A 55,771-nucleotide genomic window follows, 5' to 3' on the forward strand; every position below is an offset into this window, starting at 1 on the left:
CCTCGACAAGATGGACTCCACCGGCGCGTCCTTCACCGACGCGCTGGAGGAGGCCCAGGCTCTCGGGTACGCCGAGGCCGACCCCACGGCCGACGTCGAGGGCTTCGACGCCGCCGCCAAGGCCGCCATCCTGGCCGGCCTGGCCTTCCACAGCCGCGTCACCGCCGCCGACGTGCACCGCGAGGGCATCACCGAGATCACCGCGACCGACGTGGCCAGCGCCAAGGCCATGGGCTACGTCATCAAGCTGCTGGCCATCTGCGCCCGCTCCGACGACGGCCGCTCGATCGGCGTCCGCGTCCACCCCGCCATGATCCCGAGGTCGCACCCGCTGGCCGGGGTGCGCGAGGCCTACAACGCGGTCTTCGTCGAGGCGGAGTCGGCGGGGCAGCTCATGTTCTACGGCAAGGGCGCCGGCGGCGCCCCCACCGCGTCCGCCGTGCTCGGTGACCTGGTCGCGGTGGCCCGCAACCGCCTGGCGGGCACCCGCGGGCCGGCCGAGTCGATCTACGCCTCGCTGGCCGTCCACCCGATGGGCGAGACGGTCACCCGCTGCCACGTGTCCCTGGACGTCGCCGACAAGCCGGGTGTCCTCGCCCAGGTGGCGATGCTCTTCGCGGAGCATGACGTGTCCATCCAGACGGTTCGGCAGGAGGGCCACGGCGACGACGCCCAGTTGGTCATCGTCACGCACCGGGCCACGGACGCGGCGCTGTCGGCGACGATGGAGGGGCTGCGCAGGCTCGACATCGTGCGGGCGATCGCGGGCGTGATGCGTGTGGAGGGCGACGACTGACCCGCGACGGTGTCGCCGAGCGGAAGGCGCGGCGGTCGAGGCGGGCGCTTCCGCCGGACGCCGAAAGCCGAACCTGGGGCGACATCATCGCATAGTTCGCAGTAGTGGTAATTCTTCGTGGATCGTGATGTGGTCCTGGCGAAATAGCGGTTCGCTGATCTCATTCGCCGGGCGAAGGGGTCCTCGATGGGCGATTCTTGAGATACGCCCATCGAGGAGATGTGTTGACGGCCACGGGCATGCCGCCGCTGATGCAGGCGTCGATGCCCAGGTCGCTCGTGGTGCGGTCGTGCACGGATATCCCCTCGCCGAGATGCGCGCCTGCTCTCGGTTCCCGCTGAAGGAGATCCCCCTTGTCGTGCTCGCCGTCTTTTGGTGGAGATGGTGGAGAAATGGATCATTTCTCCGTCTATGTCGATGCAGTTGCGCGTCAGATTGACAGAGACCTCCTGGAAGAGGCTCTGCAGCAGAACGAGTCGCAGGACGAGGCGGCCGGGCCACCGGACACCCGGCGATAGACCGGCATCCCGCGCCGGAGGCGGTCTCGCCCTGGCGGGACCGCCTCCGGCGCCCTGTCATCCACGGAGCCGCCTGAGGGACGCGTGGGCGGCCCGTGCGGCCCGACCCCGGAATCCACCCCGCCCGGTGGCCATGACAGGATACGGAACTAGAAGTTCCGAAACACTCGGTTCCGTAAGGAGCGCTTCATGGATGTCGCAGTCACCGCCCGGCGTCGCCTGGTCGTCCTCGGCGGCCGAATCACCGCCTTCCTCGGCGCGTTTCACCTGGTCGTCACCATCGCGCTCAACGTTTCGCACCTGCCCGCCTGGTTCTCCGGAGGTCTGTGGTTCCCCGCGAACGGGCTGAGCGAGCTCCCGCCCGCCGTCGGCGCCTTCTGGCTGACGATCGGATCGTTCGGCCTGCCGCTGCTTACGCTGGGGCTCCTGGTCGCATGGCTCGGCAACAGGGGTGTGGTTCCTCCCGCGTTCGTGGCGTGGGCACTCGGCGGTTGGTGCACGATCGGAGCGGTGGCCTTCGAGCCGTCGCCGTTCATCCTCGTCTGGGTGCCCGCCGTCATGCTCCTCCGCGCGGCCGGGAGGCAGGCCGGGCCCGACCCTCAGCCATGACGTCCGCGTCTTCGACGGCGTGCGGGAAGTCGCTCCGACGAAGGGGCGCGAGCGGAACGAAAGGCTCTTCGATGATCGGTGAAGGGGCGCGAGCGGTGCGGCGAGGGCAAGGCGAGGAGGGGGCGCGGACAGGGCGGCCGAGGGACGGCAGGGTCGACGCGTCCATCCTGGCCGCGACCAGGGAGGTGCTCGCCGAGACCGGCTACGTCCGGCTCACCGTGGACGCCGTCGCCGCCAGGGCGGGCGTCGGCAAGGCCGCCATCTACCGCCGCCACGCCACCAAGCAGGAGATGGTCTTCGCCGCCACCGTCCACACGATGGCGCTGCAGGCGCCCGCCGACACCGGGTCCTTCGTCACCGATCTGGCCGCCCTGATCGACGACATCCTCGCCACGCTGGGCAACCCCGTCGCGCTGGTCACCGTTCCCGGCCTGCTCGCGGACGTCATCGCGGACGCCGACCTGACGGCCAGGTTCCGGGGGACGTTCATGGAACGGCAGCGCGACCTGGTCGAGGAGGTGCTGGATCGCGCGGTCGGGCGGGGCGAACTGGACGAGCGCCCCGAGCTGGACCTGGTCCACGCCATGCTGGTCGGCCCCGTGTTCGCCTGGCTGTTCATGATGGGCCGCCGGGACGGGGACGTCTTCGCCCGCGAGCTCGCCTCCCGGCTGGCCGTCGCGCTCACCGGCGAGGGGAGCGGGTTCCCTTCCTGAGGGGAGCCCTCTCCCTCGTGCAGGGGAGGTGAGCCGGGCTCGCACGGCGAAGAGTGGTGCCCATGACGGAGAGCGGAAGCGTGGCCGGGAGCAGAAGCGTGCCGGTCCTGGCGCGGGGGCCACGGGCCTGGACGGCGTGGGCGGCAGGCGTGTGGTCGTTGGCGTTCGGCGCGGCGGGCGTCCACTGGGCGGCGGGCGGCGCAGGGTTCCCGTTCGGCGCGGCCGACCCGCGGGCGGTGCAGGTGGGGTCGCTGTTCGCGGAGGCTGAGCCAGGTTCGACAGGGCCGGCGATCGCGGCGCTCGGGCTGCTCGGCGTCGCGGTCGCGCTGGTGATGGCCCGTGCCGCGGGGGCCAGGCTGCCGCTCGTCTTCGCGTGGGCGATGAGCGTCGGTCTGGTGGTCGCGGTGCCGGATGTCCGGGTGATCCAGAATTTCGGCTATTTGTTCGCTGGTTATACCGGGCTTTGGGATGGTCCGCTACTGTTCATGCTGTTCTGCATCGGGGGAGGGGCCCTCTGGGCGGCGGCCGCATGGACCTACCAGGGCGGCGGCGCACGGGAGCCCGTCCGATGGGGGACACCGGTCACCTACGCGGCCGCCCTGCTGGCGCTGCCGTACGGGATCTCGCGCATCTCGTGGGCGATGGGCATCCCGCTGGGGGTCCAGCCGGAGATGCTCGCAGGAGGGAACGCGACGGGTGGGTCGGTCGTCGAGGCGGTGCTCGGCGGGCTGTGCGTCGCGGGTGCGATCCTCACGCTCGGCCTGGTCCAGCGCTGGGGTGAGGTCTTTCCCCGCTGGATGCCCCTCCTGCGCGGTCGGCGCGTGCCGATCGGGCTCGCGGTGGTCCCCGCGCTGTGCGCGTCGGCCATGCTGGTCCAGTCGGGGGCGCGGCTCTACCTGTGGGTGGCCAAGGGAGACATCGTCCTGAAGGCCGACGGCTGGGGCTCGTTCGGGCCCGGCCTGGCGTGGCTGCCGTGGGGGCTGGCCCTCGCGGCGGCAACCTACGCTTACTACCTGCGCAGACGCGTCGAATGAGGTCACATGCCCGCCCCCCTCGCCCTTGTCGAGCACCCCTATCCCCTGACCAGGGGCGGCGGGCTGTTCCTGCTCTTCCTCGGCCTCGGATTCCTGCTGACGGCCATATCGGCCGCGAACCCGTGAACCCCGGGAGCGCCTCAGCGGCCGGGGAAGGTGAGGTTCCTGACCCGTTTGACCGCCCTGGTGAGCACGGTGCGGTTCTGCTCGCGGGCGAGCCTGACCGCCTCCCGCCGCCACTGCTCGGCCTTCTCCTTCCACCGAGCGGTGTCCCTGCGCCCCTTGGCGGCCTCCCTGCGCAGCTGGGTGACCTCGGCGCGCAGCGTGGCCGCCCGCTCGCGCCACCTGGCCAGCTCCTTGTCCCGCTGCCGCGCCAGGCGCTCGTGCTCGGGCAGCGGCCGCCTGCGCGGCGGGTAGACCCGCGGCCTGCGCGTGAAGCCGAAGTCGGCGCCGTCCACCCACTCCACGCCGAAGACCTCGTCGAGCACGTCGTCGAGGGACTCGCCAGGGCGGATGACGAGCGCCGCCCTGGACAGCGCGGCGGTCCGTTCCAGCCGCGCCGTCACCACCCCCTCGGACGTCTCGGCCAGCGCGACGCACAACACGCCGCCGTCCGTCTCCTCCAGGCGCGCGACGAGCCGCTCCACCGTGTCGTGGCCCGGCATCCAGCCGGGCGGGCACAGCAGCCGGAAGGGGGCCACGCCGGGGGGCGGGCCCGCCAGCCGTACCCGGGGATCATGGGCGAACTGGGCGTGCAGCAACCGCAGGTCGAGCAGCGGATCGGTCAGCGGTGAGCGGCGCGAGTCGGTCAGCCACTCCCACGGCCCCGTGACCGTGACCCTCACGTCGGGCAGCGACCCGGCCAGCAGCCCGTCGACGGTCGCGCGGACGTCCTCGTAGGAGCCCGCCTCCACCACGGCGTCCACGTACGGCACCAGCCACTGCCGCCCCTGGTCCTCCCGCAGATACCGCCGGTACGGCACGCGGTCGGCGACGAACGGGTCGTTGTAGCGCTTCAGCTCCGCGAACGAGCGCATGGCCGTCGGCAGCCCGAGATGCCACGCCCGCGCCTCGGGGTCGGGCACGAACACCGCGCCCGCCTGCGTCAGCCGGTAGCCGAGCTCGGTGTCCTCCGCCAGCTTGAGCGAGACGTCCATGCCCCCGCACTCGCGCAGCAGCCACGCCGGGTACGACACGGTCGCGCCCACGTGCACCCGTGAGACGAGCGAGCTGGGCGCGGACCTGAGCCCGTCGTGCTCGGCGATGATCTGCTCGGCCCAGTCGTGCCGGTGCGAGGACATCGGGAACAGGTCCTTCACGCCCGCGGCCACCTCGGCGGGCGTGGGCGGCGAGGGCGGCTGGGTGAAGTCGATCCAGCCGAGGACCACCAGGTAGGGGGCCAGGTGGTGCCAGCGCAGCTGTGCCTCGACGTGCTCGGGATGCGGCACCATGTCGGCGTCGAGCACCAGCACGACCTCGCCGGCGGCCGCCTCCAGGCCCGCCTGGACCGCGGCGGCCCTGCCCCAGCTCTCCCGCACGCGCACGACCTCGCAGGGGGCCTCGATGGGCGGGTCGCTGCCGTCGTCCACCACGATGACGTCGAGCAGGTGGGAGGGGTAGGTCTGCGCCGAGAGCGCGGCCAGCGTCAGGTCGAGTGTCTCCTGGCAGTCGTGCGCAGGGATGACCACGCTCACCGTCATGGTGGGTTCCCACGTGCCGAGCTCGGGCGGGGCCAGCACGCCGAAGTCGTTGCGCCTGATCCTCATGGCGCCGGCTCCATCAGCGCGCTGGGCCTGAACCCGCGCCACTGCCGCTTGTTGCGCCGCAGGAACGTGCCGATCGGCTCCTGCCACGTGTGGTTGGACGCGGGGCCCCTGCGCAGGACGTAGCCGAGGCCGTGGGTGCGGTAGATCTGCCCGCCCGCGGCCTGCAGCGCCTCCTGGAACTGGGTGTCGACCGAGCGGCGCAGCGGCCTGAACCCGCCCACCGCCTGGAAGGCGGACCGCTCGACCAGGATCGTGCCGCCCGCGACGAAGCTGGTGATCTGCTCGGTGATCTGGCTGCGGTGCACGGTCACGTCGATCGAGGACAGGTAGACGAACTCGGGCACGGTCCCGACGACCTGGGCGCCCGAGTAGGAGTGCGCGAGCAGCAGGTCGGACAGGAAGTCGGGCCCGTACCAGTCGTCGTCGTCCATCTTGAGCAGGAACGAGCCGGAGGCGCGGGCCGCCGCGTCGTTCAGCACCTCGCCGAACACCGACTCCGTCTCGAAGACGGTGATCGGCCCGTCGAAGCGCTTGACGGCGTCGACGACGTCGGCGTGCCCGGCCGAGAACCCGTGCAGCGCGAGGATCACCTCGAGCTGCGCGTCGCGCTGCCTGGCGACCTGCTCCAGCGCGAAGCCGACCATGTCGGGCCTGCGTGTCGCGAGCAGCACCGAGGTCAGCGGGGGAGCGGGGGCGGGCGCGCCGAGCTGCTCCCAGCGTGCGGCCACGCCGTGCGTGCGCAGCGCCTCGCGGCGCAGCCTGATGCTGTGCTCCTCGCGCCGCAGGTCGTCGGCCAGGTCGGCGGGCGAGGTGACGAGCGAGGCGAGCGGCTCGCCGAGCGCGCCCGCCCAGCGCGGCACCTCCGCCGCGACGATGGGCACCCCCGCCGCGGCCAGGCCCGCCAGCACCCGCACGGCCGCCAGCGGGCCGCTGTGGGCCTGCCGCCATTCGATCGTCACGCCTCGGATCTGCCGCAGCCTGGCGACGTCCGCGTCCGTCACGCCGCCCGAGGCGGCGAACGTCACCACAGGTCTGCCGTCGAGCACGACCGACCACCTGCCCCCCGACTCCGCCAGCGTGGCCATGCCGCGCGACGGCGTCGTGACGAAGCCCATGGGGTTGACCAGGCGCTCGTCGACCGGCGGGATCATCGAGGGTTCGGCGATGACGGAGGCCAGACCCGTCCCGCCGGGCCGGCCGATCCGCTCCCAGCTGGTGGCCTCGGCGGTCGGCCGGTCCACCGGCGGCTCCTCCTCCGACCACTCCACCTCGGCCTCGACCGTGCGCAGGACGATGTCGCCGCCGGGCGCGCCGACACGCTCGGGCACGGGGCCCGTCAGCTCGGCGGGAGTCGCGTTGGGGTCGCCGGGACGCCAGTCGGCGGCGCCGACGCCCGCGATGGCGGCGGCGGGGGCGGCGATCACGTCGAGCCGGTGCCCGGCGAAGGCGCGGGCGGTCGCGGTGACCGTACGGCCTGCGGGGGTCGGCGAGGAGAAACGCGCGTCGACCACCCACACCCGGTCCTTCGGCTGGTGGACGCGCAGGTCGGCCAGTGATCTCCACCGATGGGCGGGGGTCGGCGTGGGCACGGGGGCGGGGTGCGCGGCAGGCGTGTCGGCGACCGCGACGATCACCCGCTCGGCCTCCGGCAGCAGCTTGTGCAGGGTGGCGACCCTGCGCAGGTCGGCGGGCGTTCCCGCGAGCACCAGCACCTCGTCGGCCCGCTCGGTGCCGGTGGGCGGCTCGACCAGCTCGTGGTCGAGGTCGATGCCGTCGACGTCGATGTCCATGCCCGCGTAGAAGACGCGCACGTCGCCGGAACGGGCCAGTGCCTCTTTCACCAGGTCGGCGATCATATGACGCGCCTCAGGAACGTCGCCAGGCCGCCCCTGCGCGGCTCCGGCGGCTCGGCGGGGGCCGCGGCCTGCCGTCTGAGCTTCGCCACCTCGGCCTCCAGCGCCTTGATCTCGTCCTTGCGCCTGGTGGCGAGGGCGCGCCACTTGGCGGGGTCGCCCGCGAGCGGCTCGGCCTCCTCCGCGGTGGTCATGCCGTAGTCGGCCCCTGCCACCCACGTGGACCCGAACATCTCGTCCACCAGAGTGTCCAGATCGCCGCCGATCCTGCGCGCCCTGGAGAAGGCGGACGTACGCTCCATGCGCGCGGCGACGACACCGTCGGCCTCCTCGCCCAGTGCCACGCTGACCAGCCCCTCCTCGTGGGCGACGAGCCTGGCCACGCTGTCGGCGCCGAGCACCCATCCGCGTGGCACAGTCACCAGGTGCGGCGTCGGCGCCACGCTCTCGGGCGGGCTCGCGGCGAAGCCGACACGAGGTTCGTGCTCGTACAGGTTGTGCAGCAGCCGCAGGTCGAGGTACGGGTCGTCGAGGCTTGAGCGCCGCTCGTCTGTCAGCAGCGACCACGGGCCCACCAGCGTCACCGCCACGTCGGGCACCGACCCCGCCAACGCGGAGTCGACCGTGGCGCGCGTCTGCTCGTAGCCGCCCGCCTCCACCACGACCCGCACGTACGGCACCAGCCACTGCCTGCGCGGATGGCTCCTCAGCCAGCGCAGGTCGGGGATGTGGTCGCCGAGGAAGGACCAGTTGTGCCTGTGCACGTCCTGCTGCCTGCGCATCACCGTGGACTCCCCGACGTGCAGGCTGCGGGCCTCTCCGTCGGGGATGAACACCGCGCCCGCCTGCGCGAGCCGGTAGCCGAGCTCGGTGTCCTCGGCCATGTTCAGGCTCGGGTTCACGCCGCCCGCGTCGGCCAGCAGACGCGCGGAGACGGAGGTCGTCGCCCCCGTGTGCAGCAGGTAGGCGGTGCGGCCCGCGTCCTTGAGCCTGCGCGTCTCCTCCAGCATCTTCGCCGTGTACGGCTGCGCGCTCGCGCTCGCGAAGTCGTCGCCGAACACGATGTCACCGATCACCACGGCGTGGTCGATGAGGTGGTGCCACCGCATGTGCGCCTCGATGTGCTCGGGCGCGAGGAACATGTCGGCGTCCAGCCAGTGGATCACCTGGCCTGTCGCGGCGAGCGCGCCGGTGTTCCTCGCGTTGCCGCGCCCCCAGCCCTCCGCGACCCTGACGACCCTGGTGCGGGCGCCCTCCGTCCGCAGCGGCGGGCTGCTGCCGTCGTCCACGACGACCACGTCGAGCAGGTGCGCGGGATAGGTCTGCGTCGCCAGCGTCGCCAGTGTCCTGTCGAGTTCGTCCTGGCAGTCGTAGGCCGGGATCACCACCGTGACGGACAGTTCAGGCGTCCATGCTCCGATCGGCGGGGGACTGAGCACGCCGTAGTCGTTGTGGCGGACTTTCACACCTTCTCCCCGCGCAGCTCGCGAAGCTCTGCCCGGAGCTCGGCCACCTCCTCGGCGTGGGTCATCGCGTTGACCCTGTCCTCGCCGAGAGAGGCGAGGATGGCGGTGAGGTCCTCTCCGCGGCTGCTCGCCGCGTGCTCGACGGCGGCCGCGAGCTTGTCGATGCGGGCCTCGATCCGCTTCAGCCCCGTGGCCGTCTGTGCGAGGCCCGTCTCGATCTTCTTCACGCGCACGTCGATGCGGTGCGCCTTGCCGTCCAGGCGGCGCACGGTCAGCACGAGGAAGGCCAGTGCGGCCAGCGCGAGGAGGAAGGCGGCCGCGGCGAGGGCGGCGGCGAAGGACAGTACGCCCGCGTACGCCGGCATCGCCAGCGCGACAAGCACCAGAGCTCCGAGGATTGCGGTCGCGGCTAGTCGGCGGGGCGAGAGCATCCGCGCATACCTTTCCATGTTTGTGAATCGCCAACCTGGGAAAGTCCGGACATTTACACCATAGTCAAGGTGGGTCACTACGGTGCCACAAGTTTCTGGAGGATCCCTGGGAACCTGCAGCTCCAGGTGCTCGTTAGGCATGGCCCCTCCATCCGGGTTGTCAGGTCAGCGTAAAGTGGGCGCGCTCGACGACGAAGGCAGGAGGAGCCCCCCATGACCGCCACCCCCTCCGTGGACGCGCGAGGGGCGACCGGTTACCTGCGCACGCCGACCCAGGGGATGGCGCCGCTGCGGTGGGAGGGCGGGCAGTGGACCGTCGAAGGCACGCCCCTCGCCGAGCCCGACGCGCTCAGGACGCTGGCGGGGCTGTCAGTGGAGTGGCCGTCGGCGGAGGAGCCCGAGCGGCGGGCGGTCCTCGACGGGGTGGTCTCCCTCGCCTGCGCCGGCGTGCCGCTGACCACCGAACCCGCCTCGGCCGTGCCCCCATGGGTGCCCGCCGACCTGGGCGAACTCCTGGCCGACAGGGCATGGCTCGCCGCGCCGCGGGAGGCCGGCCCCCGATGCGTCGCCGACCTGCGCCGCGAGGAGCACAGCGTACGGCTGCGCAGGCTCGCGCCCAGGCCGTCGGTCACCCCCACGGTCAGCGTCGTCATGTCGAGCATGCGGCCGCACCTGCTCGGCTCCGCCCTCGGCCAGATCGCGCGGCAGCGTCACGTCCAGGCGGAGGTGCTGCTCGGGCTGCACGGCATCGAGGACCATCCGCTCGCCCGCCGGGCCGTCGAGACGTTCCCGCTGCCGATCCGCGTGGTGTCGGCGGAGGCGGCCGTGCCGTTCGGCGCGCTGCTGAACAGGGCCGCCTCGCACGCCTCGGGCGAGTATCTCGCCAAGTGGGACGACGACGACTGGTACGGCCCCGAGCACCTGTCCGACCTGCTGCTCGCCAAGCGCGCCTCCGGCGCCGACATCGTCGGCACGGCGGCCGAGTTCTTCTACCTGGAGCCGCTCCTGACCACGATTCGTCGGACCTCCTACAGGAGCGAGGTGTGGAGCGACTTCGTCGCGGGCGGCACGATCCTGCTCGAAAGGGACGCCTTCCCCGGCTTCGAGCCGCTGACGCGCGGCGTCGACGCCGCCCTGCTGAAGTCCCGCCACGCCGACGGCGCCCGCATCTACCGCGCCCACGGCCTCGGCTACGTGCTGCGTCGCTCGCTCAGCGAGGGGCACACGTGGCAACTCCCGCTGTCGCACTTCCTCAAGGTCGCTCACAACCAGTGGCGCGGCTTCCGGCCCAGCCTGCTCATGGAAACCACATGATCCTTCCTCGGGTGCGGGGCAACGACTACCGCACGCTCGACGTGCCCGCGCTGGGCTCGTGGACCCCCACCATGAGCGTCAGCGTGGTCATCCCCGCGTACGGCGGTCAGGACAAGCTCGACCTGGTCGTCGAAGGGCTCGCCAGGCAGAGCTATCCGGGCCACCTGACCGAGGTCATCGTCGTCGACAACGGCAGCGACCCCGCGCTGCGCGTCCCTCCGTGGGTCAAGCTGGTCGTCTGCGAGGAGCCGGGCCGGGCGACCGCCCGCAACGCGGGCCTGGCCGTGGCGTCGGGCGAGGTCGTCCACTGGCTCGACTCCGACGTCGTGCTCACGCCGCGGGCACTCGAGGCCCACATGCGCTGGCACCACGCCGCGCCGTACCTGGTGGTCACCGGCTACATCCGCTTCACCTCCGCGCCGGTGCCCGCCGAACTGCCCGACGACCTGGAGCGGAGCTTCGAGCCCGCCGAGCCGCACAAGTGGATCGTCGACCTGGTCGAGCGGACCGACGGTCTCACCGCCAACCCCACGCGTCCCTTCAGCCTCCACGTCGGCGGCGCCACCTCCGTCAACGCCCGCCTGATCGCCGCGGCCGGCCCCATGGACGAGGAGCTCATCCTGGGCCAGGACACCGAGATGGGCTACCGCCTGGCCCAGGCGGGCGCGGTGTTCGTGCCCGAGCCGCTGGCCCGCGCCTACCACCTGGGGCCCACGATGCGGATGCGCGACAAGGCGCCGATCGACAGGGTCAGCCACGCCACCGTCGCCGACCGCATCCCCGCCTACCGGTGGCTCCGCTCTCACCCGGGCCGCCAGTGGAAGGTGCCCTTCGTCGAGGCCGTCGTCGAGGCCGCCGGCGCCGCCTACGAGGACGTGCGGGCGACCGTGGACGCGCTGCTCGCGGGGACGGTCCCCGACGTGCGGGTGACCCTCGTCGGGCCGTGGGACTCGCTCGCGCGCGACAGGCGGGCGCCGCTCAAGGACCCCAACCTCGACCTGGTGCTGGCGCAGGGGCACTACGCCCACGAGGGCAGGGTGCGCCTCGCGGTCGACGACGTGGTCGAGCCGGCCGTGCCGTACGTGCTGCGGGTGCCCGCGGGGTGGGTGCCGGGCGCCGACACCCTCGCACGCCTGCTCGACGTAGCAGGGAGCGAGGGGCAGGGACTGGTCGACGTGCTGCTGGCGGAGTCGGCGTCCGGCATCGTCTCGGCCAGGCTGGAACGCACGGCCGCCTACGCCAGGGCGGCGATCGTGGCGGGCCCCGAGGAGGACCTCGACGACGCGGTGGACTCGGTGTTCGGCGTCCGCTGGGTGGCGGGGGAGACCTACGGGTTCACCAGGCAGACCCGCGACATCCCCGGCAGGGGGAGCGTCTACCGGGCCAGGATGGACGCCCAGGCGGAGGTCGAGAAGCTGCGCGCGGACGTGGAGCGCCTACGCGGGCAGGTGGCGCGGTGGCGCGACGACGCGGGCAAGTGGCGCAAGAGCGCGGTGGAGCTGCGGCGTGAGGTCGGCTCGCTGCGCCGCGAGCTCGCCGCGGCCGGGCGCGTCCAGCAGGGTCTGCGCGCCGCCCTCACCGCCTCGCTGCGCCGCGCGCTGCGCAAGAAGGACTGACCGGCGCCCGCCTGCGGGGCCTGCGGCGGGAGCCGTCAGTTGGGGCGCAGGGCGGACTTGAGGCGACGGAGCAGCGTGCGCTCCCCTGCGGCGGGCGGGGCGGATGGCGGCGTGGCGGATGGCGGAGTGGGCACGGGCGCGGGGATCGACACCGGCTTGGGTGGGGCGGGCGCCGGCCAGTAGCGGTCGGGGCCTTCGCGCCTGATGCCGTGGGTGACCTCGATGATCTCGTCGGGGTCGGCGCCGCCGGGCACGAGCAGCCGCGCGCGAGCCAGCGCCGACGTGCGCTCCAGCCTGGCCGTGCGCCCGTCGGGCAGGTCGACGACCAGCACACCCGCCAGGTCCTTCTGCACCGACTCGACCATCCGCTCCAGCGTCGCCCTGTGCAGGGGGACGTCGACGGGGCCGACGTAGCGGAACGGCGTCGGCGAGGGCGTCGGCGCCGCCTCGTCGATGAGCCTGACCCGATCGTCGTGGGCGTAGAGCTCGCGCATCACCCTGAGCTCGAAACACGCGTCGCCGAGCACCGACCGCCGTCCGTCGTGCAGCCGCGACCAGGGGCCGACGAGCGTCACCACGACGTCCTGCAGCTTGCCGTCGAGCGCGGCCGCCACCGCCTGCCGTACCGTCGCCTCGGAGGTGTCCGTGACGTCCAGGACGATCTCCACGTACGGCACCAGCCACCGCCTGCCCTTGTCCTTGCGCAGGTCGCGGCGGAGCGGGATGCGGTGCGCGAGGAAGGGCTCGACCACCCGCACCGCCCGCTCGCGGTCGCGGTGCTGCGCCGGCAGCCCCAGATGGACGGCCTGCGCCTCCAGGTCCGGCACGAACACCACGCCGTGCATCGCCAGCCGGTAGGCGAACTCGGTGTCCTCGCCGCGCAGGACGTGCGGGTCGAGGCCGCCCACGGCGTGGAACACCTCCCGCGGCAGGGCGAACGTCGGCCCTGTGCACACGTGGTAGGGATTACGGCTCTTGCGCAGCCCATCCGTCTTCTCGATCGTCGCCTCCGTCGAGCTCGGGATCGCCGACGCGAGGTCGAACAGGCCGCCCAGGTCCGTCGCCCGGTAGACCTGCTTCGGCGTCAGCGGCGGCTTCTCGACGAACTTCTTCATCCCGATCGAGACCACGTAGTCCGACACGTGGTGCCACCTGGCCATCGCCTCGATGTGCTCGCGGCAGGCCACCATGTCGGCGTCGAGGCGCTGGATGATCTCGCCGTCGGCGGCCTTCACCCCGGTGTTGACGGCGGTGGAGATGCCCCACCCGTCCGTGACGGGGACGATCCTGGTGTTGAGCGGCCTGATCTCCGGCAGCGTGATCGGCGGTTCGCTGCCGTCGTCGACGACCACGACCTCCATCAGGTGCTCGGGGTAGGTCTGCCCGGCCAGCGCGGCCAGCGTGAGGTCGAGATGCGGGCCGCCGTGCGCGGGGACGACCACGCTCACCGACAGCGAGGGCGACCATTCGCCCAGTCGCGGCGGCGTCAGTGCGGAGTAGTCGTTCTGCCTCATCGCCGTCATGGTGGTTACAGCCCTCCCCGTCCCCTGTGGGAGACCTTATCCGGGGTTGCTGGGTATTGGCGGAAGAGTCTGTCCAAACGGTGGACGGTCGTACCGCCGAGTGAGCCCGGTGGCCGTAGACTCTGTGCCCAACACCGCAGGTAGTCGCAGGAGCGAATCATGACCAGGGCATGGCGAGGCCTCATCGAGGAATACCGGGACCGCTTGCCGGTGAGCGAGACGACGCCCGTGATCACGCTCCTTGAGGGCGGCACGCCACTCGTCCCCGCCCACCGCGTCTCCACGCTGACGGGCTGCGAGGTCTACCTGAAGGTCGAGGGCGCCAACCCGACCGGCAGCTTCAAGGACCGCGGCATGACCATGGCCATCAGCAAGGCCGTGGAGGAGGGCGCCAAGGCGGTCATCTGCGCCTCGACGGGCAACACCTCGGCCTCGGCCGCCGCCTACGCCGTACGCGCGGGGCTGACCTGCGCCGTGCTCGTGCCGCGCGGCAAGATCGCCATGGGCAAGCTCGCGCAGGCGCTCGTGCACGGCGCGACGCTACTGCAGGTCGAGGGGTCCTTCGACGACTGCCTCGAGATGACGAGGAAGCTGTCGGAGAACTACCCGATCGCGCTGGTCAACTCGGTCAACCCCTACCGCCTGCAGGGGCAGAAGACGGCCGCCTTCGAGATCGTCGACGCGCTCGGCGCCGCGCCCGACATCCACTGCATCCCCGTCGGCAACGCCGGCAACATCTCCGCCTACTGGATGGGCTACCAGGAGTACGGCACCTCCCCGCGCATGTTCGGCTTCCAGGCCAGCGGCGCGGCGCCCATCGTCAACGGCGCCCCCGTCACCCACCCGCACACCATCGCCACCGCCATCCGGATCGGCAACCCGGCGTCGTGGAAGCTCGCCGAGGCGGCCCGCGACGAGTCGGGCGGCCTCATCCAGGCGGTGACCGACCGGCAGATCGCCGCCGCCTACAAGCTGCTGGCGCAGGAGGAGGGCGTGTTCGTCGAGCTCGCCTCGGCCGCCAGCGTCGCGGGGCTGCTGCACGCGCACGCCCAGGGACTCGTGGAGGCGGGCCGGCGCATCGTCTGCACGGTCACGGGCAACGGGCTGAAGGACCCCGATTGGGCGATCTCGGGCGCGCCCGCGCCCGTCACCATCCCCATCGACGTCCACGCCGCGGCCTCCGCGCTCGGCCTCGACTGATCCTTCTCTCTTCCGTACGGCAGGCCGGCTCGGCGCCTCCGTGGTCACGGGGCGCCGTCCGCCGAAGGCGCGCCGCCCAGCAGGACTCCGGCGCCCGCCGTCACGGCGACCCTTAGGAGATGCATGACCGACAGCAGGGTGATCGTCCGGGTTCCGGCGACATCGGCGAATCTTGGCCCCGGATTCGACTCCCTCGGCCTGGCCCTGAGCCTCCATGACGAGATCGAGGCGTCGCTGTTCACGCCGACGGGCGGCGGGCGCGCGGTGGAGGTCGCGGTCGAGGGCGAAGGGTTCGGAGAGCTCGACCTCGGCGACGACCACCTCGTCGTCCAGGCCATGCGCAGGGCCTTCGACCGGATGGACGCGCCGCAACCAGCGGGAATCCGCCTGCTGTGCCGCAACAGGATTCCGCACGCGCGTGGCCTCGGGTCCTCCTCGGCCGCCATCTGCGCGGGGATCCTCGCCGCCAGGGCGCTGGCGGGCCTGCCGTACACGCCGGAGGGAGGCGTGGCGCCGCTCGGCTCTCAGCGAACAACGGAGCTGAGCAACGAGGACGTCTTCGCCCTCGCCACCGAGATGGAAGGGCATCCGGACAACGTGGCCCCCTGCCTTGCCGGTGGGCTCACCATCGCGTGGACGGACCAGGCCGGAGCTCCGCGTATGGTGAAGCTGGTCCCCGACGCGAACGTCAGGCCTGTCGTGCTGATACCCGCCACGCGGCTGTCCACCGAGGCGGCAAGGGGGCTGCTACCCAAGGATGTGCCCCACAAGGACGCGTCCTTCAACGCGGGGCGGGCCGCGTTGCTGATCGCCGCGCTGACCGGGCGACCCGAACGTGAGCTGCTGCTGGCCGGCACGGAAGACCGTCTTCACCAGGAATACCGCGCGCCTGCCATGCGGCGGACCGCCGATCTGGTAAAACGGCTGCGTGCCATGGGCGTGCCCGCCACCGTTTCGGGGGCGGGTCCCACGATCCTTGCGTTTTCGACATCGGATGCGCAGGATTCGATCGCGCCAGAAGTGGGTAGTGACTGGCACATCCAGCTCATGGACGTCGACCATCACGGTGCGACCGTTCAGTTCCCCGAGACACGCTGATGCCTCTTAGACCTTCAGGGAATAGCCGTGTGCGCTGGTGATGTTAGGCTGGTAGCCGCACCAGATGCCCCCTTGTTGGGTGCGTGCTTGTCAGCCAGATATCGCTGCATCATGCTTCACGTCGCGAGGCGTGGGCAGCACGGCTGTCTCCCCGAATCCGCTCGCCCCGTTCGGCCCACACCCGGTCGGCGCGACGCGAGGCGGCGAATCCGGGGACCTGCGCGTTCGAACCACCTCGACATCTGGCTGGCGACAGCAATCTGGGGGGTTCCCTCCACGCGCCACCGTCCTGTGGCGACCTGGACGAATCCCTCCCCAACCGTGGCGGCCGTCCTGCGCGGCGGCCGAAGATCGCAAAGTGCACCCCGACCCGGACTGTCCCGCCGGATCGACAGCACCTCCGGGACGATCGGCTGATCATGGCCGACGCCCGACCCCTGGGAAGGACCCTTAGTTGAGCGACACCACCGAACTCCTCTCCGACGCTTCCGGCTCGGCCGCGAGCGCGTCCGGCGACACCCCCACCCGCGCCGCGGCCAAGCCGCGGGCGCGTCGCTCCGGCACCGGACTGTCCGCGAAGGTGCTACCCGAGCTGCAGAAGATCGCCGCCGAGCTGGGCATCAGCGGGACCGGGCGGATGCGCAAGAGCGAGCTCATCGCGCGTATCCAGGAGAAGCAGGGAGTCGGCGCCGGTGACAGCGCCCAGGCGGCCGCCGAGGCGCCCGCCCCCGCCGAGGCGCCGGCCGTGGCCGAGCGCCCCGCCCGCAGTCGTCGGGAACGTTCCCGCCCTGCGCCCGCCGCCGAGCCCGTGACCGCACCCGAGCCCGTCGCCGCTGCCCCCGAGCAGCCGGCCGTGGCCGCCGCCGCGCCCGTGGTCGAGCAGCCGCAGCAGCCTGTCGTGGAGCAGCCCGACCAGCAGGACGGCCGCGCCGAGCGTGGCGAGAGCCGCCGCGACCGTGGCGAGCGCCGCAGCCGCCGCGAGCGCGGTGAGCGTGCTGACCGCGGTGAGCGTGCTGACCGCGGTGACCGCGGTGACCGCGGTGACCGTGGCGAGCGTGGTGACCGCGACCGTCAGGAGCGTGGCGGCGAGCGCCAGGAGCGCGGCGAGCAGCAGCCGCAGCGCACCGACCGCGGCCAGGAGCGCTCTCAGGACCGCTCTCAGGACCGCTCTCAGGACCGAGGCCAGGACCGCTCTCAGGACCGGGGCCAGGACCAGCGCGGCGTGGGCGACGACGACGAGCGCGGGCGCGGCAGGCGCGGTCGCTTCAGGGAGCGCAACCGTGGCCGTGGCCGCGACCGCTTCGACAGCAACGAGCCCGTGATCGGCGACGACGATGTTCTCATCCCGATCGCCGGCATCCTCGACATCCTCGACAACTACGCGTTCGTCAGGACCAGCGGCTACCTGCCCGGCTCCAACGACGTGTACGTGTCGCTGGCCCAGATCCGCCGCAACGGCCTGCGCAAGGGCGACGTCGTCACCGGCGCCGTCCGCCAGCCGCGCGACGGCGAGCGCAGGGAGAAGTTCAACGCCCTGGTCCGCCTCGACACGGTCAACGGCATGGACCCGGAGCAGGCCCGCAACAGGCCCGACTTCAACAAGCTCACCCCGCTCTACCCGCAGGAGCGGCTGCGCCTGGAGACCGAGCCCAACATCCTGACCACGCGGATCATCGACCTCGTGTCGCCGATCGGCAAGGGCCAGCGCGGGCTCATCGTCTCGCCGCCCAAGGCCGGCAAGACGATGGTGCTGCAGTCGATCGCCAACGCGATCACCCGCAACAACCCCGAGTGCCACCTGATGGTCGTGCTCGTGGACGAGCGGCCCGAAGAGGTCACCGACATGCAGCGCTCGGTCAAGGGCGAGGTCATCCACTCGACCTTCGACCGTCCCGCCGAGGACCACACCACCGTCGCCGAGCTCGCCATCGAGCGCGCCAAGCGTCTGGTGGAGCTGGGCCACGACGTGGTCGTCCTGCTCGACTCCATCACCCGCCTCGGCCGCGCCTACAACCTGGCGGCCCCCGCGTCCGGACGCATCCTGTCCGGTGGTGTCGACTCGACCGCGCTCTACCCGCCGAAGCGCTTCTTCGGCGCGGCGCGCAACATCGAGAACGGCGGCTCCCTGACGATCCTCGCCACCGCCCTGGTCGAGACCGGGTCGAAGATGGACGAGGTCATCTTCGAGGAGTTCAAGGGCACCGGCAACGCGGAGCTCAAGCTCAACCGCTCGCTGGCCGACAAGCGCATCTTCCCCGCGGTGGACGTCGACGCGTCCGGCACCCGTAAGGAAGAGATCCTCATGGGCAAGGACGAGCTCCAGATCGTCTGGAAGCTTCGCCGGGTCCTGCACGCGCTGGACATGCAGCAGGCGCTCGAGCTGCTTCTGGAGAAGATGAAGGAGACGAAGTCCAACGCGGAGTTCCTCCTCCAGGTCCAGAAGACGACGGTCAGCTCCGACCGCGACTAGCACGACGTACGGCGAAACGCCCCGGGTGTTCCCACCCGGGGCGTTCTCGCGCCTGCGGGACCTTCGACGCCGCCGACGGGGGCGAGGGCCGGAGACGAAAGACGGCCCGTCCCCTTCGCGGGAGCGGGCCGTACCTCCGGTCATCCGGCTACTTCACGTCCACGAACTCCTGAGCCGACCAGGAGCTGTACGTCTTGCCGGTCGCGGGCACCTTGGCGCGCCAGTACCCGTCGTACTTCTGCTTGACGGCCTTGGTGTACTTGCCCGTCGACGTCGCCTTGGCGAAGCCCATGAACTTGTACGACTTGGTGCCCTTCTTCTTGAAGTACACCTCGACGATCTTGCCCGAGTACGCCTTGGTCCCCCTGTAGACCTTGCCGTTGATCTTGAAGGTCCGGCCGACCTTGGCCTTGCTCGGCGCGGTCAGCGTGATCTTCGACTTCGACTTCTTGGACGCTCCGCCGGCGGGGGCGTTGACGCTGAACGAGCCGACACCCTTGAGCGTCTCGTTCCCCCGGCTGGCGGAGATCTCCAGCGTCCAGTTGCCCGGCGCGCTGTCGTCGGTGAAGTAGACGACGCCGGTGTAGTAGCCGTCGGTGTCGAGCTCCAGGCTGCCGAGGTCGTAGTACTCGGAGGTGGTGTCGCTGGTCATCTTGGCGCTCACCTGGGAGGCGTCCTTGACCGCCGCGCGGACGGTGACCTTGACCTCCTTGCCCTTGATCAGGTCCACGGGGTTCGGGGTGACGGAGGCCCCGCTGATGCCCTGCTTGGGAGCGACCTTGACCGTGAAGGTGTTCGTGCCGCGAGAGGTCACGATCCTCAGGGTCCAGTCGCCGGACGGGTCGTCCTTGGAGATCGTGAACTTGCCGTTACCCGGCGCGGAGGCCGGGCGGGGCTTGTCGTCGGTGATTGCGCCGGGCGCGGTGTAGCTGACCGTCGCCGGCTTGGCGGCCTTGCCCGGCGGCGTGATGTCGGCGGAGGTGATCTTCACCTCGTCGGCGCCGCTGGTCGGGCCGTTGCCGGTCCCGAGCGGGTTCGACACCTGGAAGGTGAACGAAACCTCGATCTCCTTGTCAGCGGGCACGTACGCGTTGCCGACGGACACGTTGGCGATGTCGTCGGCTGCAGCGTAGGCCGCCCGCGACACGGATGCGCTGGCCGAGGAGAGGCCGGCGCCCCCGACGAGCACAGCCACCCCCGTTGCGGTCGCCAGCAGCAACCGCATCCTTCTCTTCATGTGATGGGGCCCCTTGCATCGGTGTATATGTGAGAAAAGTTACGGATTGGACGTTTGAGCCTAGTGGGGCCTGTGTGACTCGTCCATAAGATCGCCGGGAATGCCTCGTGGCCTGGGATGGTTGGAGGATCTGGCACACTGGTAGCTGAAGCCGAGCGGTACCGGTTCCCGCAGTGCGCGATCGACAGTGTGCGACAGCGCGCAAGCCGTACGGAGCGACCCGGCGACCGCACCCCGAAAGGACAGCCATGAAGCGCGACATCCACCCCGAGTACCACGTGACGCAGGTCACCTGCACCTGCGGCAACTCCTTCACCACGCGCAGCACCGCGAAGAACGGCGTCATCCACGCCGACGTGTGCTCGGCCTGCCACCCGTTCTACACGGGCAAGCAGAAGATCCTCGACACCGGCGGTCGCGTGGCGCGCTTCGAGCAGCGCTTCGGCAAGAAGGCCAGCAAGTAGCTTCCCTGACGCCGGCCCGGAGACGCGCGTGCGCGCTCCCGGGTCGGCGTTCGTGGTGAAGAGGGCGGCGACAAAGCGGAAGAAGGACGCACGGTGAATCTCGACGAACTGCTCGGTGAGTACGCCGAGCTGGAGCAGCAGCTCGCGGACCCCGCCGTGCACGCCGACCAGAACAAGGCCCGCACGCTCGGCAGGCGCTACCGCCAGCTCACGCCCGTCATCGGCACCTACCGCGAGCTGGAGGGCGTCCGTGACGACCTCGCCGCGGCCAAGGAGCTGGCGGCGGAGGACGAGGCCTTCGCCGAGGAGGCGGCCCAGCTGGAGGAGCGCGTCCCGAAGCTGGAGGATAAGCTCAAGCATCTGCTCATCCCGCGTGACCCCAATGATGAGAAGGACATCATCATGGAGATCAAGCAGGGTGAGGGCGGCGAGGAGTCGGCGCTGTTCGCCGGAGACCTGCTGCGAATGTATCTGCGCTACGCCGAGCGGCTCGGGTGGAAGACCGAGATCATCGACGCCCAGCACTCCGACCTCGGCGGCTACAAGGACGTCACGGTCGCGATCAAGGCCAAGGGTGACGAGGGCGTCTGGTCGAGGCTGAAGTACGAAGGCGGCGTGCACCGCGTGCAGCGGGTGCCCGTCACTGAGTCGCAGGGCCGGATCCACACCAGCGCCACCGGCGTGCTGGTCTACCCCGAGGCCGAAGAGGTCGAGATCAACATCGACCCCAACGACCTGCGCGTAGACGTCTACCGCTCCAGCGGCCCCGGCGGGCAGAGCGTCAACACCACCGACTCGGCGGTCCGCATCACGCACCTGCCGACCGGTGTGGTGGTCTCCTGCCAGAACGAGAAGAGCCAGCTCCAGAACAAGGAGTCGGCGATGCGCATCCTGCGGGCCAGGCTGCTGGCCGTGGCGCAGGAGGAGGCCGAGGCCGCCGCCCAGGCCGAGCGCAAGTCGCAGGTCCGCACGATGGACCGCTCGGAGCGCATCAGGACCTACAACTTCCCCGAGAACCGCATCTCCGACCACCGTGTCGGCTTCAAGGCGTATAACCTCGACCAGGTGCTCGACGGAGAACTGAGCGCTGTCACCCAGGCCCTCATCGACGCCGAAATGGCGGAGAAGCTCGCACAACACTCATGACATTCCTGCTGGACGAGATCGCTCTCGCAACCGCTCGCCTGGCCGAGGCCGGGGTGCCGTCTCCGCGCACGGACGCGGAGGAGATCGCGGCGTTCGTCCACGGCGTGCGCAGGAGCGCGCTCCACACCGTGAAGGACGCCGACTTCGACGCCCTCTTCTGGGAGGGCGTCGCCAGGCGCGAGGCCAGAGAGCCGCTGCAGCACATCACCGGCCACGCCTACTTCCGCTACCTGGAGCTGGCCGTGGGCCCCGGCGTCTTCGTGCCCAGACCGGAGACCGAGGTGGTCGCGGGCTGGGCGATCGAACGCCTCCGCGAGATGGACGTCGCCGAGCCGCTCGTGGTCGACCTCGGTACCGGCTCGGGCGCGATCGCGCTGTCGATCGCGCAGGAGGTCGCGCTGGCACAGGTCCACGCGGTCGAGGTCGATCCCGACGCGTACGGCTGGGCCAAGCGCAACATCGCCGAACACGGCCAGGGCCGCGTCCACCTGCACCCCGAGGACCTCGCCGACGCGCTTCCCGAGCTCAACGGCAAGGTCGACCTCGTGATCTCCAACCCGCCCTACATCCCGCCGGGGGCAGTCCCTCGCGACCCCGAGGTGCGCGACTACGACCCCTCGCGCGCCCTGTACGGCAGCGGCGCCGACGGGCTCAACGAGGTCAGAGCCGTCGAGCGTACCGCCCGCCGCCTGCTCAGGCCGGGCGGGCTGGTCGCCGTCGAGCACGCCGACGAGCAGGGCCAGGCCGTCTACCGCCTCTTCCCCGAGGACAAGGGCTGGCGCGACGCCCGGCTGCGCCAGGACCTCACCCGCAGGGACCGCTTCGTCACCGCCAAGTTCGGCCAGGAATAGGATTGCTCGCCGTGGGACGACGTTATGACTGCGCAGACCCCGATCAGAAGGCCGCGGGGCTGACCGACGCGGCTTCTGCCGTACGCAAGGGCGAGCTCGTGGTGCTGCCGACGGACACCGTCTACGGCATCGGCGCCGACGCCTTCACCCCCTCGGCGGTGAGCGCGCTGCTCGAGGCCAAGGGCCGGGGACGCGACATGCCGCCGCCCGTCCTCGTCGGCACCGTGCGCGCCGCGAACGCCCTGGTGGAGGACCTCGGCCCGTACGGCCAGGACCTCATCGACGCCTTCTGGCCCGGACCGCTGACGCTGGTGTGCAAGGCGAACAGGTCGCTGTCGTGGGACCTCGGCGACACCAAGGGCACGGTCGCCCTGCGGATGCCGCTGCATCCCGTCGCGCTCGACCTGCTCAAGGAGACGGGCCCGATGGCCGTCTCCAGCGCCAACCGTTCTGGCTCGCCCGCCGCGACGACGGCGCAGGGCGCGGAGGATCAGCTCGGCGAGTCGGTCGCCGTCTACCTCGACGGCGGTCCCTGCGCGGACGACACGCCCTCGACCATCCTCGACCTGACGACGGCGGTGCCCCGCCTGCTCAGGAAGGGCGCCATCTCGGTGGAGAAGCTGCGCGGCATCGTGGGTTACGTCGCCACCGACGATTGATGCCGTCTGTTTATCCCTGAGGCGGGCGGCTTCGGCTGCACCTACCGTGTGGCGCATGGGCTCGTTCGACGGTATGGATCCGACCCTGGTGCGCGACCTGCTGGCCGAGGTACAGCGGGCCGCCGCGCAGATGCGGACGATCGAGAGCAGGGTCGCGCAGGCGGCCAGGACCGCGGGGCTCGCGACACCCGCGACCCACCGGCCTTCGCAGGTGGCCGACGCGTGCGAGAGCATGGCGCGCGACGTCACGGGGCGGCTGGCGCTGCTGGAGAAGAAGGAGACCGCGCCCCGGACGGGCGAGCAGGTCAAGGACGTGTCGGCGAACGGCACGCCCGCGTCGGGCAAGGACGAGGACCCCTCACCGAAGGAGACCACCGGTAGGGACGCCACCGGTAAGGAGACCTCTGGTAAGGAGGCCTCAGGTAAGGAGCCCGCCGGGAAGGACACCACGCCGAAGGACTCGACGGCGACCGACTCCACGCCGAGAGATCCGCGTGAGACGCCCAGGGAACCGCGGGACGAGGCGAAGGAACCGCGCGAGACGCCCAGGGAAACCCGGGATGAGGCGAAGGAACCGCGCGATGTTCCGAAAGAGCAGCGTGAGGTCCCGAAGGAGCAGCGCGACGACGACAGGGCCTCGCGTACGACCAACCCCCGGGACACGACGCCTTCCGAGCCGGAGCCGAAGAAGCACGCCACCCCGGCGGAGCCCACCCCGAGAAGCGAGACGCCTCGGGACACGACGCCCGCGGATCCGCCTTCCAGGAACGACCACCCCAAGACCGAGGCCGACCAGCCCAGGAGCGAGACGGACCGGCCAAGGGGTGAGAACCCCCAGCCGTCCCGCGAGACGGACCAGCCCAAGACCGAGACCGGCCAGCCCAGAAGTGAGACGGACCGGCCAAGGGGTGAGAACCCCCAGCCGTCCCGTGAGACGGACCAGCCCAGAAGCGAGACCGGCCGGCCCAGTGGCGAGACGGACCGGTCAAGGGCCGACGAGGCCGGTCAGCCGTCCCGTGAGACGGAGCAGCCCAAGACCGGCACGGACGAGCCGAAGGACGACGAGCGGGACAGCCGTCGCGACAGAGGCACGGAGCCCGACAGGTCCGGCCAGGACATCCTCGACACTCCGGGGAAGGACCACCCCGACGACATCGACCAGACCGACGCGGGCAAACCGCAGGTCGTCGAGGTGGACGGGGTCAAGGTCCTGCAGATCCCGCTCGACCCGCCCACGGCACGCGAGGTCGAGGACCTGCTGGAGCACGCCGACGCCGTACAGCCGGTCGACCTGCCCTCCGTCGAGCGCGCGGTGGACCCGGCCGCGCCCGCCGACCTGCCCTCCGTCGAGCGCGCGGTGGATCCGCCCGCGCCCGCCCAGCCGTCCGACGGTGCTGCGGGCCGTACGGGAAGCCAGACGGGCACCGGAGAGGTGCCCGCCACGTGGGCGAACGACGGGAGCGACGTGGTCTCGGCGGACGCGAGGCCGCCGTCCGACGCGGCGGTGAAGTCGCTGGCGGACCACGCGAGCGACATCGGCCCGAAGGACATGCCGGGCGTGCGGCTGCCGACCGGCGAGTGGGGCCGAGCGGCGATCCCGGACGGCATCGGCCCTGACGGGCCCGCCGGCTCGGTGCACCCCGGCGAGGCGGCGGCCCAGGCCCAGGACACCGACGGCCGAGCATCGGCGGGCACACCGGACGGCGACGCCCAGGTCTCCAAGGGTGGGCGTGACGGTGATCCGCAGGTCTCTGGGGGTGGGCGTGACGGTGATCCGCAGGTCTCTGGGGGTGGGCGTGACGGTGATCCGCAGGTCTCTGGGGGTGGGTGTGACGGTGATCCGCAGGTCTCTGGGGGCGGCCGCGACGGCGACGCCCAGACCTCCGGGGGCGGGCGTGACGGTGATCCGCAGGTCTCCAGGGGTGGGTGTGACGGCGATCCGCAGGTCTCCGGGGGCGGCCGCGACAGCGATCCGCAGGTCTCCGGTCGAGTGGCCGATGGGCACGCGCAGGTCGCCGATGGAGGGGCGGCGTCCTCGCGGGTCCCCGAGGGCATGCCGGATGGGCACGAGCAGGAGGCAGGCCGAACGCCCGACGCGGATTCCCCTGGGGCGGGAGGTGTGCGGGAGTCTCCCGCGGCCTTCGGGGGCGTCGGTGGCACGGGCGGGGAGGCTGCGACCGGGACGGGTCCTGGGGATGTCGCGAGGTGGGCGAACGACGGCAGTGACGTGGTGTCGGTGGATGCCGGGCCGCCGTCGGAGGCCGCGCTCAGGACGCTCATGGACGACGCGAGCGACATCGAGCCGATGGACATGCCGAGTGTGCGGGTGCCGCCGGGGGAGTGGGGCAGGGGCGAGTGGGTGCCGGAGAACATCCGCCCGGACGGGCCCGCGGGCTCGGTGGACCCCGGCGGGCCGACGGCCCGTCCTGCCGACGCCGACGGCCGGACCCCCGGAGACGCTCCGGACGCGAACGAGCAGACCTCCGGTGGGGCTGGGGACGCGAACGAGCAGACCTCCGGTGGGGCTGGGGACGCGAACGAGCAGACCTCCGGTGGGGCTGGGGACGCGGATCGGCGGGACACCGATCGGGCGTCGGACGGGTACGTGCGAGATCCCGGGGGTGTGGCGGGAGGTGTGCGGGAGTCTCCCGCGGCCTTCGGGGGCGTCGGTGGCACGGGCGGGGAGGCTGTGACCGGGACGGGTCCTGGGGATGTCGCGAGGTGGGCGAACGACGGCAGTGACGTGGTGTCGGTGGATGCCGGGCCGCCGTCGGAGGCCGCGCTCAGGACGCTTATGGACGACGCGAGCGACATCGAGCCGATGGACATGCCGAGCGTGCGGGTCCCGCCCGGCGAGTGGGGCAAGGGCGAGTGGGTTCCCGAGGACTTCGGGCCGGACGGCGCGCCCGGCCGGGTCGAGGCGAACGCGCCCGACCGGCCGATCGTGCCGCCGGGCAGCTGAGAGGGAGTACGCGCATGTACGTCGATCCACCGGCTCCACAGCCGCGCCAGCCGGGCGAGCAGCCGCCCGCGACGGGCTCGGGCGGCCCCCTGGACGGGCACCCGAGGGCCTGGGAGTTCAACCCCGACTACCAGCGCCTGGTGACCGCATGGCATGCCGTCCTGCCCCTGCTGGAGACGCTGACGGCCTCCCTGGACAAGGCCTACCAGCTGGCGCGCAGCCCGCAGACGTGGGAGGCGCCGGTCGGTGGTCGGTATGTGGAGGATCTGGCCGAATGGCGCAACCGGCTGGCGTTGTACCGTCAGTCGGTGCTCACGGCGATCAGCGACCAGGCGGCGGACACGCCGCGGTGGGTGCCCGCCGCGGTCGGCGCGCCCCATGCCTTCTCGTGATTGTGGGCTTACAGTGGGGGAATGGGTGACGCACCCCAGTACGGCCCGGATTTCGGGGCCCTCCAGCGGGAGGACCCCGAGATCGCGCAGGTGCTGCTGGACGAGCTGGCTCGGGTGCGGGGCGGCCTGCAGCTCATAGCGAGCGAGAACTTCACCTCCCCTGCTGTGCTGGCCGCGCTGGGGTCGACGCTCACCAACAAGTACGCCGAGGGCTATCCGGGCAGGCGATACTACGGCGGCTGCGAGGTGGTCGACAGGGCCGAGTTCCTGGCGGTACGGCGGGCCAGGGAGCTGTTCGGCGCCGACCACGCCAACGTGCAGCCGCATTCGGGCGCGAGCGCGAACCTGGCCGCCTACGCCGCGCTGCTCCAGCCGGGTGACACGATGCTGGCGATGGCGCTACAGCATGGCGGCCATCTCACGCACGGCTCGCGGGTCAACTTCTCCGGCCGCTGGTTCGACGTGGTGTCGTACGGCGTGCGCCGCGACACCGAGCTCATCGACTACGACGAGGTGCGCGATCTGGCGCTCAGGCACCGCCCGAAGCTCATCGTGTGCGGCGCCACGGCCTATCCCCGGCTGATCGACTTCGGGGTGTTCCGCGGCATCGCCGACGAGGTGGGCGCGTGGCTGATGGCCGACGTGGCGCACACGATCGGCCTGATGGCGGGTGGCGCGATCCCGTCGGCGGTGCCGTACGCGGACGTCGTCACGTTCACCACGCACAAGGCGCTGCGCGGTCCGCGCGGCGGCGGCATCCTGTGCACGGCCGAGCTGGCGGCGAAGGTCGACAGGGCGGTCTTCCCGTTCGTGCAAGGCGGTCCGCTCATGCACGCGATCGCCGCGAAAGCCGTCGCGTTCGGCGAGGCGATGCGGCCGGAGTTCGCCGACTACGCGAGGATGGTGGTCGACAACGCGCGCGCTCTCTGCGAGGCGCTGGACGGGATGCGGGCGGTGTCCGGCGGCACCGACACCCATCTGGCGCTCATCGACCTGCGCGGCTGCGCGGTGACGGGCGCGGAGGCGGAGCGGCGTTGCGCGGCGGCGGGCATCACGCTCAACCGCAACGCGATCCCGTACGACCCCGAGCCGCCCGCCGTCACGTCGGGCCTGCGGGTGGGCACCCCCTGTGTCACGACACAGGGCATGGGAGCCGAGCAGATGAAGGAGGTGGGAACGCTGGTCTCGCGGGCGGTGAGATATCCCGAAACAGCGGATGAAGTGCGGGAACGTGTCACCGAGCTGGCCGCAGAGCACCAGCCCTATCTCAGCGAATTATAAGGTGATCTGTGTCGATTTCCGGTCACAGCTGGCCGGTGCATCCGGGAAACTAGGTCCGTGCGCGAATACCTCTTCATGGCGCTGGCAGCGGCGGCGGTGACGTACCTGCTCGTCCCGCTGGTCCGGCGTTTCGCCATCCGCATCGGAGCCATGCCCGAGGTTCGCGATCGCGACGTGCACACCACGCCGACTCCGCGGCTCGGCGGGCTCGCGATGTACGGCGGGCTGGTCGCGGGTCTGCTGACGGCCATGCAGCTCGACAAGACGGGCGGCGTGCTCGCCCAGGACGACACGGTGCTCGCGCTCATCGTCGCCGGAGGGCTGATCACGCTGACCGGCTTCCTCGACGACTGGTGGGGCATGGACGCCTTCATCAAGCTGGGCGGCCAGATCGGCGCGGCGGGCGTGCTGGTCTACTTCGGCCTGTTCCTGCCGTGGATCCCCTGGGTCAGCGGCGAGAGCATCGGCCTCGCGCCCGACCTGAGCGCGATCATCACGATCCTGGTCGTCGTCGTCTCCATCAACGCGGTGAACTTCGTCGACGGCCTCGACGGCCTGGCCGCGGGCATCGTCGGCATCGCCGCCGCCGCCACGTGGGTCTACGCCATCTTCCTCGACCAGAACATCGAGCAGAACAGGATCAACACCACCGCGGCCATCACCGCGATCCTGATCGGCATGTGCCTGGGTTTCCTGCCGCACAACTTCCATCCCGCCAGGATCTTCATGGGCGACACGGGGGCGATGCTCCTCGGCCTGGTCCTGGCCTCGTCGCTGATCACCGTGACCCCTGTCGACGCCGACGTGATCCAGGGCATGAACCGGTTCGGCGCGCTGATGCCCATCCTGCTGCCGGCCGCGGTGATGGTGCTCCCGCTCATCGACCTGATAAGCGCGGTCATCAGACGCACCTCGATGGGGTTGTCGCCCTTCGCCCCGGATCGCGGTCACCTGCACCACCGGCTGCTCGACATCGGCCACTCCCACAGGCGCACAGTGCTGATCATGTACGCGTGGACGTCGCTGTTCGCGCTCGGCCTGGTCGGCATGTCGGTCACCGGCGTGCCTGTCGTGTTCTTCCCGATCGTGATCGTGCTGGCGATCGGCGTGCTGGTGTTGATGGCGCTGCCGCGCTGGCGCGGGAGGGGCGGCTCGCATTCCGCCAAGCGCAAGGACAAACCGGATGATGAGGACGATGGCCCAGCGACGGGCCCCATGCCGCCCATCAGGGGCGATGCCCAGCCCATGGGCCGGGAGGGCGACGACGCCTCCGTTCTCCCCGCGTTTCCTGCGCGTTCGTCTTGATCACGAACTAGAAAGAGCAGGTAAAGGCGGTCATCCATGAGCTTGTGATATCTTTCACGAGCAGGGCCCCCATAGAGTACGGCTCATGGGGTAGCAATCGCTCGCTTGTTAACTGACTGTCTGGAGCACCGATGCAGGCCAACGACGTGCGCGTCCTCAAGAGCGCCGCGCTACCCACCCTGGTGGTGGGGGCCGTCGCTGTCATCGTGGCTTTCCTGACGGCCGGCGGTAAGGGCGCCCTCGGCTCCGTCGTCGGTCTCGCGCTCGTCGCCGTCTTCTTCAGCGTCAGCGTGGTCGCGGTGACCTACGCCGCCCGCGTCTCCCCGCAGATGATGGCGATCGCCGCGATGGTCAGCTATCTCGTCAAGGTCGTCGTCATCATGGTGATGCTGCGCGCCTTCGGCGACACGACCGCGTGGAATCCCAAGGCCTTCGCCTGGACCGTCGTGGTCGGCACCATCGTCTGGACCGCCGGCGAGGTGCGCGCCTTCCTGAAGACCAAGATGCTGTACGTGGACCCCGAGACCAAGGTGCCCGGACAGGGGCAGTCATGATCCCCGGTAAAAGTAACGGGGCCCGATATGACTAGTCCTGCCTGTGCCTGCTATCGTCGGGCGCGCGATGAGCGAAGAGAAACGCCGGCCCGAGGACGACGGTCGCGACTTCGCCAACGCCGCGTGGTCGATTCCCAGCTACCTGCTCTCCGGGATGGTTGTCTACGGCGGTGCTGGCTGGTTGCTGGACCGGTATCTCGACACGTCCGCGTTCTTCCCCATAGGTGTCGTCCTGGGGACAGTGCTCGCCGTCTACCTGGTCTACCGGAAGCACGGCCGCTAACTCCGCGCGGCGGTACCGCCCGCCCAAGGAACTTTGTTGTGACCACCTACCACGCTGAAGGGAACGCCGCGTGATCGCGCTGACGCTCCTCGCCGATCCTGACCAGTTCCAGGCGCCGACGCCGGAAGAACTGTTCGAACTCCCTCCCATCATTGCCGGGGTCGACTGGTTCACCAAGCCGGTGCTGCTGGCGATCCTCAGCTCGATCATCGTGCTGGGCTTCCTGTGGGCCGCCTTCTCCAACCCGAAGATCGTGCCCAGGGGCGTCCAGAACGTCGCCGAGGTCGGCTACATGTTCGTCCGTGACCAGGTCGCCCGGCCCTTCCTGGGCAAGGACGCCGACCGGTTCATGGCCCTGCTCCTCAGCATGTTCTTCGTGATCTGGGTCTGGAACGTGATGGGTGTCATTCCCATCGCGCAGTTCCCCGTCGCCTCGCACATCGCCTTCCCGATCGTGCTCGCCGTCTCGGTCTACGTGCTGAAGCTCTACCTCGGCTTCAAGACCCAGGGTGTCGGCGGCTACTTCAAGAACATGATGTTCCCGCCGGGGCTGCCCAAGTTCATCTACGTCCTGCTGGCGCCGATCGAGTTCCTGTCGAACATGATCATCGCGCCGTTCACGCACGCGGTGCGACTTTTCGCCAACATGTTCGCCGGCCACATGCTCATCGCCTTCTTCAGCATGGTCGGCTTCTGGTTCCTGTTCGAGAAACTGACCCCTCTCGGTGCTCCGATCGGCGTGCTCGGCGTCCTGATGACGATCATCATGACCGGTTTCGAGCTGTTCATCATGTTCCTGCAGGCGTTCCTCTTCTCGATGCTGGCCGCCATGTACATCGGCAACAGCCTGCACCCGGAGCACTAAGAACCACCTACCGGTATATCCAGACCGGTGATACACCGCATCACCGGCCGACCAAGTAAAGGAAACAGCAATGAGCCTTCTCGCTGAGGTCTCCGGCAACGTCACCGCCATCGGCTACGGTCTCGCCGCCATCGGCCCCGGCATCGGCGTCGGCATCATCTTCGGTCAGGGCGTGCAGGCCATCGCGCGCCAGCCCGAGGCCTACGGACTGATTCGCCAGAACATGCTCCTCGGCTTCGTTCTCACCGAGGCCCTGGCGCTGATCGGTCTGGTCGCGCCGTTCATCTTCGCGAACCTGTAAAGACCGAAGACCACCCCTGACGAAAGGCTGCATCCATGAATACGGCAGCTTCGCTCCTCGCGGCGGAGGGCGGCGCCAACCCGCTGCTTCCGCACGCGTTCGAGCTGGTCGTGGGCATCTTCGCGTTCTTCGTCGTTCTCGTCGTCGTCGGTAAGATCCTCACCCCGCGCATCCAGAAGACTCTGGCCGAGCGGACCGACGCGATCGAGGGCGGCATCAAGAGGGCGGAGGACGCCCAGGCCGAGGCGCAGGCACTGCTCAAGCAGTACCGCGACCAGCTGGCCGAGGCCAGGCACGAGGCCGCCAGGCTGCGCGAGGAGGCTCGCGAGCAGGGCGCCCAGATCAAGGCCGAGCTCCGCGAGGAGGCCCAGGCCGAAGCGCGCCGCATCGTCGAGGCGGCGCACACGCAGATCGAGGCCGACCGCCAGCAGGCGTTCGCCCAGCTGCGCACCGAGATCGGTCGCCTGTCGACCGAGCTCGCCACCCGCATCGTCGGCGAGTCCCTCGAGGACGAGGCGCGTCAGCGCCGCGTCGTTGACCGGTTCCTCGACGAGCTGGAGAGCTCCTCTGCGCAGGCGGTGCGCTGATGCGTGGCCTGAGCAGGAGTTCGCTGGCCGCTGTTGAGGAGCGCTTCAACGCGGTGGCGGCTTCGGCCGACCTGGGGCGCCTGGCCGACGAGCTGCGCGCCGTCGCGGACCTGCTCGACCGTGAGCACGGGTTGCGCCGGAACCTTTCCGACCCGGCGCGGCCCGCGGCCCAGAAGGCCCAGGTCATGCGCATGCTGCTCGAGGGCAAGGTCAGCGACGCCGCGCTCGAGACGGCTGTGGCGGCCGCCGAGGCCAAGTGGTCGCGCGCCCGCGACCTGGCCGACGCGCTCGAGCGGCTCAGCGTGGTGGCCTCGGCCGCTCAGGCCGAGGCCGAGGGGCGGCTCGACGACGTGGAGGACGAGCTCTTCCGCTTCGGCCGCATCATCGCAGCCAACCCCGGCCTGCGTCTTGCGCTCACCGACCCGGCCGCCCCCGCCGAAGGCAAGGAGCGGCTGCTGAGCGAGCTGCTCGCCGACAAGGTGGCCCCGTCCACCCTGCGTCTCATCACGCAGCTGGTAGTTCACCCGCGAGGACGTAGCCTGGAGACTGGCCTGGAGGAGTACTCCAGCCTGGTCGCGGAGCAGCGTCAGCGTCTGGTGGCGGTGGTTCGCAGCGCGGTGGCGCTGACCGACGAGCAGAAGCAGCGCCTGGGTGCGTACCTGCGCACCTCCTACGGCCGTGACGTTCACGTGAACGTCGAGGTCGACCCGCGAGTGCTCGGTGGGTTCTCGGTTCGCATCGGCGACGAGGTCATCGACAGCACCATCGCGGGACGAATCGAAGAAGTCCGCCGCCGGTTGGCCGGCTAGGCGAATAGGGAGACAGAGAAGAGATGGCGGAGCTTACGATCCGGCCGGACGAGATCCGGGACGCGCTTGAGCGCTTCGTCCAGGCGTACGAACCGGAAGGCGCCGCGCGCGAGGAGATCGGGACCGTCGTCGACTGTGGCGACGGCATCGCCCATGTCTCCGGCCTTCCCTCGGCGATGGCGAACGAACTGCTCGAGTTCGAGGACGGCACGCGCGGCCTGGCACTGAACCTCGACACCCGCGAGATCGGTGTCGTTATCCTGGGCGACTTCAGCAAGATCGAGGAGGGCCAGACGGTCCGCAGGACCGGCGAGGTCCTGTCGGTGCCGATCGGCGACAACTTCCTCGGCCGCGTGGTCGACCCCCTGGGCAACCCGCTCGACGGCAAGGGCGAGATCGAGTCCGAGGGCCTGCGCGCCCTCGAACTGCAGGCGCCCAGTGTCGTCCAGCGCCAGCCGGTGAAGGAGCCCCTGGCCACCGGCATCAAGGCGATCGACGCCATGACCGCGATCGGCCGTGGTCAGCGTCAGCTGATCATCGGTGACCGTGGCACCGGCAAGACCGCGATCGCCGTCGACACCATCCTCAACCAGCGCGACAACTGGCTGTCGGGTGACCCCACCAAGCAGGTCCGTTGCGTCTACGTCGCCGTCGGCCAGAAGGGCTCGACGATCGCGCAGGTCAAGGGCCGCCTGGAGGAGGCGGGCGCGATGGAGTACACCACCATCGTCGCCGCCCCGGCCTCCGACCCCGCCGGCTTCAAGTACCTCGCCCCCTACACCGGTTCCGCCATCGGGCAGCACTGGATGTACCAGGGCAAGCACGTCCTCATCGTCTTCGACGACCTGACCAAGCAGGCCGACGCCTACCGCGCCGTGTCCCTGCTGCTGCGTCGCCCGCCGGGCCGTGAGGCCTTCCCCGGCGACGTCTTCTACCTCCACTCCCGTCTGCTGGAGCGCTGCGCCAAGCTCTCCGACGACATGGGCGCGGGCTCGATGACCGGTCTGCCGATCATCGAGACCAAGGGCAACGACGTCTCGGCGTTCATCCCGACCAACGTCATCTCCATCACCGACGGCCAGGTCTTCCTCGAGACCGACCTGTTCAACGCCGGTGTGCGCCCTGCCATCAACGTCGGTGTCTCCGTCTCCCGAGTCGGTGGCTCGGCGCAGACGAAGGCGATGAGGAAGGTCGCGGGCACGCTCCGTCTGGCCTTGTCGCAGTACCGCGACCTGGAGGCCTTCGCCTCCTTCGCCTCCGACCTGGACGCCGCTTCCAAGGCCCAGCTGGAGCGCGGTCTGCGCCTGGTCGAGCTGCTCAAGCAGCCGCAGTACAGCCCGTTCTCCCTGGAGCGCGAGGTCGTCTCGGTCTGGGCCGGTACCACCGGTGAGCTCGACGAGGTTCCGGTCGAGGACATCCGCCGCTTCGAGATCGAGTTCCTCGACTTCGTCCAGAGCGCGCACAAGTCCATCTTCACCAACATCAGCGAGACCAAGGACCTCTCCGACGACACGGTGACCGCCCTCAAGGACGCGATCACCGAGTTCAAGAAGAGCTTCACCACCTCTTCGGGTGATCTGCTCGTCCACGACGAGCCCGTCGCGCCGCTCGAGGCCGACGAGGTCGGTCAGGAGAAGATCCGCAAGGTCGTCCGCCCGGCGGAGAAGAAGTAGCCGATGGGTGCCCAGCTAAGGCTGCTGCGGCGGCGGATCAAGTCGGTCAAGTCGACCGCCAAGATCACGCGCGCCCAGGAGCTCATCGCCTCTTCGCGGATCGTGAAGGCGCAGCAGCGGATGCAGGCGGCGCTGCCGTACGAGCGTGAGATCACTCGCGCCGTGACGGGCGTCGTCAGCAACGCGGCCAGCGTCGACCACCCGCTGACCGTGGCGAAGGAGAACCCCGCCAAGGCGGGCGTCCTCATCGTCACCAGCGACAGCGGCTTCTGCGGCGGCTTCAACGCGAACATCCTGCGTGAGGCTGAGGCGCTCCGGGGTCTCCTGGAGGGTCGCGGCCTCACCGTGGTGCCGTTCGTCACGGGCCGCAAGGGTGTGGTGTGGCACAGCTTCCGCAGCAGGGAGATGGGCGGTCAGTGGACCGGCTTCTCCAGGAAGCCCTCCTACACCCACGCCAAGGAGATCGCGAACACGCTCATCGAGTCGTTCAAGGAGGAGCACGGGATCGACGAGATCCACATCGTCTCCACCCAGTTCGTCTCGATGCTGACGCAGGAGGTCGTGGTCAAGCGGGTTCTGCCGCTGGAGGTCGAGGAGACCGAGGCGACCGCGTCCGACACGATCCCGCCGTACTTCGAGTTCGAGCCGACGGCCGGTGATGTTCTGGAGTCGTTGCTGCCGCGCTACGTCGAGTCGCGCATCTTCACCGCGCTGCTCCAGTCGGCGGCGGCCGAGGAAGCCTCACGTCGGCGCGCCATGAAGTCGGCCACGGACAACGCCAACGAGCTCATCCGCGTGTTCACCATGCAGATGAACCAGGCTCGCCAGGCCGAGATCACCCAGGAAATCAGCGAGATCGTCGGTGGCGCCAACGCGCTGGCTGACGCCGCAGCGGGGAAAGAGTGAAATGACTGCAGAGACTATTGAGACCACGACCGGCACGGGCCGCGTGGCTCGCGTCACGGGTCCCGTCGTCGACGTGGAGTTCCCCGTCGAGGCGATGCCCGACATCTACAACGCCCTCAACGTCGAGGTGACCCTCGGCGAGGAGACCAAGAAGCTGACCCTGGAAGTCGCCCAGCACCTGGGTGACAACCTGGTCCGCGCCATCTCGATGCAGCCCACCGACGGCCTGGTCCGCGGCGCGGCGGTCACCGACTCCGGCGCGCCGATCTCGGTGCCGGTCGGCGACGTCGTCAAGGGCCACGTGTGGAACGCGCTCGGCGAGTCGCTCGACGTGCCGACCTCCACGCTCAAGGTCACCGAGAAGTGGGGCATCCACCGTCCGTCCCCCGCGTTCGACCAGCTCGAGTCGCGCACCGAGATGCTGCCCACCGGCATCAAGGTCATCGACCTGCTGACGCCGTACGTGAAGGGCGGAAAGATCGGTCTGTTCGGTGGCGCCGGTGTCGGCAAGACCGTTCTGATCCAGGAGATGATCCGCCGAGTCGCGCTGAAGTTCTCCGGAACCTCGTGCTTCGCCGGCGTCGGCGAGCGTACCCGTGAGGGCAACGACCTCTGGCTGGAGATGGACGAGGCCGGCGTCCTCAAGGACACCGCTCTCGTCTTCGGCCAGATGGACGAGCCGCCGGGCACGCGTCTGCGCGTCGCGCTGTCCGCGCTGACCATGGCGGAGTACTTCCGCGACGTGCAGAAGCAGGACGTGCTTCTGTTCATCGACAACATCTTCCGCTTCACCCAGGCCGGTTCCGAGGTCTCCACCCTGCTCGGCCGCATGCCGTCCGCCGTGGGTTACCAGCCCACGCTGGCCGACGAGATGGGCGTGCTCCAGGAGCGCATCACCTCGACGCGTGGTCACTCGATCACCTCGATGCAGGCGATCTACGTGCCCGCGGACGACATCACTGACCCGGCCCCGCACAACGCGTTCGCGCACCTCGACGCGCAGACCGTTCTGTCGCGGCCGATCTCGGAGAAGGGCATCTACCCCGCGGTGGACCCGCTGGACTCCTCCTCCCGCATCCTCGACCCGATGATCGTCGGCGAGGAGCACTACCGGGTGGCCCAGGAGACCAAGCGAATCCTGCAGAAGTACCGCGAGCTCCAGGACATCATCGCGATCCTCGGTATCGACGAGCTGTCCGAAGAGGACAAGGTCACCGTCAACCGGGCCCGCCGGATCGAGCGCTTCCTGTCGCACCCGATGTACGCCGCCGAGGCGTTCACCGGCCAGCCGGGTGAGTTCGTGCCGCTGGACGAGACGATCGCCTCGTTCAAGGGTCTGTGCGAGGGCGAGTACGACCACCTGCCCGAGCAGGCCTTCTTCATGGTCGGTGGCATCGAGCAGGCCATCGCCAAGGCCAAGGAACTCTCCAAGTAATCGCCTTCGGTGCCAGGTGCGGCCAAGAGCCGCACCTGGCATCTGATCGGAAAGGAACCTACACAAGTGGCGAAGCTACGCGTAGGGGTCGTCTCACCGGAGCGTGAGATCTGGTCGGGCGAGGCCGACATGGTGATTGCCAAGACCGTGGACGGCGAGATCGGTATTATGCCTCAACACGCACCGGTGCTCGGCGTGCTCGTCGAGGGCGGGGTCCTGCGTGTGAAGCGCGGCGGCGGCGAGGACGACCTCATCGCCGCGGTGCACGGCGGGTTCATCTCCGTGGCCGACAACGAGGTGTCCGTGCTGGCCGAGGCGGCCGAGCTGGGCTCCGAGGTGGACGTCGCGGCTGCTCGCGACGCGCTCGACCGGGCTCAGGCCTCGATCGAGGCCGACCAGGAGGACGCGGACGCGGCGGTCGCGGCCAAGCGAGCAAGGGCCAGGCTGCGCGCGGCCGGCGAGGACGTCTGATCTTTCACAACACACGGGGGCGGCGATGCTGACGATTCTCACTGACGCGTTGCTCGCTGCCCTCCTGCTCGCGGCCCTCATGGTGATCCGTGCTTTCGCTCTGGCACGTTCCCGAGGGAGCGTGCCGTGTCGACTCAAAGTAGGGCCCTCCACGGGCCCCCGTGGCTGGCGGAGCGGTGTAGCCCGCTATGCCGACGGGGAGCTCCACTGGATCCCGTTCATCGGTGTGCTGTTCAGGCCGCGCCACGCTATCGCGAGGCGCGGCCTGACTGTTTCCGCCAGACGGCAGATCGGCGGCGGCCTGTGGGCGGTCGACTGCGGCGCGGTCTCGCTGGCGATGTCGGAGGACGCGCTGACGGGTTTCCTGGCGTGGCTGGAGTCGGCGCCGCCCAGCGCGTACCTGGACGTGGCCTGACCCACCCCCGTACGGCAGGCCGTACGGAGGCCGTCGCACTGACGGCCGTCGTAACGAGGCCCTTTGTACCGAGGCCACCGCGGTCACGCGGTGACCGCTCGCCCATCACCCGGCCGGTCGCCGTCACATCGGGATCGTGACCGCCGCCGCGGCGAGCGCGGAGAAGGCCAGCGACAGCCCCGCCGACCAGCGCTGCGATCCAGGGGCGCGCTCGCTCATGGCGGGCAGCTGACGCCACCTGCCGAGCACGATCACCACCGACGCGGCGAAGAGGCTGGCCGCCGCCAGCCACGGCAGCACGGTCAGCCGCTCCCACGGCCCGGTGACCCACGCCAGGTAGAGGAGCACCGCGCTCCACGCCGCGTCGTTGACCGCCTGGAGCCTGTTCAGGTCGTCGATGCGCCTGATCGAGGAGACCGAGGCGTAGACCACGATGAGCGGCCACAGGATGCCGAGGCCGAGCAACGGCAACGAGAGGGACGGGTCCTCCTCGTCGACGCCGAGCAGGCGCAGCGCGACCGCGTCGACGTCCTGGGCGGTGTTCGACAGGACGATGATCCCCTGGCCTGTCGCGGCGTCGAAGCCGGCGAAGGACCGCGAGCCGCCGGTGCCGCCGTTGTGCCAGGTGATCTGGCGGCCGCCCTTCGGCGTGGTGAACCAGGCCAGGCCGATCCGCTCACCCGATCCCGCGTCGAACCTCGGCTTCGCCCCGCCGGCGCCGGGCGCGGTGCCCGCGATCACCCCGTTGAGCAGCCTGGCCAGGTCGCTCGCCGTGGACCACACGCCGAAGCCCGCAGGGGAGTAGCCCGGGCTCGTCCACGGGGTGACCGGGTGGCCGTTGGCCCTGTGGGGGAGCGCGCCTCCAGGCGGAGGCTCCTCGCCGAGGCCCGCGACCACGGTCCCGGTCATGCCCAGAGGGGCGAGAACCCGCTCCTTGAGCAGGTCGGTGTACGGCTTACCGGCCCTGCGCGCGGCGGCGTGGCCGGCCAGGGCCACGCCCAGGTTGGAGTAGGCGACCGCGCCACGTCCCTCGACCTCGGCCGTGGCCGCCTCGCGCAGGACGCTCTCGGCGGACAGCGGGTAGGGGTTGGCGCCGGAGAAGTTCGACAGGACCACGCGGATCACGCCCTGCGGACCGCCCGCGGGCGTGTTCGGCAGCCCGGCGCGGTGGCTGACCAGTTCCTCGAGGGTCGCCCTCCCCGCGGGGGTCCCCTTCAGCTCGGGGAGCAAGGCTTCCACGGGGTCGCTCAGCCTGAGCACGCCGTCCTCGGCGAGATCGGCGATCATCATGGCGGTCAGCGTCTTGGTGATCGAGCCGATCTCGAAAGGGGTCTCTGGGGTGATCGGCCGGTCGCCGACGCCCGCTAACCTGACCGTGCCGTTCTCGATCAGCGCGACGGAGGCGTCGCGCAGGCCGGTGGAGGGAGCGGTGTCCCTGAGCGCCGCCGCGAGCCGGGTGTCGCCCGTGGTCGTCTCGCCGAGCCCAGGGGGCCAGGGCGAGATGATGGCCAGAGCGACCGCCAGAACGGCGAAGACGAGGGCGAGTCCATTCTTCATGTCGCGACGACTATCGGGTGCCTCCCGGCTTCCACAGGATCTCGTCGCCGTTGTGAGCTGTCCTGCACAGGATGAACAGCAGGTCGGACAGGCGGTTGAGGTACTTGGCCGGCAGGGGGCTGACGTCCTGGTGGGCCTCCAGCGCGGCCCACGCCGAGCGCTCGGCGCGGCGGACCGTCACCCTGGCCACGTGCAGCTGCGACGTGGCGGGGTCGCCGCCGGGCAGGATGAAGCTGCGCAGCGGCTGGAGATCGGCGTTGAAGTGGTCGCACTGTGATTCGAGCCACGCGATGTAGAACGGCTCTACCCGCAGCGGAGGGAACTCGGGGCTGTCGACGAGCGGGGTGGCCAGGTCGGCGCCCAGGTCGAACAGCTCGTTCTGGACCCTGCGCAGGACGTCGGTGATCTCGGGGGCCAGCGTGCCGTAGGACAGGGCCAGGCCGATGGCGGCGTTGGCCTCCTCGGCGTCGGCGTAGGCGGCGAGTCTGGGGTCGGTCTTCGACGTGCGGCTCAGGTCGCTGAGCGCGGTGGTGCCGTCGTCGCCGGTGCGGGTGTAGATCTTGGAGAGGACGACCGGCTTGTCCTTGTCTGCGCGCGTCATCCCCCCAGCATTGCAGACGTCCCCTTGGCGCCGAGCTCACTTGGGATCCCAGGCTCCGGCCCATCCGCCGGAGCCACGCACGTCGGGGGGATCTCATCCTCCTCCGCGAGCAGCCTGCGGAGGAGGAGTTCCAGAGCGTCTCCCCGACTCGCGGACCGGTGGATAGCAGGAGGGTGGATTCCGCCCGGAGAGTCCCGGTAAGGGTCGCTCCGGTACTGCTCGGCGGGGCGGCTCCGCGCGAGGCCAGCGGCTGCCGGGTGGCGGCGCGGGCGACCCGGGATGTGGTCGTGTCGGCAGGGCCGCAAGCGGATTCTCGCGTCTGGAGCGACCCCGGCCCCCGGTGGGATGTCGTCCGGTGACCCGAGGGGGTGAGGTCCGTGTAGCGCGTCTCTCGGTCGAATCGACCCCGCTCGCGGTATGTCGACCGGCCCGAGGCGTGGTGATGGGGTCCGTGCGCGTCTCGGGGTCGGATCGATCCCGCTCTCGGTATGTCGACCGGTCCGAGGCGTGGTGGATCCGCGGACGGGGCTGGGCGGTCGGATCGACCCCGCTCTACCGGATGTCGGCCGGTGACCCCCGCGGTACGGGTGTGCCGGTGGGGCGGGGGTTGTCCGGGATGTCGGGACTCGCCGTGGTGGTGAAGTGGTGTTCCTCGCTTCCCGATGGGTGTCAGCCGGTGAAACGGGGCGGGCAGGGTCGCGGGGAGGTGACAGATGTCATGCACGGGCGGCGCGATCTTCATAAGCGACCGGTGATATCGGCGACTACCTGGGCGAATCCGGAAAAGACAGGCTTGGAGGGTGAGGACGACAGAGATGCGGGACACCACGGATCCCGCGACGGCGAGCGGGCCGGCCATCGAGGTCGCGGGCCTGCGGCAGCGGTACGGGAGCTTCGAGGCGGTGCGCGGCATTTCGTTCGAGGTCCGCCCCGGTGAGCTGTTCGCGCTGCTCGGCACCAACGGCGCGGGCAAGACGACCACGATGGAGGTCCTGGAGGGCTACGCCAGGGCGAGCGAGGGCACGGTGCGGGTCCTGGGGCTGGACCCGGTCCGCCAGCGCAGGGCGCTGCGCCCGCGCGTCGGGATCATGCTGCAGGAGGCCGGATTCCTCGGCGACCTGACCGTCGCCGAGACGGTCGCCGTCTGGAAGGGGATGAGCGCCGACGCGGGCCGCCCGCCCGCCGAGGGAGACGTCCTGGAGGTCGTCGATCTGGCGAACAAGGCGAGGACCAGGGTCCGTCAGCTGTCCGGAGGGCAGAAGCGCAGGCTGGACCTGGCGCTGGCGGTGCTGTCCCGTCCCGAGGTGCTCTTCCTCGACGAGCCGAGCACCGGCATGGACCCCGAGGCCAGGCAGGCCACCTGGGAGGTCATCAGGGGGCTCAAGGAGAAGGGGACGACGGTGCTGCTGACCACGCACTACCTCGAGGAGGCGGAGCGGCTGGCCGACCGGCTGGCCATCATGCACGAGGGCGTGATCCGCACCTACGGCACGGTCGACGAGGTCGTGAGCACCACGGGCGACCAGATCACCTTCAGGTTGCCGAGGCCGGCCGAGCCGCCGTTCCTGCACGGCGCGGCCCCCGTGATCGCCAACCGGCAGGTCGTCTACACCCTGGCGGGTGAGGCGCACCCGGCCGTGCGGACGCTGCTGGCGTGGGCCGACGGGCAGGGCCTGACTCTCGAGCGGCTCGAGGTGCGCAGGGGCACCCTCGAGGACGCGTTCCTGCGAGTGGTGGAGGACAACCGATGAGGACCGACGCGCTGCACGCCGTACGGCTGGCCAGGATGGATCTGAAGCTGCTGGGCCGCAACACGACCGCGATGGTCAACGTGGTGCTGCTGCCGTTCCTGTTCGGGTTGATGTTCTCGCAGATGGGTGACCAGACGTTCGTGCTGACGGGGCTGCCGGGACTGATGGTGGTGTTCGCGGTCTTCGTCAACCTCGTCAACACCTTCACCGCGCGCCGCGAGGAGCTGGTGCTGAAGCGGCTGCGCGGCGGGCAGGGCTCGTCGGCGGCCATCTTCGGCGGGGCGGCGCTGTCGGCGTTCGCGGTGTACGCGGGGCAGGTGGCGCTGCTGGCCGTGTGGATCGACCGCGCCGGCGGCGGCCTGCCGGCCAACGTGCCGATGATGCTGGTGGCAGGGGTCCTGGGCGTGGGGGTGTTCGCGCTGCTGGCCGCGGCGTTCTCGGGGATCACGCCGAACGCGGAGCTCGCCCAGGTCGCGGTGCTGCCGGTACTGCTGGTCGCGCTGATCGGCGCGCCGCTCGTCGTACCGCTGGCGGATCTGCCCTTCGTCGCGAGGCTGGTGCCCACGACGCCCATCACCGAGATGATGCGCATGGGCTACGCCGGCGGGCCGTGGGCGGACGCGCTGCCGTGGATCGGGGTGCTGCTCGTCTGGCTGGGCATCGCGGTCCTGCTGGTGAAGTGGCTGTTTCGATGGGATCCCAGGCACGGCTAGGTTTGCTGCGAGATGACCGATATCAGCACCGACTACGAGCGCCTCCGGCGGGCCACCATGTGGACCGTCGCCGGAGGCGTCGCGCTGCCGTGGCTCGGCATGCTGGGCGCGGCCACCGATCCCACCCAGCCCGCCGTGTGGAGGGCGGTGGCGGCCGTGATCGTGCTGGTCGTCTTCAGCTTCTTCTACGTGCGCGGGGCCAGGGCCATGGTCCAGGGGGCGTACGCGCGCCGCGAGGTGATCGTCACCGGGGTGCTGGGGGTGGTCTTCTTCGTGCTGCTGCGCGAGCAGTTCGTCGCCGCCGCGATGGCGCCGGTCACCTGGGTGGCGCTGGCCGTGCTGCACGTGCCCAGGAGGCGGGCCGTCCTGATCGGCGTGGGCGCGGTCGCGGTGTCCGCCGCGATCATGCCAGGAGGGACGTTCTTCTACGCGCTGATGATCGGGCTGGTCGGGTTCCTGAGCCGCTTCCAGTTCTGGTTCTGGACAGTGGTGAAGGCCGCGCACGACGGCAGGGACGCCAAGGCCAAGCTCGCTGTCACGGAGGAGCGGCTGCGATTCTCGCGTGACATGCACGACATCGTCGGGCACAGCCTGTCGGCCATCGCGGTCAAGAGCGAACTGGCCGCCCGCCTGGCCTCGGGGGAGGCGGCCAAGGAGATGATGGAGGTCAGACGGCTGGCGAGGGAGTCGCTGAAGGAGATCCGCGCGGTGGTCCGCGGCTATCGCACGGTCGACCTCCATGCCGAGTTGCACAGCGTCCGAGCGGTCATGGAGGCGGCGGGCATCAGCTGCGCGCTGGAGCTGCCGGACGGCGGCCTGAGCGAAGAGGTGAGCACGCTGCTGGCCTGGCTGGTGCGCGAGAGCAGCACGAACGTGCTGCGTCACAGCGCCGCCACCCACTGCCGCATCAAGGTGGTCACCGGCGCCGACGCGGTGGAGCTGACCGTGAGCAACGACCACCCCAAACGACCCCGAGGTACGGCAGGCACCGGCCTCGCGGGGATGAGCGAGCGGGTGACCGCGCTCGGCGGCGTGCTGACGGCGGGGCAGAGCGATGGACAGTTCGTGGTGAGGGCGAGGATTCCCACATGATCAAGGTGCTGCTGGCCGACGACGAGCACCTCATCCGCCAGGCGCTGGCGACGCTGCTCGGACTCGAGCCCGACATCGAGGTGGTCACCCAGGTGGGCAGGGGCGACCAGGTGGTGGCGGCGGTCCGCGAGCACCGCCCTGACGTGGTCGTGCTCGACATCGAGATGCCGGGCATGGACGGCCTGAGCGTCGCGGAGGCGCTGCCGGGTCAGGCCATCGTGATCCTCACGAGCTTCGGCCGCCCCGGCTACCTGCGCAGGGCGCTGGCGGCGGGAGTGCGGGGGTTCATCCCGAAGGACGCCTCGGCCAGCGAGCTCGCGGCGGCGATCAGGAAGGTCAGGGACGGCGGGCGCTATCTCGACCCCGAGATGGCGGCCTCGGCGATGATGGCGGGGGAGAGCCCGCTGACCGATCGCGAGCGAGGGGCGCTGGAACTGGCCGCGGCGGGATCGCCGGTCAGCGAGATCGCCAAGGCGATGCACCTGAGCGAGGGCACGGTCCGCAACTACCTGTCGAGCGCGATCACCAAACTCGGCGCAAGCAATCGAATCACCGCAATTCGGATGGCGCGGGACATGGGTTGGCTCTGACCGGGTAACCGTACTGATGGTTGGTGTGTCAATTATCACCCCGAGAGAGAGTATGACTACGTTGCGTGATTAGATGGCAGCGTGACCTGAGGAGGTGGCATGCGGGTCAAGGGTAAGCCTGGGGCTCAGGTGGTGTACGTCGGGCAGCGGCTCGACGTCGGGACCGTCGCGCGAGTCCGGCCGCGCCTGCACAGGGCGGTCGACTCCGGTGACGGCGACCTGATCGTCGATCTCTCGCGGTTGGAGATGATCGACGCCACCGGTCTCGGTGTGCTCGTCGGCACGCATCGCCGCGCGCTGAGCGCGGATCGCCACCTCGTTCTCCGGGGCGTGCCACCGAGGATCATGCGGGTGCTCGCGGTCACTCGGCTGAATCGAGTGCTCCGCGTGGAGGCGCCCGCTGCCGCGGTGGCCTGAGATGACATCCGGCGGGGTCGGGAGTACGCCGGACGCCACACCATATCGGGGGCAGAGCGCGATCAGCCGCACTCTGCCCTCCCTCATGTCCGGCGATTAGTGAGAAATCACGCTGGGTGATCACATGATCCTCATTGATCGCCAATGTCCGGTCAGGAAAGACCGGAAAACGACCGATGGAAGATATGGACAGCTGTGCGCACGAGTTCATCGGTCGGCGGCGGTTCTTCGGCCAGCACCCATTCGATGAGCAGCTCCTGCAGCGCTCCAATCAGGCCGAGCGTGAGCAGATGCCGGTCGACCGGAGCGGCGTCCGGATACGGTTCCGTCACGTCCTCGACGATCCGGGCGAAGGACTCAATCGCTCGTTGGCGCGACGAGCTGAGAACGTCTCCCGAGCGCCGGACCTCCACATGCATGATTCGGGCTCGACGCCAGTCAGATGTGGCGAAACCGATATAGGTGGATATCCCGGCGTTGATGCGCGCGTCGAGTTGTGCCGGAGCGTCCTGCAGCGCCTTCGAGACCGCGGCCAGGGCCTCGTCGACACAGCGTTCGTGGAGGGCCTGGAGGAGTTCCTCCCTGCCGCCGAAACACTCGTAGAAGGCGCGGTTGGAGATGCGGGCCTCCGTGCACAATCTTTCGATCGTGGTAGCCGCGAACCCCGGTTTCGCATAGAGCGTGTACGCGGCCGTCATCAGCCGCTCGCGCCTGTCAGCCAGCCTTTGCTCGGCCGACATTCCCCGGTAAGACCGGTTCACTTTTCACCCATTCCTGCATGATCGTGAGCCCCCAGAGCACACAATTATGGATGGATGATCGCAATTGGGAAAGGGCGTTTACATTAGCGCTTACGTCGTCCATGCAAAATGGTCACCATCCTGATCAGTCGCTCAAGATCGTCGGCGCCGCGGCTGAAGGACGTCAGATTCATTCCAGGCATGGCGAACCGCTGGCGGGCGACGGCCTTTGGCCTGGTGAACTCCCTGAGCCCGTCGGCGCCGTGGATCCTGCCGAACCCCGAGTCGCCGACCCCGCCGAAGGGCAGCGACGGCACTCCGGCGAAGGAGATCACCGAGTTGACGGCGGTCGCCCCGCTGCGCATCAGCCGGGCCAGGCGCGCCGCCCGGCGGGTGTCGCGGGAGAAGACGGTGCCGCCCAGGCCGTAGGCGGAGGCGTTGGCCAGTTCCAGCGCCTCGTGGGCGTCCCTCGTCCTGCGCACGGTGATGGTGGGGCCGAACGTCTCCTCCCGCACCGCCGCCGAGTCCTCCGGCACGTCCTCGACGATGACCGGGTCCACGTACGGCGCGCGCACCGACTCGGGGCCGCCCGTGACCGCCTTTCCTGAGGTGACCGCCTCGTCGATGTGGCGTCTGATCACGTCGAGCTGCGCGGGCATGGTGATCGGCCCGTAGTGCTCGCCCGCCCTGACCTGCTCCGCCCGCGCCTTCAGTTCGCGCATGAACGGCTCGTAGACCTGGTCCACCACGTACACCCGCTCCACTCCCACGCAGGTCTGCCCGGCGTTCGACAGCGCGCCCCACAGGCATGCGTCGGCGGCGGCCGGCACGTCGGCGTCGGCGTCGACGATGAAGGCGTCCTTCCCGCCGCACTCGGCCACGATCGGGGTGAGGTTCTCCGCGCAGGCGGCCATCACGCGCTTGGCCGTGGCCGTCGAGCCGGTGAAGGCGATCTTCTTGACTCTGGGGTCGCCCGCCAGCGCCGCGCCGGTCTCCCCGAGCCCGGTGACGGTCTGGAACACCGGCCGCTCGGGCACGGCCTCGCGGAACAGCTCGGCCAGCCGCACGCCGACCCCCGGGGTGAGCTCGCTCGGCTTGAACACCACGGCGTTTCCCGCGGCCAGGGCGTAGGAGATCGAGCCCATGGGGGTGAACACCGGATAGTTCCACGGGCCGATCACACCGACGACGTCGAGCGGGAGGTACTCCAGCGTGGCCTGCAGGTTGAGGCCGACCAGGCCGGTGGCGACCCTGCGCCTGCCCAGCACCTTGCCGGCGTTGCGCGCCGCCCAGTCGAGATGGGTGATCGTCAGCACGATCTCCAGGACGGCGTCGTCCACGGGCTTGCCCGTCTCCTGGTGGACCAGCTCGGCCAGCGGTCTGAGCTGCCCGGTGATGACCGCCTTGTAGTCGAGGAGCCTGCGCCTGCGCTCGGCGGTGCCCAGCTCGTCCCACCACCGCGCGGCCTCCTCGGCCAGCGTGACGGCCTCGCGCACGGCCTGCGCGTCCTGTTTGGCGTGGCTGCCGACGACCTGTCCGGTCGCGGGGTTGAGCGAGTCGAAGGTCACGGTCGTCATGGCGTCACGATAGGCCGGTAAATCCTTACTTACAACGGTTCGACCGGGCTGATGAGCCGAACGTTCGCCGGATGAGGGAGCCGGCGGCGCGCCGGCGTGCTCCCCGACAGGCGTGTGACGGGCCCCGGGAGGCGCGTGAGGGTGGACGGGTTCAGCGGGCGACGTGACGGCGGCGCGCCGGAGTCCCGCTGGAGCGTGCGTGATGGACGGGCGGCCACCGGTGACCACGGTGGCCGCGAGCCCGCCCTGCCGTATCGCAGGAGGATCAGAAGAGGGTCGGGTTCTCCGGCTCGATGCCGCGCAGGGCCGCGTAGTCCAGCGTGACGCAGTCGATGCCCCGGTCGGTCGCGAGCACCCGTGCCTGCGGTTTGATCTCCTGCGCGGCGAAGACGCCGCGCACCGGCGCGATCAGGGGGTCGCGGTTGAGCAGCTCCAGGTAGCGGGTCAGCTGCTCCACGCCGTCGATCTCGCCGCGCCGCTTGATCTCCACCGCGACCGTCATGCCCGCCGCGTCGCGGCAGAGGATGTCGACCGGGCCGATCGCCGTCATGTACTCCCTGCGGATCAGCGTGTAGCCCTCGCCCAGCGTGCCGATGTGCTCGGCCAGCAGCTCCTGCAGGTGCGCCTCGACACCGTCCTTGATCAGGCCGGGGTCGACGCCCAGCTCGTGGGAGGAGTCGTGGAGGATCTCCTCCATCGTCAGCACGAGCTTCTCACCGGTCTTGCCGTGGGTGACGGTCCAGGTCTCGCCGTCCTCCTTGAGCTTGCACGGTGGGTTCATCCAGTTGAGCGGCTTGAATGCGCGGTCGTCGGCGTGGATGCTCACGCTTCCGTCCGCCTTGATGAGCACCAGCCGCGGCGCCATCGGCAGGTGTGCCGTGAGCCGCCCCATGTAATCCACGCTGCATCGCGCGATGACCAGCCGCATGACGGCCAACCCTACCGGCTCTGGAAAACTGGACGCATGGCGTTCGAAATGGTGGGAGTGGTCGGCCTCGGCACGATGGGGGCCGGCATAGCGGAGGTCTTCGCCCGCGCGGGCATCCAGGTCGCCGGCGTCGAGGCGGACGAGCAGGCGCTGGCCAGGGGCCGCGCACACCTGGAGAGGTCCACCGGACGGGCGCTCGACAAGGGCAAGCTGACGCCGGCCGAGCGCGAGGAGATCCTCGCCAGGGTCACGCTCACCACCTCGCGCGCCGATCTGCGCGACGCCGACCTGGTCATCGAGGCGATCCCCGAGCGCATGGACGTCAAGGCCGAGCTGTTCGCCGAGCTCGACCGCCTCTGCAAGCCCTCCACCATCCTGGCCACCAACACCTCCTCCCTGGCGGTCACCGCGCTGGCCGCCGCCACGGGTCGCCCTGATCGGGTGGTCGGCATGCACTTCTTCAACCCGGCGCCGGTCATGGGCCTGGTCGAGGTGGTCGGCACCGTGGTCACCGACCCCGGCGTCCGCGCCGAGGTCGCCGACCTGGCCGTACGGCTGGGCAAGACACCCGTCGAGGTGGACGACAGGGCGGGGTTCGTGGTCAACAGGCTGCTCCTGCCCTACCTCAACCACGCCGTCACCCTGCTGGACCACGGCGTGGCCGGCCGCGACGACATCGACAACGCCATGAAGCTCGGCGTCGGGCTGCCGATGGGCCCCTTCCACCTGCTGGACCTGATCGGCCTCGACACCGCCTACGAGATCATGAACGTCCTCTTCGACGAGTCGCGCTCCGACAGGCACGTGCCCTCTCCGCTGCTGCGCTCCTACGTCGCGGCAGGCCTGCTCGGGCGTAAATCCGGCAGGGGCTTCTACGGAGACCCCGGCGACGGCCAGCAGGAGAAGGCGCCTGCGCGGACCGTCCATGTCGTCGGCTCGCGGGAGCTGGCCGACCGGCTGGAGGCCGCGGGATTCAAGGACACCGAGGACGCCGACGTGGTGCTCCAGGTGGGTGGCTCCACCCCCGTCTCGGGCAGGACCGTCCGGGTCCAGCTGAAAGGGCAGGTCGCCGAGCTGGCCACCTCCGTGCTGACCGAGCAGGAGGCCGTGCTCGGTGCCCGCGACCTGCTGAAGATCGCCGGATACACGCCCGTGCCCTGCAAAGACAGGGCCGGTCTGGTCGTCGACGCGCTCCTGTACTGCCACCTGAACGACGCCGTCCGCATGTACGAGTCCGGCTACGCCTCCATCGAGGACATCGACGCGGCCATGCGACTCGGCTGCGGGTACGTCGTGGGGCCGTTCGAACTGCTCGAGTCCATCGGCCTGGCGAAGGTGCGCGACGGTCTGCGCGACCTTCACGCCGAGTGGCGCTCGCCGTCCTCCGCCCCCGCCCCCCTGCTCGACAAGCTCGTCACCGCGGGGCTGAACCGGTTCCCCCGTCCATGAGCCCTCGCCGTGCCCGCCGGAGGGAGTCCACCCGCCCCATCGGCTTTCCCAGCTCGAGCGACCGGGTGGAGGAGTGGCCCGACGGGGAGTGGAAGGTCCGCACGCTCAACGGATCCTCCTCGGCCAAGAACTACCGCTGTCCTGGTTGCGACCAGGAGATCCGGTCGGGCGTTCCGCATATCGTGAGCTGGCCCAACTGGACGGGCGGCGACGAGGAACGCCGTCACTGGCACACCAACTGCTGGCGCAAGCGGCTGGACCGAGGTCCCGGCCGCAGCAGGTACTGAGGAGAACTGTCTTGGAGATCCGCGCGGCCACCGTCCTGCCCGCCGAGCGCGAGCCGATCGAGCTGCACACCGCCGACGGGCTGACCCTGGTCGGCGAGCTGGCCGTACCCGCGGACAGGCCGCCCGTCGCGACGCTGGTCACCCTGCACCCGCTGCCCACCCATGGCGGGTTCATGGACAGCCACGTCTACAAGAAGGCGGCCAACCGGCTGCCGGCCCTCGCCGATCTGGCCGTCCTGCGCTTCAACACCAGGGGCACCTCGTCCGAGCGCGGCACCTCCGAGGGCGCCTTCGACGGCGGCGAGGGGGAGCGTTACGACGTGGCGGCCGCGCTGGAGTACGCCGAGTTCCACGACCTGCCGCACGTCTGGGTGGTCGGCTGGTCCTTCGGCACCGAGCTCACGCTCAAGTGGGCGCACGACCCGCTGGTGGAGGGCGCGATCCTGCTGTCGCCGCCGCTGAAGCGGGCCACGGACGCCGACCTCGACGCGTGGGCAGGCTTCGGGCGCCCGCTGGTGGCGCTGGTGCCCGAGTTCGACGACTACCTGCGCCCCGAGGAGGCCAAGGCCAGGTTCGCCAGGGTGCCGCAGGCCGAGGTCGTCGGGGTGGACGGCGCCAAGCACCTGTGGGTCGGCGAGCCGTACGTGCGGATCGCGCTGAACGAGATCGTCAAGCGGGTCAACCCCGGCGCCTACCCGCTCCCCACCGACGTGCCCTCCTGACGTGCCAGGGGCGGGCTTCCCCGCGGCGCGCCCAAGTCCATAGAATCTTGTTCGGTTCACGGCGAGGAGGCGGCATGGGCGCGTTCGATCTGACCGGCAAGAAGGCCTTCGTCAGCGGGGCGTCCCGCGGCATCGGACGGGCCATCGCGCTCGCCTACGCCGCCGCGGGCGCGGACCTCGCCCTCGTCTCCCGCTCGGCGGAGACGCTGGCCGAGGTGGCCAAGGAGGTCGAAGGACTCGGACGGCAGGCGCTGGTCATCCCCGCCGACCTCACCGACAGGGACGCGGCCGCGGCCGCCGTCCACGGCGCTGTGGACGGGCTCGGGCACCTCGACATCGTGGTCAACAACGCGGGAGGGTCGAACTTCCTCGTGGAGTTCAAGGACCTGCGGCTGTCGGGCTGGGACAAGCTCATGCGGCTCAACCTCGACTCCGCGATGGCCGTCTGCCACGCCGCGGCGCCCCATCTGCTCCAGCGCGGCGACGGCGCCGTCATCAACGTCGCCTCGGTGGCCGCGCTCGGCGCGCCGTTCCTCGCCCCCTACGCCGCGGCCAAGGCAGGGCTGGTCGCGCTGACCAAGACCCTGGCCGTCGAATGGGCGGCGACGGGCGTGCGGGTCAACGCGCTGTGCCCCGGATGGACCGCCACCGACCTGAACCGAAACCTGTGGGAGGACGAGACGGCCGGCGCGGCCACGGTCGCGAGCGTGCCGATGCGGCGGTGGGGGACACCCGAGGAGATGGCCCAGCCCGCGGTCTTCCTCGCCGGCTCGGCCTCGGCGTACATGACGGGCCAGGTGCTGTTCATCGACGGCGGCGCGACCGCGATCTGACGTCACGGGAGAAGTGGTCACGCCGTAGGGCGGATATCGGTATATGCCGCACGGTGATTGTCGAGGGGAACCGGGTTACCGTGAGGTCCGTGCAGCTCTACACGAGATCAGCAGGGACCGGGGTCCCTGTCGTCCTGCTCCACGCCTTCCCGCTCTCGTCGGCGATGTGGCTGGCCCAGCGTGAGGGACTGGCCGCCGCCTGCCGGGTCATCACCCCCGACCTGCGCGGCTTCGGCGGCTCCAGGCTGGGCGACGACGAGCCCTCCATCGACCTCATGGCCGACGACGTCGCCGCCGTGCTGGACCGCGAGGGCGTCGAGCGGGCCGTGATCGGCGGTCAGTCGATGGGCGGCTACGTGACGATGGCCTTCTGCAGGCGCCACCCCGATCGCGTGCTCGGCGTGATCCTCGCCGACACCAAGGCCGGCCAGGACGCTGACCAGGCCAGGCAGAACAGGGAGCGCATCGCGCGGCAGGTCGAGTCCGACGGCACGGGAGTACTGGTCGAGGAGGTCCTGCCGGGGCTCATCGGGACGACCACCAGGGAACGCAGGGCGATGGTCTACGGCAGGGTGCGCGGCCTGGTCCAGGCGGCACCGCCGGGAGCGGTGGCGTGGGCGCAGCGGGCCATGGCGGGACGGCCCGACTCCTTCGACACCCTCGCCGCGCTCAAGACCCCTGCCCTGGTGATCGTGGGCGAGGAGGACAGGCTCACCACGCGGGAGGACGCCGAGGCGATGCTGCGGGCCGTACCCGACGGGCGGCTGGCGGTCATCGAGCGAGCGGGTCACCTGAGCGCCGTCGAACAGCCGGAGGCCTTCAACGCGGCCGTGGCCGCGTTCGTCAGCTCCGAGCTTGACGAGGCAGCACGACCTCGCGGATGATCAGCGCGATCGCGGCCGCCACGGGGATGGCCAGCAGGGCCCCGACGATGCCCAGCAGCGCGCCGCCGAACAGCGCCGCGATGACGGTCACCGCGGGAGCCACGTCCACCGAGCGCTTCATGACGCGCGGGTAGATGAGATAGTTCTCGACCTGCTGGTAGACGAGGAAGAAGATCGCGCACGCGATGCCGAGCGGCACCGACTGCAGGAACGCCACGCCGCTCACCAGCACCGCCCCGATCGTCGCGCCCACCAGCGGGATCAGGTCGGTGAGCGCGATCACCAGCGCCAGGGCCAGGGCGTAGCGCGCCCCCGCGACGGTCAGGAACGCCCAGCTCAGCACGCCCGCGATGACGGAGATCAGGACGTTGCCCGCCACGTAGCCGCCGATGCCGTCCAGGATCTCCTCGGTGATGGCCGCCGTCCTGGTACGGCGCGAGGCGGGGATCAGCTTGAGCAGGTACTCCTTGATCGAGTGCAGGGAGCCGAGGAAGTAGAGCATCAGCACCAGCAGCGTCACACCGGTGAACACCCCGTCCAGCACCACCAGGCCGGCACCGACCAGCCCGCCCGCCAGCGAGGGGGCCAGCGTCTCGGTGACGAACGAGGCCAGCTTCGGAAGGAGCTGGTAGTCGGCGTCCAGCTGCCTGAGCGTCGGGTTGGCCATCAGCTGGTCGAAGTAGCCGGGCACGGCGGCGATGAAGTCGGCCGACTCCTTGCTCACCGGCGGCACGATGGCCAGGCCGAACAGCACGAACATCACGATGACGCCGGCGAACACGAGCGAGATCGACGTCCGCCGCTTCATACGCCGCCGCTGCAGCGCCTCGACGGCCGGGTTGAGCCCCGCCGCGAGGAACATCGCCACCACGATGAGGATGATCACGCTGAGCGAGTTGGTGATCAGGTGACCGATGGCGATCGCCGTCAGGACGCCCAGTCCGCCCACGAGGCCGAACAGGAACGGCCCTCTGGCCAGCGGCTTGCCCGGCATCCCGTACGGCAGCGCGCTCTCCACCAGCCCGCCTGCCGCGTCCTGGCGAGATGGCACGGCCTCCTTCGGCCCTTCTTCCCCGTCCTGGCGCGGCGCGGACTGCTTCGGCTCCCCGGCCGTGTCCTGGCGCGGCGCCGCCGCCTGCCGCTCCTCCTCCTGGGTTCCCTGGTCAGGGGACACGGGCTCGTCGACGTTGGCGGTCACGGTGGCTCCAGGAGGGAGGGGGCGAATCTGGGCAAGCCGTACAAGACAAGAAGAGAGCCTAGCGACCTCAAGGTCACCAGGCTCTCTTCAGCCGTCGATCAGCCCCCGGATCGGATTACTCCTGCCACCACTCCGAGTCGTCGTCACTCGCCTGCTGCTTGGCCGACGCCGTGGCGGGCGCCGGCGTGGGCGCCGGCTTGTCGTTGCCGTTGGACGACGAAGGGGCCAGGGCCGGCTTCGGCGGAGCGGCGGTGACGGCGGGCTCGGGCTCCATGCCAGGAAGGGGCGCACCGCCGAGCAGCTGGCGCAGCTGCGCGAGGTGGCTGGTGATGCTGTCGCGCTGCCTGGTCAGCTCGTCGACCTGGCGCTGCATGTTGGTGCGGGTGCGCTCGGCCTCGGCCTTTGCCTCGCTGACGATGTGCTCGGCGCTGGCCTTGGCCTCGGCCGCCACCTGGTCGGCGTTCTTGCGGGCGTTGGCGACCAGCTGCTTGGCGTGCGTGTCGGCCTCGCGGCGGGTCTGCTCGGCCTGCTGGGTGGCCTTGGTGGCGCGGGACTCCGCGGTCGCGGCGCGCTGCTCGGCCTCGGCGACCAGCTTCTGCGTGGCGGCCTGCGCGGTGGCGTGGCGCTCGGCCTCCTGGCGCTCGGCCTCCTCACGGCGGGAGGCGAGCTGGATCTCGAACTCGGCCTCGTCCTGGGCCCGCTTCGCCTCGGACTCCTCCAGCACCCGCTGGGCCTGGGCGCGCATCTCGTCGGCCTGGCGCTTGGCGGTGGTGAGGACCTCGTCGCGCTCCCGCTTGGTCGAGGCGCGCAGCTGGGCGACCTCGCGCTCGGTGGTGGTGCGCAGCTTGGCGATCTCGCGCTCGGCGTCGGCCCGCTTCTCCGCCACCTCGTGGTCAGCCGTGGCGCGCAGCTTGGCGGCCTCGCGCTCGGTGGTGTTGGTCAGCTCCTCGGACTCGCGCCGGGCGGTCGAGCGGATCTCCTCCGCCTCGCGCTCGGCGGTGCCACGCAGATCGTCCGACTCGCGGGTCGCCTGGGCGCGCTTCTCTGCCGCCTCGCTCTCGGCGGCGGCGCGCAGGTCGGCCGCCTCCACCTTGGCGTGCGCCTTGATCTCGTTGGCCTCGGACCTGGCGGCCTGGACGAGCTCGGTGGCCTGCTCCTCGGCGAGTCGCAGCAACTGCTCGATGCGGGCGCCTAGCCCTGAGTAGGTGGGGCGCTCCTGCTCCTGGAGCTGGCGCTGGGAGTCGGAGAGGTCGCGCTGGAGGCTGGTCAGCTGCTCGCGAGTCTGGCGCAGTTCGTTGTCGAGCTGCTTGAGGTGGTCGTGGACCTGGTGCCGGTCGTAACCACGGAGCACCACGTCGAACTCGCGTGCTGGGGCGTCCTCGAAGAAGTTGTTGAGCTGGGCGTCGATGTCGGACTGCATGGAGGCTCGATCCTGGGTTGTCGAGACGGCTACACGGGCCGGACGGGGGAGGGTTCGGGAACATCCGAGCCTGGAGCCCGCTCCTGGCAGCACGCTCCACGTCCGGTCGAAGGCCAGCGTACTCCGCTGATGCCGCCTTGGAGGCCCCGTCCAACTATCTGCGTTACTAGTTACATACGAACCTTTTTTGCGTTCAGGGTTGAGGGGCGGCTTGCACCAGCTCCGTGAGCATTCCTCCCACATCCTTCGGGTGGAGAAACGCGATCGACGAACCCATGGAGCCATGCCTCGGCCGCTCGTCCAGCAACCTGACGCCCTTCGCGCCGATCTGTTCCATGGCATCCGCCACGTCCGGCACCCCGAACGCCACGTGATGCACCCCTTCGCCGCGTTTGGCGAGGAACTTGCCGACCGGTGAGTCGGCCGACAGCGGCTCGAGGAGCTGGATGTAGGAGCCGCCGCCCTCGCCGTCGGCGATGTGCAGCATGGCCTCCTTGACGCCCTGCTCCTCGTTGGTCTCGCGCGCCACGACGGTCAGCTCGAAGGTCCGCTCGAACAGCGCGATCTTCTCCTCCAGGTCGTGGCAGGCGATCCCGATGTGATCGATGCGCATAAACACGTGTGTCCCGCCTCCATGGTGGCCGTCGGATCCGTCGTATGGGATGAATCTATGGGAACCGGCCCCCTGGGGCGTTTCCCATGCCGATGGGTATCGTGTCAAACGTCCCCGCGTGTGCACAGGAGGCCCTGTCATGTCTGGTTCCGTCATCGTCGCCGGAGCTCGTACCCCCATCGGACGCCTGCTCGGCTCCCTGTCCGGCCAGCAGGCCGTCGACCTGGGCGGTCTGGCGATCAAGGCCGCGCTCGAGCGCGCTGGCGTCTCGCCCGAGCAGGTCGAATACGTCATCATGGGCCAGGTCCTGCAGGCCGGAGCGGGGCAGATCCCCTCCCGCCAGGCCGCGGTCAAGGCGGGCATCCCGATGACCGTGCCCTCGGTGACCATCAACAAGGTCTGCCTGTCCGGCCTGGACGCCATCGCGATGGCCGACCAGCTGATCCGCGCCGGCGAGTTCGACATCGTGGTCGCGGGTGGCATGGAGTCCATGACCAACGCCCCGCACCTGCTGCCCGACCTGCGCAAGGGCGTCAAGTACGGCGGTTCGCAGATCGTCGACTCGATGGCGCACGACGGCCTGTTCTGCGCCTTCGACCAGTGCGCGATGGGCGAGTCGACCGAGCGCTACAACGCCAGGCTCGGCATCGGCAGGGCCGAGCAGGACGAGTTCTCCGCCCGCTCCCACCAGCTGGCCGCCGCCGCCATCAAGAACGGCGTGTTCGACGAGGAGATCGTCCCCGTCGAGATCCCGCAGCGGCGCGGCGAGCCGGTGATCGTCAAGGATGACGAGGGCGTACGCGGCGACACGACGGTGGAGACGCTGGCCAAGCTGAGGCCCGCCTTCGCCGCCGACGGGACGATCACCGCCGGGTCCGCCTCGCAGATCTCCGACGGCGCGTGCGCCGTGGTGGTCATGTCCAAGGCGAAGGCGGAGGAACTCGGGCTCACCTGGCTCGCCGAGATCGGGCGGCACGGGAACGTGGCGGGGCCCGACGCCTCACTGCAGTCGCAGCCGGCCAACGCCATCAAGCACGCGCTGGGCAAGCAGGGGCTGTCGGTGGAGGACCTCGATCTGGTGGAGATCAACGAGGCGTTCGCCAGCGTGGTCATCCAGTCGGCCAAGGAGCTCGGCCTGCCGTACGACAAGGTGAACGTCAACGGCGGCGGTATCGCGCTGGGTCACCCGATCGGCGCCTCGGGAGCGCGGATCGTGCTGACGCTGGCGTACGAGCTGAAGCGGCGCGGCGGCGGACTCGGCGCGGCGGGGCTGTGCGGGGGCGGCGGACAGGGCGACGCTCTGATCATCCGCGTTCCCTAGGACATCGCCTTCCCTGAGGACGGGCTCGCGGGGCAGGAACCCGGTCAAGGAAAAGGGAAAGCCCGGCCGCTGAGG

53 protein-coding genes (1 of these 53 only partly in view) are annotated in these 55,771 nt (G+C 70.3%); 39 read left to right on the forward strand and 14 right to left on the reverse strand.

From position 1 onward, the window contains the following. The 4 genes from AC3EO4_RS17550 to AC3EO4_RS17565 all read left to right on the forward strand — a co-directional run. Positions 1-796, forward strand: the 3' portion of a protein-coding gene (locus AC3EO4_RS17550) for a homoserine dehydrogenase (protein ID WP_379576710.1). The gene continues 473 nt to the left of window position 1, outside the view; the window shows 796 of its 1,269 coding nt (coding positions 474-1,269); the start codon falls outside the window, past its left edge; the stop codon is at positions 794-796. A gap of 707 nt (positions 797-1,503) precedes the next feature. Beyond that, a complete protein-coding gene (locus AC3EO4_RS17555; RefSeq protein WP_379576712.1) occupies positions 1,504-1,923 on the forward strand; it encodes a DUF6463 family protein in 420 nt (139 codons plus the stop codon). Positions 1,924-2,018: 95 nt separating this feature from the next. Further along, positions 2,019-2,636 carry a TetR/AcrR family transcriptional regulator gene (locus AC3EO4_RS17560; protein WP_431896578.1) on the forward strand — a complete coding sequence of 206 codons (618 nt, stop codon included), beginning with the start codon at positions 2,019-2,021 and terminating at the stop codon, positions 2,634-2,636. Positions 2,637-2,698: 62 nt separating this feature from the next. Beyond that, complete coding sequence (locus AC3EO4_RS17565; protein ID WP_431896579.1) at positions 2,699-3,670, forward strand: hypothetical protein; 972 nt, start codon at positions 2,699-2,701, stop codon at positions 3,668-3,670. A gap of 140 nt (positions 3,671-3,810) precedes the next feature. Here the strand turns inward: AC3EO4_RS17565 and AC3EO4_RS17570 are convergent, their stop codons facing one another. The 4 genes from AC3EO4_RS17570 to AC3EO4_RS17585 are packed head-to-tail and all read right to left on the reverse strand — an operon-like array spanning position 3,811 to position 9,138. Then, complete coding sequence (locus AC3EO4_RS17570) at positions 3,811-5,436, reverse strand: glycosyltransferase family 2 protein (RefSeq protein ID WP_431896581.1); 1,626 nt, start codon at positions 5,434-5,436, stop codon at positions 3,811-3,813. Continuing rightward, positions 5,433-7,292: a glycosyltransferase gene (locus AC3EO4_RS17575; RefSeq protein WP_431896583.1), complete on the reverse strand. Its 1,860-nt coding sequence runs from the start codon at positions 7,290-7,292 to the stop codon at positions 5,433-5,435. Before AC3EO4_RS17575 ends, AC3EO4_RS17570 begins: the two co-directional genes overlap by 4 nt. Then, positions 7,289-8,755 carry a glycosyltransferase family 2 protein gene (locus AC3EO4_RS17580; RefSeq protein WP_431896585.1) on the reverse strand — a complete coding sequence of 489 codons (1,467 nt, stop codon included), beginning with the start codon at positions 8,753-8,755 and terminating at the stop codon, positions 7,289-7,291. The genes AC3EO4_RS17575 and AC3EO4_RS17580 overlap by 4 nt, the downstream gene beginning before the upstream one ends. Continuing rightward, positions 8,752-9,138, reverse strand: coding sequence for a hypothetical protein (locus AC3EO4_RS17585; protein ID WP_379576726.1), 387 nt, complete (start codon positions 9,136-9,138; stop codon positions 8,752-8,754). The genes AC3EO4_RS17580 and AC3EO4_RS17585 overlap by 4 nt, the downstream gene beginning before the upstream one ends. A 261-nt stretch (positions 9,139-9,399) precedes the next feature. Here AC3EO4_RS17585 and AC3EO4_RS17590 point away from each other — a divergent pair, with 261 nt between their 5' ends. Then, positions 9,400-10,500: a glycosyltransferase family 2 protein gene (locus AC3EO4_RS17590; protein WP_431896588.1), complete on the forward strand. Its 1,101-nt coding sequence runs from the start codon at positions 9,400-9,402 to the stop codon at positions 10,498-10,500. After that, positions 10,497-12,116 (forward strand): glycosyltransferase family 2 protein, encoded by a 1,620-nt coding sequence (locus AC3EO4_RS17595; protein WP_431896590.1) that lies wholly within the window; start codon positions 10,497-10,499, stop codon positions 12,114-12,116. The genes AC3EO4_RS17590 and AC3EO4_RS17595 overlap by 4 nt, the downstream gene beginning before the upstream one ends. A gap of 35 nt (positions 12,117-12,151) precedes the next feature. Here AC3EO4_RS17595 and AC3EO4_RS17600 read toward each other — a convergent pair whose 3' ends face one another. After that, positions 12,152-13,630 carry a glycosyltransferase family 2 protein gene (locus AC3EO4_RS17600; protein WP_431896592.1) on the reverse strand — a complete coding sequence of 493 codons (1,479 nt, stop codon included), beginning with the start codon at positions 13,628-13,630 and terminating at the stop codon, positions 12,152-12,154. A 168-nt stretch (positions 13,631-13,798) separates the two neighbouring features. On the opposite strand from AC3EO4_RS17600, the gene thrC reads away from it, so the two are divergent. The 3 genes from thrC to rho all read left to right on the forward strand — a co-directional run bounded on the left by thrC (position 13,799) and on the right by rho (position 18,407). Then, a complete protein-coding gene (thrC, locus tag AC3EO4_RS17605; RefSeq protein WP_379576734.1) occupies positions 13,799-14,839 on the forward strand; it encodes a threonine synthase in 1,041 nt (346 codons plus the stop codon). A 123-nt stretch (positions 14,840-14,962) separates the two neighbouring features. After that, positions 14,963-15,937: a homoserine kinase gene (gene thrB, locus AC3EO4_RS17610; RefSeq protein WP_431896594.1), complete on the forward strand. Its 975-nt coding sequence runs from the start codon at positions 14,963-14,965 to the stop codon at positions 15,935-15,937. A gap of 454 nt (positions 15,938-16,391) precedes the next feature. Beyond that, the gene (gene rho, locus AC3EO4_RS17615; RefSeq protein WP_431896595.1) at positions 16,392-18,407 is read left to right on the forward strand and encodes a transcription termination factor Rho; all 2,016 of its coding nucleotides are present in this window, start codon (positions 16,392-16,394) and stop codon (positions 18,405-18,407) included. 148 nt (positions 18,408-18,555) lie between these two features. Here rho and AC3EO4_RS17620 read toward each other — a convergent pair whose 3' ends face one another. Next, positions 18,556-19,644 carry a hypothetical protein gene (locus tag AC3EO4_RS17620; RefSeq protein ID WP_431896597.1) on the reverse strand — a complete coding sequence of 363 codons (1,089 nt, stop codon included), beginning with the start codon at positions 19,642-19,644 and terminating at the stop codon, positions 18,556-18,558. 248 nt (positions 19,645-19,892) lie between these two features. Here AC3EO4_RS17620 and rpmE point away from each other — a divergent pair, with 248 nt between their 5' ends. From rpmE to AC3EO4_RS17715, 19 genes are all read left to right on the forward strand, one after another. Beyond that, positions 19,893-20,108 carry a 50S ribosomal protein L31 gene (rpmE, locus tag AC3EO4_RS17625; RefSeq protein WP_379576741.1) on the forward strand — a complete coding sequence of 72 codons (216 nt, stop codon included), beginning with the start codon at positions 19,893-19,895 and terminating at the stop codon, positions 20,106-20,108. Between the two features lie 93 nt (positions 20,109-20,201). Next, on the forward strand, positions 20,202-21,254 hold the full coding sequence (gene prfA / locus AC3EO4_RS17630) for a peptide chain release factor 1 (protein ID WP_379576743.1): 1,053 nt from the start codon (positions 20,202-20,204) through the stop codon (positions 21,252-21,254). Further along, positions 21,251-22,105 (forward strand): peptide chain release factor N(5)-glutamine methyltransferase, encoded by an 855-nt coding sequence (prmC, locus tag AC3EO4_RS17635; RefSeq protein WP_379576745.1) that lies wholly within the window; start codon positions 21,251-21,253, stop codon positions 22,103-22,105. The genes prfA and prmC overlap by 4 nt, the downstream gene beginning before the upstream one ends. 11 nt (positions 22,106-22,116) lie before the next feature. Next, positions 22,117-22,764 (forward strand): L-threonylcarbamoyladenylate synthase, encoded by a 648-nt coding sequence (locus AC3EO4_RS17640; protein ID WP_379576747.1) that lies wholly within the window; start codon positions 22,117-22,119, stop codon positions 22,762-22,764. A 55-nt stretch (positions 22,765-22,819) separates the two neighbouring features. Beyond that, positions 22,820-25,726: a hypothetical protein gene (locus tag AC3EO4_RS17645; RefSeq protein ID WP_431896599.1), complete on the forward strand. Its 2,907-nt coding sequence runs from the start codon at positions 22,820-22,822 to the stop codon at positions 25,724-25,726. A gap of 14 nt (positions 25,727-25,740) precedes the next feature. Then, positions 25,741-26,118 (forward strand): hypothetical protein, encoded by a 378-nt coding sequence (locus tag AC3EO4_RS17650; RefSeq protein WP_379576751.1) that lies wholly within the window; start codon positions 25,741-25,743, stop codon positions 26,116-26,118. Between the two features lie 21 nt (positions 26,119-26,139). After that, positions 26,140-27,399 (forward strand): serine hydroxymethyltransferase, encoded by a 1,260-nt coding sequence (locus AC3EO4_RS17655; RefSeq protein ID WP_431896600.1) that lies wholly within the window; start codon positions 26,140-26,142, stop codon positions 27,397-27,399. A 57-nt stretch (positions 27,400-27,456) separates the two neighbouring features. Beyond that, positions 27,457-28,704, forward strand: coding sequence for a glycosyltransferase family 4 protein (locus tag AC3EO4_RS17660; protein WP_379576755.1), 1,248 nt, complete (start codon positions 27,457-27,459; stop codon positions 28,702-28,704). Between the two features lie 131 nt (positions 28,705-28,835). Then, complete coding sequence (locus AC3EO4_RS17665) at positions 28,836-29,258, forward strand: Cg1360 family ATP-synthase-associated protein (protein WP_379576757.1); 423 nt, start codon at positions 28,836-28,838, stop codon at positions 29,256-29,258. Positions 29,259-29,325: 67 nt separating this feature from the next. Further along, complete coding sequence (locus AC3EO4_RS17670) at positions 29,326-29,541, forward strand: AtpZ/AtpI family protein (RefSeq protein WP_358131549.1); 216 nt, start codon at positions 29,326-29,328, stop codon at positions 29,539-29,541. Positions 29,542-29,611: 70 nt separating this feature from the next. Further along, a complete protein-coding gene (gene atpB, locus AC3EO4_RS17675; protein WP_379576759.1) occupies positions 29,612-30,406 on the forward strand; it encodes a F0F1 ATP synthase subunit A in 795 nt (264 codons plus the stop codon). A 70-nt stretch (positions 30,407-30,476) separates the two neighbouring features. Then, entirely contained in the window at positions 30,477-30,707 is a 231-nt protein-coding gene (atpE, locus tag AC3EO4_RS17680; protein ID WP_354917244.1) for an ATP synthase F0 subunit C, read from the forward strand. A gap of 35 nt (positions 30,708-30,742) precedes the next feature. Continuing rightward, complete coding sequence (locus tag AC3EO4_RS17685; protein WP_379576760.1) at positions 30,743-31,294, forward strand: F0F1 ATP synthase subunit B; 552 nt, start codon at positions 30,743-30,745, stop codon at positions 31,292-31,294. Beyond that, positions 31,294-32,103 carry a F0F1 ATP synthase subunit delta gene (locus tag AC3EO4_RS17690; RefSeq protein ID WP_431896603.1) on the forward strand — a complete coding sequence of 270 codons (810 nt, stop codon included), beginning with the start codon at positions 31,294-31,296 and terminating at the stop codon, positions 32,101-32,103. The genes AC3EO4_RS17685 and AC3EO4_RS17690 overlap by 1 nt, the downstream gene beginning before the upstream one ends. 23 nt (positions 32,104-32,126) lie before the next feature. Then, entirely contained in the window at positions 32,127-33,776 is a 1,650-nt protein-coding gene (gene atpA / locus AC3EO4_RS17695; protein ID WP_379576763.1) for a F0F1 ATP synthase subunit alpha, read from the forward strand. 3 nt (positions 33,777-33,779) lie between these two features. Further along, entirely contained in the window at positions 33,780-34,682 is a 903-nt protein-coding gene (locus AC3EO4_RS17700) for a F0F1 ATP synthase subunit gamma (RefSeq protein WP_379576765.1), read from the forward strand. A gap of 1 nt (position 34,683) precedes the next feature. Further along, positions 34,684-36,117, forward strand: coding sequence for a F0F1 ATP synthase subunit beta (atpD, locus tag AC3EO4_RS17705; RefSeq protein ID WP_379576766.1), 1,434 nt, complete (start codon positions 34,684-34,686; stop codon positions 36,115-36,117). A gap of 66 nt (positions 36,118-36,183) precedes the next feature. Further along, the gene (locus AC3EO4_RS17710) at positions 36,184-36,588 is read left to right on the forward strand and encodes a F0F1 ATP synthase subunit epsilon (RefSeq protein WP_379576768.1); all 405 of its coding nucleotides are present in this window, start codon (positions 36,184-36,186) and stop codon (positions 36,586-36,588) included. 25 nt (positions 36,589-36,613) lie between these two features. Next, positions 36,614-37,003, forward strand: a complete 390-nt coding sequence (locus AC3EO4_RS17715) for a DUF2550 domain-containing protein (protein WP_379576769.1) — start codon at positions 36,614-36,616, stop codon at positions 37,001-37,003. A gap of 123 nt (positions 37,004-37,126) precedes the next feature. Here the strand turns inward: AC3EO4_RS17715 and AC3EO4_RS17720 are convergent, their stop codons facing one another. Together AC3EO4_RS17720 and AC3EO4_RS17725 are read right to left on the reverse strand one after the other, a co-directional pair. Then, entirely contained in the window at positions 37,127-38,560 is a 1,434-nt protein-coding gene (locus AC3EO4_RS17720; RefSeq protein WP_431896606.1) for a serine hydrolase domain-containing protein, read from the reverse strand. A gap of 10 nt (positions 38,561-38,570) precedes the next feature. After that, the gene (locus AC3EO4_RS17725) at positions 38,571-39,161 is read right to left on the reverse strand and encodes a cob(I)yrinic acid a,c-diamide adenosyltransferase (RefSeq protein ID WP_431896608.1); all 591 of its coding nucleotides are present in this window, start codon (positions 39,159-39,161) and stop codon (positions 38,571-38,573) included. 815 nt (positions 39,162-39,976) lie between these two features. Here AC3EO4_RS17725 and AC3EO4_RS17730 point away from each other — a divergent pair. From AC3EO4_RS17730 to AC3EO4_RS17750, 5 genes are all read left to right on the forward strand, one after another. Further along, complete coding sequence (locus AC3EO4_RS17730) at positions 39,977-40,912, forward strand: ABC transporter ATP-binding protein (protein ID WP_431896609.1); 936 nt, start codon at positions 39,977-39,979, stop codon at positions 40,910-40,912. Beyond that, positions 40,909-41,625, forward strand: coding sequence for an ABC transporter permease (locus AC3EO4_RS17735; RefSeq protein WP_431896611.1), 717 nt, complete (start codon positions 40,909-40,911; stop codon positions 41,623-41,625). The genes AC3EO4_RS17730 and AC3EO4_RS17735 overlap by 4 nt, the downstream gene beginning before the upstream one ends. Positions 41,626-41,637: 12 nt before the next feature. Next, on the forward strand, positions 41,638-42,717 hold the full coding sequence (locus AC3EO4_RS17740) for a sensor histidine kinase (protein ID WP_431896613.1): 1,080 nt from the start codon (positions 41,638-41,640) through the stop codon (positions 42,715-42,717). Further along, on the forward strand, positions 42,714-43,307 hold the full coding sequence (locus AC3EO4_RS17745; RefSeq protein WP_379576779.1) for a response regulator: 594 nt from the start codon (positions 42,714-42,716) through the stop codon (positions 43,305-43,307). The genes AC3EO4_RS17740 and AC3EO4_RS17745 overlap by 4 nt, the downstream gene beginning before the upstream one ends. Positions 43,308-43,406: 99 nt before the next feature. After that, a complete protein-coding gene (locus tag AC3EO4_RS17750) occupies positions 43,407-43,724 on the forward strand; it encodes an STAS domain-containing protein (RefSeq protein ID WP_379576781.1) in 318 nt (105 codons plus the stop codon). A gap of 152 nt (positions 43,725-43,876) precedes the next feature. On the opposite strand, the gene AC3EO4_RS17755 is transcribed toward AC3EO4_RS17750, so the two are convergent. The 3 genes from AC3EO4_RS17755 to nucS all read right to left on the reverse strand — a co-directional run bounded on the left by AC3EO4_RS17755 (position 43,877) and on the right by nucS (position 46,969). Continuing rightward, positions 43,877-44,464, reverse strand: a complete 588-nt coding sequence (locus tag AC3EO4_RS17755) for a TetR/AcrR family transcriptional regulator (protein WP_379576783.1) — start codon at positions 44,462-44,464, stop codon at positions 43,877-43,879. A 104-nt stretch (positions 44,465-44,568) separates the two neighbouring features. Then, entirely contained in the window at positions 44,569-46,041 is a 1,473-nt protein-coding gene (locus AC3EO4_RS17760; protein WP_431896615.1) for an aldehyde dehydrogenase family protein, read from the reverse strand. Positions 46,042-46,306: 265 nt separating this feature from the next. Next, positions 46,307-46,969, reverse strand: a complete 663-nt coding sequence (nucS, locus tag AC3EO4_RS17765; protein WP_379576787.1) for an endonuclease NucS — start codon at positions 46,967-46,969, stop codon at positions 46,307-46,309. Positions 46,970-47,005: 36 nt separating this feature from the next. Here nucS and AC3EO4_RS17770 point away from each other — a divergent pair, with 36 nt between their 5' ends. The 5 genes from AC3EO4_RS17770 to AC3EO4_RS17790 all read left to right on the forward strand — a co-directional run bounded on the left by AC3EO4_RS17770 (position 47,006) and on the right by AC3EO4_RS17790 (position 51,144). After that, entirely contained in the window at positions 47,006-48,418 is a 1,413-nt protein-coding gene (locus tag AC3EO4_RS17770; RefSeq protein ID WP_431896617.1) for a 3-hydroxyacyl-CoA dehydrogenase, read from the forward strand. Beyond that, positions 48,415-48,705, forward strand: a complete 291-nt coding sequence (locus tag AC3EO4_RS17775) for an ATP/GTP-binding protein (RefSeq protein WP_379576791.1) — start codon at positions 48,415-48,417, stop codon at positions 48,703-48,705. The genes AC3EO4_RS17770 and AC3EO4_RS17775 overlap by 4 nt, the downstream gene beginning before the upstream one ends. An 11-nt stretch (positions 48,706-48,716) precedes the next feature. After that, positions 48,717-49,427, forward strand: a complete 711-nt coding sequence (locus tag AC3EO4_RS17780) for an alpha/beta hydrolase (RefSeq protein ID WP_379576793.1) — start codon at positions 48,717-48,719, stop codon at positions 49,425-49,427. 74 nt (positions 49,428-49,501) lie between these two features. Beyond that, positions 49,502-50,260 carry an SDR family NAD(P)-dependent oxidoreductase gene (locus AC3EO4_RS17785; RefSeq protein ID WP_431896620.1) on the forward strand — a complete coding sequence of 253 codons (759 nt, stop codon included), beginning with the start codon at positions 49,502-49,504 and terminating at the stop codon, positions 50,258-50,260. A gap of 89 nt (positions 50,261-50,349) precedes the next feature. Then, on the forward strand, positions 50,350-51,144 hold the full coding sequence (locus tag AC3EO4_RS17790) for an alpha/beta fold hydrolase (protein ID WP_431896622.1): 795 nt from the start codon (positions 50,350-50,352) through the stop codon (positions 51,142-51,144). On the opposite strand, the gene AC3EO4_RS17795 is transcribed toward AC3EO4_RS17790, so the two are convergent. The 3 genes from AC3EO4_RS17795 to mce all read right to left on the reverse strand — a co-directional run bounded on the left by AC3EO4_RS17795 (position 51,104) and on the right by mce (position 54,381). Beyond that, positions 51,104-52,342 (reverse strand): AI-2E family transporter, encoded by a 1,239-nt coding sequence (locus AC3EO4_RS17795; RefSeq protein WP_431896623.1) that lies wholly within the window; start codon positions 52,340-52,342, stop codon positions 51,104-51,106. The two genes, AC3EO4_RS17790 and AC3EO4_RS17795, sit on opposite strands and share 41 nt — an antisense overlap. A gap of 115 nt (positions 52,343-52,457) precedes the next feature. After that, positions 52,458-53,762, reverse strand: coding sequence for a DivIVA domain-containing protein (locus tag AC3EO4_RS17800; RefSeq protein WP_379576801.1), 1,305 nt, complete (start codon positions 53,760-53,762; stop codon positions 52,458-52,460). Between the two features lie 193 nt (positions 53,763-53,955). After that, complete coding sequence (mce, locus tag AC3EO4_RS17805) at positions 53,956-54,381, reverse strand: methylmalonyl-CoA epimerase (protein WP_379576803.1); 426 nt, start codon at positions 54,379-54,381, stop codon at positions 53,956-53,958. Positions 54,382-54,514: 133 nt separating this feature from the next. Between mce and AC3EO4_RS17810 the strand changes: the two genes are divergently transcribed. After that, positions 54,515-55,696 carry an acetyl-CoA C-acetyltransferase gene (locus tag AC3EO4_RS17810; RefSeq protein WP_379576805.1) on the forward strand — a complete coding sequence of 394 codons (1,182 nt, stop codon included), beginning with the start codon at positions 54,515-54,517 and terminating at the stop codon, positions 55,694-55,696. Positions 55,697-55,771 lie beyond the last annotated feature (75 nt).

It is taken from the genome of Nonomuraea sp. bgisy101, assembly GCF_057708945.1.

Bases quoted from the DNA above. Each gene is read 5' to 3' on its own strand.
- AC3EO4_RS17770 (WP_431896617.1), top strand. From the start codon at position 47,006: ATGGCGTTCGAAATGGTGGGAGTGGTCGGCCTCGGCACGATGGGGGCC.
- AC3EO4_RS17600 (WP_431896592.1), bottom strand. From the start codon at position 13,630: ATGAGGCAGAACGACTACTCCGCACTGACGCCGCCGCGACTGGGCGAA.
- AC3EO4_RS17555 (WP_379576712.1), top strand. From the start codon at position 1,504: ATGGATGTCGCAGTCACCGCCCGGCGTCGCCTGGTCGTCCTCGGCGGC.
- AC3EO4_RS17755 (WP_379576783.1), bottom strand. From the start codon at position 44,464: ATGTCGGCCGAGCAAAGGCTGGCTGACAGGCGCGAGCGGCTGATGACG.
- AC3EO4_RS17690 (WP_431896603.1), top strand. From the start codon at position 31,294: ATGCGTGGCCTGAGCAGGAGTTCGCTGGCCGCTGTTGAGGAGCGCTTC.
- nucS (WP_379576787.1), bottom strand. From the start codon at position 46,969: ATGCGGCTGGTCATCGCGCGATGCAGCGTGGATTACATGGGGCGGCTC.
- thrC (WP_379576734.1), top strand. From the start codon at position 13,799: ATGACCAGGGCATGGCGAGGCCTCATCGAGGAATACCGGGACCGCTTG.
- AC3EO4_RS17685 (WP_379576760.1), top strand. From the start codon at position 30,743: ATGAATACGGCAGCTTCGCTCCTCGCGGCGGAGGGCGGCGCCAACCCG.
- AC3EO4_RS17575 (WP_431896583.1), bottom strand. From the start codon at position 7,292: ATGATCGCCGACCTGGTGAAAGAGGCACTGGCCCGTTCCGGCGACGTG.
- AC3EO4_RS17650 (WP_379576751.1), top strand. From the start codon at position 25,741: ATGTACGTCGATCCACCGGCTCCACAGCCGCGCCAGCCGGGCGAGCAG.
- AC3EO4_RS17785 (WP_431896620.1), top strand. From the start codon at position 49,502: ATGGGCGCGTTCGATCTGACCGGCAAGAAGGCCTTCGTCAGCGGGGCG.
- AC3EO4_RS17740 (WP_431896613.1), top strand. From the start codon at position 41,638: ATGACCGATATCAGCACCGACTACGAGCGCCTCCGGCGGGCCACCATG.
- AC3EO4_RS17655 (WP_431896600.1), top strand. From the start codon at position 26,140: ATGGGTGACGCACCCCAGTACGGCCCGGATTTCGGGGCCCTCCAGCGG.
- AC3EO4_RS17565 (WP_431896579.1), top strand. From the start codon at position 2,699: ATGACGGAGAGCGGAAGCGTGGCCGGGAGCAGAAGCGTGCCGGTCCTG.
- rpmE (WP_379576741.1), top strand. From the start codon at position 19,893: ATGAAGCGCGACATCCACCCCGAGTACCACGTGACGCAGGTCACCTGC.
- thrB (WP_431896594.1), top strand. From the start codon at position 14,963: ATGACCGACAGCAGGGTGATCGTCCGGGTTCCGGCGACATCGGCGAAT.
- AC3EO4_RS17810 (WP_379576805.1), top strand. From the start codon at position 54,515: ATGTCTGGTTCCGTCATCGTCGCCGGAGCTCGTACCCCCATCGGACGC.
- atpE (WP_354917244.1), top strand. From the start codon at position 30,477: ATGAGCCTTCTCGCTGAGGTCTCCGGCAACGTCACCGCCATCGGCTAC.
- AC3EO4_RS17775 (WP_379576791.1), top strand. From the start codon at position 48,415: ATGAGCCCTCGCCGTGCCCGCCGGAGGGAGTCCACCCGCCCCATCGGC.
- AC3EO4_RS17745 (WP_379576779.1), top strand. From the start codon at position 42,714: ATGATCAAGGTGCTGCTGGCCGACGACGAGCACCTCATCCGCCAGGCG.
- AC3EO4_RS17720 (WP_431896606.1), bottom strand. From the start codon at position 38,560: ATGAAGAATGGACTCGCCCTCGTCTTCGCCGTTCTGGCGGTCGCTCTG.
- AC3EO4_RS17645 (WP_431896599.1), top strand. From the start codon at position 22,820: ATGGGCTCGTTCGACGGTATGGATCCGACCCTGGTGCGCGACCTGCTG.
- AC3EO4_RS17595 (WP_431896590.1), top strand. From the start codon at position 10,497: ATGATCCTTCCTCGGGTGCGGGGCAACGACTACCGCACGCTCGACGTG.
- AC3EO4_RS17735 (WP_431896611.1), top strand. From the start codon at position 40,909: ATGAGGACCGACGCGCTGCACGCCGTACGGCTGGCCAGGATGGATCTG.
- AC3EO4_RS17750 (WP_379576781.1), top strand. From the start codon at position 43,407: ATGCGGGTCAAGGGTAAGCCTGGGGCTCAGGTGGTGTACGTCGGGCAG.
- AC3EO4_RS17725 (WP_431896608.1), bottom strand. From the start codon at position 39,161: ATGACGCGCGCAGACAAGGACAAGCCGGTCGTCCTCTCCAAGATCTAC.
- atpA (WP_379576763.1), top strand. From the start codon at position 32,127: ATGGCGGAGCTTACGATCCGGCCGGACGAGATCCGGGACGCGCTTGAG.
- AC3EO4_RS17715 (WP_379576769.1), top strand. From the start codon at position 36,614: ATGCTGACGATTCTCACTGACGCGTTGCTCGCTGCCCTCCTGCTCGCG.
- AC3EO4_RS17760 (WP_431896615.1), bottom strand. From the start codon at position 46,041: ATGACGACCGTGACCTTCGACTCGCTCAACCCCGCGACCGGACAGGTC.
- prmC (WP_379576745.1), top strand. From the start codon at position 21,251: ATGACATTCCTGCTGGACGAGATCGCTCTCGCAACCGCTCGCCTGGCC.
- AC3EO4_RS17665 (WP_379576757.1), top strand. From the start codon at position 28,836: ATGCAGGCCAACGACGTGCGCGTCCTCAAGAGCGCCGCGCTACCCACC.
- AC3EO4_RS17700 (WP_379576765.1), top strand. From the start codon at position 33,780: ATGGGTGCCCAGCTAAGGCTGCTGCGGCGGCGGATCAAGTCGGTCAAG.
- AC3EO4_RS17570 (WP_431896581.1), bottom strand. From the start codon at position 5,436: ATGAGGATCAGGCGCAACGACTTCGGCGTGCTGGCCCCGCCCGAGCTC.
- AC3EO4_RS17620 (WP_431896597.1), bottom strand. From the start codon at position 19,644: ATGAAGAGAAGGATGCGGTTGCTGCTGGCGACCGCAACGGGGGTGGCT.
- AC3EO4_RS17670 (WP_358131549.1), top strand. From the start codon at position 29,326: ATGAGCGAAGAGAAACGCCGGCCCGAGGACGACGGTCGCGACTTCGCC.
- atpD (WP_379576766.1), top strand. From the start codon at position 34,684: ATGACTGCAGAGACTATTGAGACCACGACCGGCACGGGCCGCGTGGCT.
- AC3EO4_RS17590 (WP_431896588.1), top strand. From the start codon at position 9,400: ATGACCGCCACCCCCTCCGTGGACGCGCGAGGGGCGACCGGTTACCTG.
- AC3EO4_RS17730 (WP_431896609.1), top strand. From the start codon at position 39,977: ATGCGGGACACCACGGATCCCGCGACGGCGAGCGGGCCGGCCATCGAG.
- AC3EO4_RS17800 (WP_379576801.1), bottom strand. From the start codon at position 53,762: ATGCAGTCCGACATCGACGCCCAGCTCAACAACTTCTTCGAGGACGCC.